This is a genomic window from Thermoplasma sp. Kam2015, from assembly GCF_003205235.1.
In the GTDB taxonomy this organism is placed as follows: Archaea; Thermoplasmatota; Thermoplasmata; order Thermoplasmatales; family Thermoplasmataceae; genus Thermoplasma.
Genome location: NZ_QJSM01000036.1, coordinates 54850 through 110701, shown reverse-complemented (window position 1 = coordinate 110701; position 55852 = coordinate 54850). Strand labels below are relative to the sequence as shown.

General features: G+C 43.8%; 59 protein-coding genes and 5 tRNA genes (1 of these 64 cut by a window edge). 43 read left to right on the top strand and 21 right to left on the bottom strand.

Annotation, left to right across the window (positions count from 1 at the left end):
- Positions 1-432: 432 nt before the first annotated feature.
- Positions 433-1035: a hypothetical protein gene (locus DMB44_RS07935; RefSeq protein WP_110642536.1), complete on the bottom strand. Its 603-nt coding sequence runs from the start codon at positions 1033-1035 to the stop codon at positions 433-435.
- Between the two features lie 224 nt (positions 1036-1259).
- Here DMB44_RS07935 and DMB44_RS07930 point away from each other — a divergent pair, with 224 nt between their 5' ends.
- Positions 1260-1487, top strand: a complete 228-nt coding sequence (locus tag DMB44_RS07930) for a hypothetical protein (RefSeq protein WP_110642509.1) — start codon at positions 1260-1262, stop codon at positions 1485-1487.
- Here the strand turns inward: DMB44_RS07930 and DMB44_RS07925 are convergent.
- The gene (locus tag DMB44_RS07925) at positions 1477-1752 is read right to left on the bottom strand and encodes a ribonuclease P (protein WP_110642507.1); all 276 of its coding nucleotides are present in this window, start codon (positions 1750-1752) and stop codon (positions 1477-1479) included. The two genes, DMB44_RS07930 and DMB44_RS07925, sit on opposite strands and share 11 nt — an antisense overlap.
- Before the next feature lie 37 nt (positions 1753-1789).
- Here DMB44_RS07925 and DMB44_RS07920 point away from each other — a divergent pair, with 37 nt between their 5' ends.
- Entirely contained in the window at positions 1790-2467 is a 678-nt protein-coding gene (locus tag DMB44_RS07920; RefSeq protein ID WP_110642505.1) for a phosphoglycolate phosphatase, read from the top strand.
- A 203-nt stretch (positions 2468-2670) separates the two neighbouring features.
- Here the strand turns inward: DMB44_RS07920 and DMB44_RS07915 are convergent, their stop codons facing one another.
- Positions 2671-3486 carry an MqnA/MqnD/SBP family protein gene (locus DMB44_RS07915; RefSeq protein ID WP_110642503.1) on the bottom strand — a complete coding sequence of 272 codons (816 nt, stop codon included), beginning with the start codon at positions 3484-3486 and terminating at the stop codon, positions 2671-2673.
- A gap of 266 nt (positions 3487-3752) precedes the next feature.
- On the opposite strand from DMB44_RS07915, the gene DMB44_RS07910 reads away from it, so the two are divergent.
- The gene (locus DMB44_RS07910) at positions 3753-4763 is read left to right on the top strand and encodes a PTO1314 family radical SAM protein (RefSeq protein ID WP_110642501.1); all 1011 of its coding nucleotides are present in this window, start codon (positions 3753-3755) and stop codon (positions 4761-4763) included.
- Positions 4764-5027: 264 nt separating this feature from the next.
- Here DMB44_RS07910 and DMB44_RS07905 read toward each other — a convergent pair.
- Positions 5028-5102: transfer RNA gene (locus tag DMB44_RS07905), tRNA-Arg, on the bottom strand.
- Positions 5103-5397: 295 nt separating this feature from the next.
- Between DMB44_RS07905 and DMB44_RS07900 the strand changes: the two genes are divergently transcribed.
- The gene (locus tag DMB44_RS07900; protein WP_110642535.1) at positions 5398-5889 is read left to right on the top strand and encodes a hypothetical protein; all 492 of its coding nucleotides are present in this window, start codon (positions 5398-5400) and stop codon (positions 5887-5889) included.
- On the opposite strand, the gene DMB44_RS07895 is transcribed toward DMB44_RS07900, so the two are convergent.
- From DMB44_RS07895 to DMB44_RS07885, 3 genes are all read right to left on the bottom strand, one after another.
- Positions 5880-6710: a TatD family hydrolase gene (locus DMB44_RS07895; protein ID WP_110642533.1), complete on the bottom strand. Its 831-nt coding sequence runs from the start codon at positions 6708-6710 to the stop codon at positions 5880-5882. The genes DMB44_RS07900 and DMB44_RS07895 overlap by 10 nt on opposite strands.
- Before the next feature lie 29 nt (positions 6711-6739).
- Positions 6740-6812, bottom strand: a tRNA-Arg gene (locus DMB44_RS07890).
- Positions 6812-7300, bottom strand: a complete 489-nt coding sequence (locus DMB44_RS07885) for an adenosine-specific kinase (protein WP_110642499.1) — start codon at positions 7298-7300, stop codon at positions 6812-6814. The genes DMB44_RS07890 and DMB44_RS07885 overlap by 1 nt, the downstream gene beginning before the upstream one ends.
- A 140-nt stretch (positions 7301-7440) precedes the next feature.
- On the opposite strand from DMB44_RS07885, the gene DMB44_RS07880 reads away from it, so the two are divergent.
- Complete coding sequence (locus DMB44_RS07880) at positions 7441-7917, top strand: NUDIX pyrophosphatase (RefSeq protein ID WP_110642497.1); 477 nt, start codon at positions 7441-7443, stop codon at positions 7915-7917.
- Between the two features lie 24 nt (positions 7918-7941).
- A complete protein-coding gene (locus DMB44_RS07875; protein WP_110642495.1) occupies positions 7942-8595 on the top strand; it encodes a phosphoribosyltransferase in 654 nt (217 codons plus the stop codon).
- Here the strand turns inward: DMB44_RS07875 and arcC are convergent.
- Positions 8582-9499, bottom strand: coding sequence for a carbamate kinase (gene arcC / locus DMB44_RS07870; RefSeq protein WP_110642531.1), 918 nt, complete (start codon positions 9497-9499; stop codon positions 8582-8584). The genes DMB44_RS07875 and arcC overlap by 14 nt on opposite strands.
- Positions 9500-9637: 138 nt before the next feature.
- Between arcC and DMB44_RS07865 the strand changes: the two genes are divergently transcribed.
- The 5 genes from DMB44_RS07865 to DMB44_RS07845 all read left to right on the top strand — a co-directional run bounded on the left by DMB44_RS07865 (position 9638) and on the right by DMB44_RS07845 (position 14597).
- On the top strand, positions 9638-10903 hold the full coding sequence (locus DMB44_RS07865) for an alkaline phosphatase family protein (protein WP_110642493.1): 1266 nt from the start codon (positions 9638-9640) through the stop codon (positions 10901-10903).
- Positions 10904-10955: 52 nt separating this feature from the next.
- A tRNA-Thr gene (locus tag DMB44_RS07860) sits at positions 10956-11028 on the top strand.
- A 401-nt stretch (positions 11029-11429) separates the two neighbouring features.
- Positions 11430-12182, top strand: a complete 753-nt coding sequence (locus DMB44_RS07855; protein ID WP_110642491.1) for a class I SAM-dependent methyltransferase — start codon at positions 11430-11432, stop codon at positions 12180-12182.
- A 62-nt stretch (positions 12183-12244) separates the two neighbouring features.
- Entirely contained in the window at positions 12245-13810 is a 1566-nt protein-coding gene (locus DMB44_RS07850; RefSeq protein ID WP_110642489.1) for a DUF2079 domain-containing protein, read from the top strand.
- 184 nt (positions 13811-13994) lie between these two features.
- The gene (locus DMB44_RS07845; protein ID WP_110642487.1) at positions 13995-14597 is read left to right on the top strand and encodes a 2,3-diphosphoglycerate-dependent phosphoglycerate mutase; all 603 of its coding nucleotides are present in this window, start codon (positions 13995-13997) and stop codon (positions 14595-14597) included.
- Position 14598: 1 nt separating this feature from the next.
- Here the strand turns inward: DMB44_RS07845 and DMB44_RS07840 are convergent, their stop codons facing one another.
- On the bottom strand, positions 14599-15789 hold the full coding sequence (locus DMB44_RS07840) for an MFS transporter (RefSeq protein WP_237265368.1): 1191 nt from the start codon (positions 15787-15789) through the stop codon (positions 14599-14601).
- Positions 15790-15924: 135 nt separating this feature from the next.
- Between DMB44_RS07840 and DMB44_RS07835 the strand changes: the two genes are divergently transcribed.
- On the top strand, positions 15925-17013 hold the full coding sequence (locus DMB44_RS07835) for an MFS transporter (protein WP_110642483.1): 1089 nt from the start codon (positions 15925-15927) through the stop codon (positions 17011-17013).
- Between the two features lie 283 nt (positions 17014-17296).
- Entirely contained in the window at positions 17297-18376 is a 1080-nt protein-coding gene (locus DMB44_RS07830) for a site-2 protease family protein (protein ID WP_110642481.1), read from the top strand.
- Positions 18377-18385: 9 nt separating this feature from the next.
- Here DMB44_RS07830 and DMB44_RS07825 read toward each other — a convergent pair whose 3' ends face one another.
- Positions 18386-18829, bottom strand: a complete 444-nt coding sequence (locus DMB44_RS07825; protein WP_110642479.1) for an HPP family protein — start codon at positions 18827-18829, stop codon at positions 18386-18388.
- Between the two features lie 370 nt (positions 18830-19199).
- Here DMB44_RS07825 and DMB44_RS07820 point away from each other — a divergent pair, with 370 nt between their 5' ends.
- Both DMB44_RS07820 and merA read left to right on the top strand, forming a co-directional pair.
- Positions 19200-19427 (top strand): heavy-metal-associated domain-containing protein, encoded by a 228-nt coding sequence (locus DMB44_RS07820; protein WP_110642477.1) that lies wholly within the window; start codon positions 19200-19202, stop codon positions 19425-19427.
- Positions 19420-20832 carry a mercury(II) reductase gene (gene merA, locus DMB44_RS07815; protein WP_110642475.1) on the top strand — a complete coding sequence of 471 codons (1413 nt, stop codon included), beginning with the start codon at positions 19420-19422 and terminating at the stop codon, positions 20830-20832. The genes DMB44_RS07820 and merA overlap by 8 nt, the downstream gene beginning before the upstream one ends.
- Here merA and DMB44_RS07810 read toward each other — a convergent pair.
- Together DMB44_RS07810 and DMB44_RS07805 are read right to left on the bottom strand one after the other, a co-directional pair.
- Complete coding sequence (locus tag DMB44_RS07810) at positions 20788-21936, bottom strand: MFS transporter (RefSeq protein ID WP_110642473.1); 1149 nt, start codon at positions 21934-21936, stop codon at positions 20788-20790. The two genes, merA and DMB44_RS07810, sit on opposite strands and share 45 nt — an antisense overlap.
- 33 nt (positions 21937-21969) lie before the next feature.
- Positions 21970-22443, bottom strand: a complete 474-nt coding sequence (locus DMB44_RS07805; RefSeq protein WP_237265367.1) for an HIT family protein — start codon at positions 22441-22443, stop codon at positions 21970-21972.
- A gap of 107 nt (positions 22444-22550) precedes the next feature.
- Here DMB44_RS07805 and DMB44_RS07800 point away from each other — a divergent pair.
- The 10 genes from DMB44_RS07800 to DMB44_RS07755 all read left to right on the top strand — a co-directional run bounded on the left by DMB44_RS07800 (position 22551) and on the right by DMB44_RS07755 (position 31937).
- Positions 22551-22623, top strand: a tRNA-Val gene (locus DMB44_RS07800).
- 532 nt (positions 22624-23155) lie between these two features.
- Positions 23156-23839 carry a hypothetical protein gene (locus tag DMB44_RS09415; RefSeq protein ID WP_161952114.1) on the top strand — a complete coding sequence of 228 codons (684 nt, stop codon included), beginning with the start codon at positions 23156-23158 and terminating at the stop codon, positions 23837-23839.
- A 211-nt stretch (positions 23840-24050) separates the two neighbouring features.
- Positions 24051-25430: an MFS transporter gene (locus DMB44_RS07790; RefSeq protein WP_110642469.1), complete on the top strand. Its 1380-nt coding sequence runs from the start codon at positions 24051-24053 to the stop codon at positions 25428-25430.
- A gap of 173 nt (positions 25431-25603) precedes the next feature.
- Positions 25604-26077 carry an HAD family phosphatase gene (locus DMB44_RS07785; RefSeq protein WP_153280196.1) on the top strand — a complete coding sequence of 158 codons (474 nt, stop codon included), beginning with the start codon at positions 25604-25606 and terminating at the stop codon, positions 26075-26077.
- A 158-nt stretch (positions 26078-26235) separates the two neighbouring features.
- Positions 26236-27309 carry an MFS transporter gene (locus DMB44_RS07780; RefSeq protein WP_110642465.1) on the top strand — a complete coding sequence of 358 codons (1074 nt, stop codon included), beginning with the start codon at positions 26236-26238 and terminating at the stop codon, positions 27307-27309.
- A gap of 333 nt (positions 27310-27642) precedes the next feature.
- Positions 27643-28740 (top strand): ADP-forming succinate--CoA ligase subunit beta, encoded by a 1098-nt coding sequence (gene sucC, locus DMB44_RS07775; protein WP_110642463.1) that lies wholly within the window; start codon positions 27643-27645, stop codon positions 28738-28740.
- Complete coding sequence (gene sucD, locus DMB44_RS07770) at positions 28741-29598, top strand: succinate--CoA ligase subunit alpha (protein ID WP_110642461.1); 858 nt, start codon at positions 28741-28743, stop codon at positions 29596-29598. It begins immediately after the preceding gene.
- Between the two features lie 2 nt (positions 29599-29600).
- Entirely contained in the window at positions 29601-30518 is a 918-nt protein-coding gene (gene argF / locus DMB44_RS07765) for an ornithine carbamoyltransferase (RefSeq protein ID WP_110642459.1), read from the top strand.
- A gap of 520 nt (positions 30519-31038) precedes the next feature.
- A complete protein-coding gene (locus tag DMB44_RS07760; protein WP_110642457.1) occupies positions 31039-31344 on the top strand; it encodes a hypothetical protein in 306 nt (101 codons plus the stop codon).
- Complete coding sequence (locus DMB44_RS07755) at positions 31344-31937, top strand: METTL5 family protein (RefSeq protein WP_110642455.1); 594 nt, start codon at positions 31344-31346, stop codon at positions 31935-31937. The genes DMB44_RS07760 and DMB44_RS07755 overlap by 1 nt, the downstream gene beginning before the upstream one ends.
- On the opposite strand, the gene DMB44_RS07750 is transcribed toward DMB44_RS07755, so the two are convergent.
- From DMB44_RS07750 to DMB44_RS07740, 3 genes are read right to left on the bottom strand one after another with little or no spacing between them, the layout of a single operon-like run.
- Positions 31925-33163, bottom strand: a complete 1239-nt coding sequence (locus tag DMB44_RS07750) for a dihydroorotase (RefSeq protein WP_110642453.1) — start codon at positions 33161-33163, stop codon at positions 31925-31927. The two genes, DMB44_RS07755 and DMB44_RS07750, sit on opposite strands and share 13 nt — an antisense overlap.
- The gene (purQ, locus tag DMB44_RS07745) at positions 33156-33929 is read right to left on the bottom strand and encodes a phosphoribosylformylglycinamidine synthase subunit PurQ (RefSeq protein ID WP_110642451.1); all 774 of its coding nucleotides are present in this window, start codon (positions 33927-33929) and stop codon (positions 33156-33158) included. Before purQ ends, DMB44_RS07750 begins: the two co-directional genes overlap by 8 nt.
- A gap of 4 nt (positions 33930-33933) precedes the next feature.
- Positions 33934-34083, bottom strand: a complete 150-nt coding sequence (locus DMB44_RS07740) for a 50S ribosomal protein L40e (RefSeq protein WP_010916525.1) — start codon at positions 34081-34083, stop codon at positions 33934-33936.
- A 462-nt stretch (positions 34084-34545) separates the two neighbouring features.
- Between DMB44_RS07740 and DMB44_RS07735 the strand changes: the two genes are divergently transcribed.
- Both DMB44_RS07735 and DMB44_RS07730 read left to right on the top strand, forming a co-directional pair.
- Positions 34546-35019: a hypothetical protein gene (locus tag DMB44_RS07735; protein WP_110642449.1), complete on the top strand. Its 474-nt coding sequence runs from the start codon at positions 34546-34548 to the stop codon at positions 35017-35019.
- 28 nt (positions 35020-35047) lie between these two features.
- Positions 35048-36034 carry an alcohol dehydrogenase catalytic domain-containing protein gene (locus DMB44_RS07730; RefSeq protein ID WP_110642447.1) on the top strand — a complete coding sequence of 329 codons (987 nt, stop codon included), beginning with the start codon at positions 35048-35050 and terminating at the stop codon, positions 36032-36034.
- Here the strand turns inward: DMB44_RS07730 and rpe are convergent.
- Positions 36012-36647 (bottom strand): ribulose-phosphate 3-epimerase, encoded by a 636-nt coding sequence (gene rpe, locus DMB44_RS07725; RefSeq protein ID WP_110642445.1) that lies wholly within the window; start codon positions 36645-36647, stop codon positions 36012-36014. The genes DMB44_RS07730 and rpe overlap by 23 nt on opposite strands.
- A gap of 120 nt (positions 36648-36767) precedes the next feature.
- Here rpe and xerA point away from each other — a divergent pair, with 120 nt between their 5' ends.
- Positions 36768-37619 (top strand): site-specific tyrosine recombinase/integron integrase, encoded by an 852-nt coding sequence (gene xerA, locus DMB44_RS07720; RefSeq protein ID WP_110642443.1) that lies wholly within the window; start codon positions 36768-36770, stop codon positions 37617-37619.
- On the opposite strand, the gene DMB44_RS07715 is transcribed toward xerA, so the two are convergent.
- Positions 37616-38680: a polyprenyl synthetase family protein gene (locus DMB44_RS07715; protein WP_110642441.1), complete on the bottom strand. Its 1065-nt coding sequence runs from the start codon at positions 38678-38680 to the stop codon at positions 37616-37618. The genes xerA and DMB44_RS07715 overlap by 4 nt on opposite strands.
- A gap of 162 nt (positions 38681-38842) precedes the next feature.
- Positions 38843-39058: a hypothetical protein gene (locus DMB44_RS07710; RefSeq protein ID WP_110642439.1), complete on the bottom strand. Its 216-nt coding sequence runs from the start codon at positions 39056-39058 to the stop codon at positions 38843-38845.
- Positions 39059-39255: 197 nt separating this feature from the next.
- Here DMB44_RS07710 and DMB44_RS07705 point away from each other — a divergent pair, with 197 nt between their 5' ends.
- The 4 genes from DMB44_RS07705 to kdpC all read left to right on the top strand — a co-directional run bounded on the left by DMB44_RS07705 (position 39256) and on the right by kdpC (position 45421).
- Positions 39256-40797, top strand: a complete 1542-nt coding sequence (locus tag DMB44_RS07705) for a tRNA uridine(34) 5-carboxymethylaminomethyl modification radical SAM/GNAT enzyme Elp3 (protein ID WP_110642437.1) — start codon at positions 39256-39258, stop codon at positions 40795-40797.
- Between the two features lie 258 nt (positions 40798-41055).
- Complete coding sequence (gene kdpA, locus DMB44_RS07700; protein WP_110642435.1) at positions 41056-42813, top strand: potassium-transporting ATPase subunit KdpA; 1758 nt, start codon at positions 41056-41058, stop codon at positions 42811-42813.
- Between the two features lie 35 nt (positions 42814-42848).
- Complete coding sequence (gene kdpB / locus DMB44_RS07695) at positions 42849-44807, top strand: potassium-transporting ATPase subunit KdpB (RefSeq protein ID WP_369907630.1); 1959 nt, start codon at positions 42849-42851, stop codon at positions 44805-44807.
- A complete protein-coding gene (gene kdpC / locus DMB44_RS07690) occupies positions 44804-45421 on the top strand; it encodes a potassium-transporting ATPase subunit KdpC (protein ID WP_237265366.1) in 618 nt (205 codons plus the stop codon). The genes kdpB and kdpC overlap by 4 nt, the downstream gene beginning before the upstream one ends.
- Before the next feature lie 3 nt (positions 45422-45424).
- Here kdpC and DMB44_RS07685 read toward each other — a convergent pair whose 3' ends face one another.
- A complete protein-coding gene (locus DMB44_RS07685) occupies positions 45425-46243 on the bottom strand; it encodes a universal stress protein (protein WP_110642429.1) in 819 nt (272 codons plus the stop codon).
- 198 nt (positions 46244-46441) lie between these two features.
- On the opposite strand from DMB44_RS07685, the gene DMB44_RS07680 reads away from it, so the two are divergent.
- A complete protein-coding gene (locus DMB44_RS07680; RefSeq protein ID WP_153280195.1) occupies positions 46442-46921 on the top strand; it encodes a hypothetical protein in 480 nt (159 codons plus the stop codon).
- 7 nt (positions 46922-46928) lie between these two features.
- Here DMB44_RS07680 and DMB44_RS07675 read toward each other — a convergent pair whose 3' ends face one another.
- Entirely contained in the window at positions 46929-47888 is a 960-nt protein-coding gene (locus DMB44_RS07675) for a mevalonate-3-kinase (RefSeq protein ID WP_237265365.1), read from the bottom strand.
- A gap of 89 nt (positions 47889-47977) precedes the next feature.
- Here DMB44_RS07675 and DMB44_RS07670 point away from each other — a divergent pair, with 89 nt between their 5' ends.
- From DMB44_RS07670 to DMB44_RS07660, 3 genes are all read left to right on the top strand, one after another.
- Positions 47978-48961: a kinase gene (locus tag DMB44_RS07670; RefSeq protein WP_110642425.1), complete on the top strand. Its 984-nt coding sequence runs from the start codon at positions 47978-47980 to the stop codon at positions 48959-48961.
- A 120-nt stretch (positions 48962-49081) separates the two neighbouring features.
- The gene (locus DMB44_RS07665) at positions 49082-49666 is read left to right on the top strand and encodes a 50S ribosomal protein L15e (protein ID WP_110642527.1); all 585 of its coding nucleotides are present in this window, start codon (positions 49082-49084) and stop codon (positions 49664-49666) included.
- A 3-nt stretch (positions 49667-49669) separates the two neighbouring features.
- Positions 49670-49750: transfer RNA gene (locus DMB44_RS07660), tRNA-Ser, on the top strand.
- A gap of 542 nt (positions 49751-50292) precedes the next feature.
- Here DMB44_RS07660 and DMB44_RS07650 read toward each other — a convergent pair.
- A complete protein-coding gene (locus DMB44_RS07650) occupies positions 50293-51660 on the bottom strand; it encodes an MFS transporter (protein WP_110642421.1) in 1368 nt (455 codons plus the stop codon).
- Positions 51661-51795: 135 nt separating this feature from the next.
- Between DMB44_RS07650 and psmA the strand changes: the two genes are divergently transcribed.
- The 7 genes in view from psmA to DMB44_RS07615 are tightly spaced (at most 59 nt apart) and all read left to right on the top strand, a layout consistent with a single transcriptional unit that may run on beyond the window.
- A complete protein-coding gene (gene psmA / locus DMB44_RS07645) occupies positions 51796-52497 on the top strand; it encodes an archaeal proteasome endopeptidase complex subunit alpha (protein WP_110642525.1) in 702 nt (233 codons plus the stop codon).
- Between the two features lie 37 nt (positions 52498-52534).
- The gene (locus DMB44_RS07640) at positions 52535-53230 is read left to right on the top strand and encodes a ribosome assembly factor SBDS (RefSeq protein WP_110642419.1); all 696 of its coding nucleotides are present in this window, start codon (positions 52535-52537) and stop codon (positions 53228-53230) included.
- A gap of 59 nt (positions 53231-53289) precedes the next feature.
- Positions 53290-53991, top strand: a complete 702-nt coding sequence (rrp4, locus tag DMB44_RS07635) for an exosome complex RNA-binding protein Rrp4 (RefSeq protein WP_110642417.1) — start codon at positions 53290-53292, stop codon at positions 53989-53991.
- Positions 53960-54697 carry an exosome complex exonuclease Rrp41 gene (rrp41, locus tag DMB44_RS07630; protein WP_369907629.1) on the top strand — a complete coding sequence of 246 codons (738 nt, stop codon included), beginning with the start codon at positions 53960-53962 and terminating at the stop codon, positions 54695-54697. Before rrp4 ends, rrp41 begins: the two co-directional genes overlap by 32 nt.
- Before the next feature lie 2 nt (positions 54698-54699).
- Positions 54700-55482: an exosome complex protein Rrp42 gene (gene rrp42 / locus DMB44_RS07625; protein ID WP_110642413.1), complete on the top strand. Its 783-nt coding sequence runs from the start codon at positions 54700-54702 to the stop codon at positions 55480-55482.
- A 5-nt stretch (positions 55483-55487) separates the two neighbouring features.
- The gene (locus DMB44_RS07620) at positions 55488-55730 is read left to right on the top strand and encodes a 50S ribosomal protein L37ae (protein WP_110642523.1); all 243 of its coding nucleotides are present in this window, start codon (positions 55488-55490) and stop codon (positions 55728-55730) included.
- Positions 55727-55852: the 5' portion of a DNA-directed RNA polymerase subunit P gene (locus DMB44_RS07615; protein WP_010901701.1), read on the top strand. The gene runs 12 nt beyond the window's last position; only the first 126 of its 138 coding nucleotides appear in the window; the start codon lies at positions 55727-55729; the stop codon falls past the right edge of the window. The genes DMB44_RS07620 and DMB44_RS07615 overlap by 4 nt, the downstream gene beginning before the upstream one ends.

Genomic DNA, 55852 nt, shown 5'->3' with positions numbered 1-55852 from the left:
ACTGGTTTCTTAGGATATAATTTACCTGATTATATAGGTTCTTTGATACATGGCACATTCTGGATATTACGCCATTATCATGGATAAAGATCTGTTCAGTTCTCATCGTTTTCATAGCCTATCTCCAATGAACTTTTTTCCCCGTTGAGGCGTATACATGAAGCGTCTTTCATGATATTCGTAGTAGATTTAATACAGCATTTGCTTTCATAGTTAATAATATAATACAGTATTTGTATAAATAGTTATTAGAATTACGGATTATAAGATTTCATTAAAATTTTACATGACCGATAACATTATGGATGTTGCAGTTCGGAAATACGCCTGTACATATCTACGATGTAAAGCTTATACGGAATATGCCCTTAGAATCAGAGATCTCTCCTCGAAAGTAAGATACGATGCTTAGGCGAGGAACAGCTCACAGTATTACTGCACGATCATAGACGCCCAAACTTCTCCTGGTGTTCTATTTTTTGACTTCAGGTATCTCTGCCAGTAGTTATCTATGAACTGTACTGGAACCTTTATCTCAATAGTCCTTTCAATCATACCTCTCTCAAATCTGTATTCCACGTCATGGAGGATTATTTCCGTTATTGAATGTGTGGTAAATGGATAATATGCATGATTCTCCTTGTCCACAAGTATCCATATTGAATTTCTTCGCTTCATCTCGAAGCTTATCATGTTCAGAATTTCATTTCTTATGCCTGATCCAAACGTTTCGCTTGAAATGATCTTGTTATATAAAGTATCCGTCCCAATTTTTCTTTCTCCGATGGGAAGATCTATTATGTGAAACTCTCCATTCTGTGAGCCTATGACCTTCACGTATCTGTAATCATTCTTCCTGTTTTTTATCTTCAGATCTATGTCTTCATTCTCATAGGCCTTCACAAATACTATGCGATCTCCGAACTCATAGAGTATCCTGGCTGCCACGGATATGCGCCCATCATTGCCATCGATCTCACCGCTCTCTTTAAGAAGCCTCCTTATATCGCCCTTTTTCACAATTATAGGTTTCATCTTCAACACTTTTGAGGCAGAATTTCGATGGATGTTAATCAAAACAAAATTTAAAAAATTTGCTCGATTCGAGAGGCGCTATCGCTTTATAAAAAGATATAAAAATTTCTAGAAAATAGACAAATTGCAATTTTATATGAATAAATTCTACCTAATCCTATATATGTTATCCATTTTGACTGAACAAATCTTTTATATTAAGTGAAAATGACCCATGGATATCAATGAAAACTTACATAAAGGTCTCATTCTCGAGCGAAGGTGCGAGACCTAGTGAGGTCATAAACAGGCTTAGATCGCTTGGTTTCAAACCAGTCATAGGAGAGCAGGATATGGTTTATGAATGGGGAAACGGCGCAACACCAGAGGACGCCATCTGGTTTGCCGATAAGATACATGCCACCCTCGCCGGTTTCAACGTGCTGTTTGAGATAGAAACAGTCAGCGATTGATCTGGAACCTCCTTATATCTCCACAAACAGGGCATTTTACAGTTACAAGATTTTTCTTTATTCTGATGATCTCGCCTCTGTAAGGGTTCTTGCATCTTTTGCAGTAACTCCTTTTAATGATCGCCGGTAATGTTATGTCCATTCTTTTGGCTATTCTTTCCATCTGAATTATATATCTTCTATCGCCTGTGTTCAATGCATAACGATGCAGCTTATCTATGCGCGATCTCGCAATTGCCTCAATATCCTTTTTTGTTATCAACATTCAATAATCGTTATTAGTATCATAACAATTTCCACGCATGATCAGGTTAGCCGCAATAGACGTCGACGGAACATTGACCGATAAAGATCGCCTCATATCAACATCAGCCATTCAGAGCATTCGAAAAGCCGAGAAGAACGGCCTGCTTGTATCACTGTTGAGTGGCAACGTAATTCCAGTTGTCTATGCACTGAAGATATTTCTTGGAATAAACGGTCCAGTTTTCGGCGAAAATGGCGGTATAATGTATGATAATGACGGTTCAATACAGAAATTCTTCAGCAATGAGGGCACAAACAAATTTCTGGAGGAGATGTCAAAGAAGACGTCAATGAGAAGCATACTCACCAACAAATGGAGAGAAGCCTCAACAGGCTTCGATATAGATCCAGAGGATGTTGACTATGTTCGCCGTGAGGCTGAAGCTAGAGGATTCGTGATATTCTATAGCGGCTATTCATGGCATCTGATGAATGCGGGTGAGGATAAAGCCTTCGCGGTGAAAAAACTCAGGGAGAAGTACTCTTTGAATTTTGATGAAATACTTGTAATCGGGGATTCAAACAATGATATGCCTATGTTTCAGCTTCCGGTCAGGAAAGCATGCCCAGCAAATGCAACTGATAACATAAGGTCCATGAGCGATTATGTTTCAGACTATTCATATGGAGAGGAAATCGATGATATTTTCAAGCATTTCGGATTGATACGGTAGATAGTCCTGACGCAACTTCTCATGTTGAATACTTACTCGGACTTCAGATAGGACTTCAGGTGAGATCCATCTGCATTTGCAGAAATCCAGTCACCCCTCACATTGATGTTCGCGATGCTTCTTCCGCAGAGAATGTCTTCCATTTGAAAATATTCTAACAGTCGGCACTTTTTAAACTTTAAAAATCCATATAAAAAGAAAAATCAGACGATTTCAGGTTTGAATGGCTTTATAAGGCCTTTTTCCTCAGCGCGTTTATAGTAAAGTTCCAGAGCCTTTCGGCCGGTTTCTCCGAAATCGATGGAAAGATCGTTCACGTACATCCTTACAAATTTCTTCTCCATTTCCATATCCGTGTATCTCGCATACTGCATCGCATATCTTACCGCTTCATCCTCATGCGCCATAGCATACCTTATTGATCGCTCGAAATCGTCTAGGAAATCCGCTATCGTCTGTTTGGGAAGATCCTTTCTTATTGCGTTAAACCCAAGAGGGACTGGTAGATTTCCGGCGTATTCTCTCCATGCTTCATATATATCGAATATTTTCTTCAGCCCGTGTTTTTCGTAGGTCAACTGCTCGTCATGTATGAGTATACCCGCATCAATATCCCCACTAAGTATTGCATCTGGGATCTTATCGAACCTTATTTCAATATAATCCTTAGCCTCTGGTCCGAACATTCTGTACAGAAGATATGATGATGTCATATATCCAGGCACACCCATTTTTGCCCTGGAAAGATCCACATTATGAGCAGCCACCACGATGGGGCCATAGCTTATTCCAAAGCTCGCTCCAGATCTGGTAAGCATATATCTGTCGCTGACCTGCACGTATCCGTTGGCTGAAATGGCAGTAACCTCATACCTGGCATCCATAGATTCCTTGTTCAAGGTCTCTATATCCTTTATTATCTGCTCATACTGCAGCTTTGTCTTTATCTTGCCCTGAAACATGGCATAAAACATGAAGGCATCGTCTGGATCAGGGGTATGTGCAACCGTTATCTTCATGATACGCTATCCCATCATGACATATATTATTGTTTATGGAAAAGTTAGGTGTTCGGAAGAAGCTTCAAGAATAAACTGCTTCAACGATTAGATTCACGTGTCTTCTTCGTTTGGGATTGTTGTTAAAAATTCAAGATAAGCAGGAATATGGGCTGTACAGCCTTTAATCGTACAGGCATAGGTTTCTTTGCTGAGATGATTGATTTGAGGATTCAGCTGGAAAGCAATTAACGTAAGTTTAAATATTTAATTTGATTGATAAATTAATGGCCATAATCGAACCCGTTATCGGGAGAACAATAAAGAGGAAGCTTTACACGCTGTCCGGAAAGAAGCTTCCATTTATAGCCGGACACAAGCTCCTCTACACCTGCAATCTCAGGTGCGATATGTGCCCTTTCTGGAGAAGGAAGGATGAAACACTACTCTCACTGGACGATGAGATCAAGATGATGGATGCTCTGGCTTCGGCAGGAGTATCTTTCATGGGCTTCGAAGGTGGCGAACCACTGCTCAGAAACGATCTTGAGGATATACTAAGGGAATCGCACAGGAGGTTCCACACGTCTCTGGTGACCAATGGATGGTTGCTCAAGAATCGTGCATCATCAATTGCAAGATACCTAGATTACCTCTTCGTTTCCATTGATGGCCGCAAAGAAACACATGATGACCAGCGTGGTGTGGACGGTTCATTCGATCACGCCATAGAGGGTATAAAGGAGGCAAAGAAGTATGTGCCAGTTGCCATGAGCACAACCATAACCACAAAAAATATGGACGATATTAAATACGTTGTGAATCTGGCCGAGGAACTCCGCGTTGGGATCAATATACAGGTTTCTTATGATTACAGCACAGCCGACAAACTTTCGCCGGATAGGCAGAAGCTCTACAATCTTCTTTTAGATTTGAAGAAGATGAAGGAAGATGGTGCACCGATAGTTAACTCCAGGGAATATTTTGAAACGCTTGTCAACTCATGGTACTATGGAATACAGTGGGCTTGCAGGCCGTGGTCAACAGTGAACATAGATCCACAGGGCAGGATCGTCATGCCCTGCTACGTTCTGAATGAATATGCCGGCGATAAGAAAGTCTGGGAGACAGATATAAGGAATCTATGGAACACATATGATTGGAAGCCCTACGAATCATGCAACAAATGCTCTCTATCGTGCTATCTTGAGCCTTCAATATTCTCTTGGAGAAAACCGTCCATGGTGAACGAAAGGATATTTGGAAGCATAGTGGACTACATAGCCTCAATATTCTGACGAATCAGCACCTAACAGGATGAACTTCAATTCAAATGCTGAATCGGCCATTGAAAAGACAACACACAAAGTATACGCCTTATCCATCAAATTTCCATGAATGGGTTTTTGCTTTTGTTCATTGAACTTGCCTCTGTATCAACGTTTAACTATTTTCGAGAATCTTTCCGCATGCAGAGGATTGCTGAGATCAATATGATCTGCCAATAAACATCATGATTGAGAATATCATAATCATCAGCGTTAATGCTAAAACTCGGGATACGGGCGCAAGGGGATTTGGACCCCTGATCTACAGCTTAGGAGGCTGTTGCCCTATCCAGGCTAGGCCATGCGCCCATCAAATTGACCTAACGCTATTGAAACCAAATATTTAGAATTAACCTTATGTTCCGTGATCTGCTGTGAGTCTGGCCGTCGCATACTGCTCCTGGGCGGTCATGATCAGTCGCTAATATGTACTGTTCATGAAGCTTTTGCATGCATGGAGATGCCAGTTTCTCATTAGATTTAAGGAGGAGAATTGATTTTGCACCATTCTATAAATGCATTGATAATTATTCTGTTGTTATACCAATGACTTTCTGTTGTTATAGCAAAGCTTATTAACCATGAATTCATGATATTTGTTGTCATGACACATAAATACAAAACCATATCAGGAAATAGTTATGATGAGGTTATCGAGGTGTTGCTGAAGCGCCTTGCTGAATTGAAAAGCCAGAGAGAAAGATCGTATAGAAATATTGCAAATTCCAATCTTCCAGATCATGTAAGGAACATATTGATGAAGGTGGCAGATCTGGAGATGCAGAGCAGAAAGAAGATAGAGGAAGCGTTGAAAATTGGAGAATTTGACGCAGTCAAGCCTGAGTCAAGAAGTTATCAGATGATTGAGCATCTCGTGAGAAACGCAGATGTGAAGGAGATATCAGATATAAGAAGCGTTTTGCTGAAGTCTATAAAGGAAGAGGATGATCTCCATAGGGCCCTTCAGATAATGAGTACAGAATACAGCGGGACCAAAGTAGAGCCAATTCTGAGATCGATAATGAAGTATGAAGAGATGAATAAGAATCAGCTCGCGGATCTCTATGATGAGTATGTAAACGAAGATTACTGGTGATCTCTTAGTCTCTGATAGACTGATTCCGGGATCTCATTGAAGATCCTGTTGAGTATTTCACCACCGTCATCATACTCCTGAAGGATCATCTGAGCCCTTTTCGGTACGCTGTCCGGAGGAAGGAACTTATTCATATCGTTCGGATCGTTGATGAAATCCGTCTCCATCATAAAATTTCTTGAAATTTTCAAAGCCTCCCTTATCGCCCTGCGACTAGCTGGTATAGACCTGAAGATGGATGTATTGCATGATAGATCCTCTGGCCTAGCATGATGCTTAACCAGCATTACATTTTCATAGGAATTTGCTCTCTTTTCCAGTCGAATATAATCGTCACAGGACAGATCGAAGGTGTGGAGAACCAGTGGTGCCTTGACATCATGCGCTACAGCCATGGCATAATCAAGCAGTTCCCAGAATTGTTGCATCACCTCATCTGATTGTGGAATATGCGGAAAGCCTATTTCACCAATGGCATCTGCAATACCTTCTCCTATATATCTAGCCGCGAGATCAAGTCCATGTCTCATCGTCTCCATCGGATCCATTTGCGCTTGATCGAAGAAAAAGTAATCGAATGGATATGGGCCTATCGTGACCAGAGTTTCCACACCGAATTGAGATCTAACAATGTCTGCAATGCGTATTGTTTCTCTGTACAGCCTCTCGTAATAATTCTCCTTCCTGTCGTGAGAGGGCAGATTGGTGATGTTGAGTGAGGTTCCACCAGCGCTGCGGAATATGCGAACAGCTGCTGCGAAATCAGAAGCCTGATTGAGGTGAAAATGATTATCAAAAATCCTTCCGCTGTATCTTTCCATCTGGAAATCTCCATCCATACATCACATAACGGGCCCGCCGGGAATCGAACCCGGATTAGGGGCTCCGGAGGCCCCTGTGATATCCGTTTACACTACGGGCCCTATTCCTTATAGCCTATCTTTCTGAGGAATTCCCTGCGTTTCATCTTGTCTTCATCAGATTCGACGCCCACCGGGGAATATCCATCTATCACGCCAAGCACACCATTGCCGTTTTTGCCCCTATACAGTATGACCTGCAGAGGATTTGCCGTGGCAGCGAAGACCGTTCCGACTTCCTGACACATCTTGACTGCGTTCAGTATATTTATGGGATATGCATTCCTTATTAGTATAACGAAGGTGTGTCCAGCCGAAATTCTCTGTATATTCTCTATGGATGCCTTGACAAGATCCGCATCATTGCCGTCAAACCGTATCAACCTGTCACCGCTTGCCTCTGAAAACGCTATTCCGTATTTTGCACCCGGCACGTGCGTTCTCACTATCTCATTAAGATCCTCCACAGTTTTTATAAAATGGGAGTAGCCCACTATTATGTTGGCTTCAGGAGGAATAACCATATCAACGGCTTCGATCGACACGGTCATGTAATGTTAGACATGATTTATAGATATTGCTGATACGGCTGAACTGGAGAAACCCAAACCCTTAGTCTGATGGATCAGAACTCCAGAATGCACATTCGAAGTTCGGTAAACCTTTTTAGATGCCATGATTTAACGCAGCTATGTCAAGCACAAGAACGGGCGTTAAGGTACAGGCGGTTATCTACAGATGCGGAAAATGGCCTGAATTCCTGATACTGCACAGAAATAAGGAACACGGCGATTTCTGGCAGAATGTCACCGGAAATGTGGAGCCAGGTGAGGATCTGGGCAGGGCACTCTTGAGGGAGATTCGAGAGGAAACTGGTATAGGCAGCGATTGCATAATGCATATCGCTCACAGGATCATGGCCTTCAGATTCAGAGCCCATGAGATGGATTTCATAGAGTATGTTTATGCCATACGTGTAAGGGATTCATGTCCCATCGATATATCCAACAATGTTGACAGGGAACATGATGCATATGAATGGGTCAGCATGGATCGCGCAGTTCGAACTATGAGATGGTATACGAATGCAGACGCAGTCAGGATAGCTAATCTAATAGCATCCGCCGTATGCAGCAAAGCCTCTGACCATGCAGACAAAAAGAATTAAACGCATTCACATAATCACGATATCATGGCTAACAAGTTCAAGGCCACCCTTGTCAGTTGGGCTGACATAGACAGGTGGTGTGGAAACATCAGCAGAAAGGTACAGGCATCATTTCAGGTTGATACGATCATAGGCATTGCGAGGGGAGGTCTGGTACCAGCAAGAATCCTTTCCGACAGGCTCTGGGTCAAGGATCTGCTCAGCGTGAAAACGGAGCACTGGGGCATAACCGCAACAAAGGATGGAGAAGCTGTGTTGAAAACCAAGATTAGCACCGATCTATCTGGCAAGAATGTGCTTGTTGTTGATGATATTACAGATACCGGAGAAAGTATGGGCCTCGCTTATGAGTATGTCAAATCCCTCAAGCCGAAGGAGTTGAGGAGCGCAACAATGCTACACATAAGCAGATCTAAATTCGTTCCAGATTATTACTCGGATCTCATAACCGAGAAGAACTGGGCATGGTTCATATTCCCATGGAACGTTTATGAAGACCTCAACAATCTGATAAGGAAATCACTCACCGATAAGGTCAATCCTGACGAGGTCATAGACATACTGAAGGAAGATTACGATCTCGACGTCTCATCTCTGAACATAGAGGAGATACTGAACGATTTCGTTGTTTTCGGAAGAATGAAAAAGGATGGCAGGGACTTCGTCATCGTACAATGACCGTCCCGCTTCCGCCTGAAAGCGCATTGACACTGTTCTCTATGGATGTTATGAATGCCTTCTTGCCGCCGTTCCTTATGAACCTGATCGCCGCCATGACCTTGGGCTTCATGCTGCCCTCCCCGAACTGTCCATCTTTAAGGTATTTTTCAATTTCATCAACCCGTACCTCGTGAAGCGATCTCTGATCGGGTTTTCCGTAGTTTACGAAGACATGATCAACATCTGTCAGTATCATGAAGAAATCTGCACCTATTGCAGTGGCTAGAACGGATGATGCCAGATCCTTATCTATTACTGCGTCTATGCCATACATGACACCATTTCTGTAGACGACAGGAATCCCACCACCGCCAACCGCTATGGGTAGATTTCCATTATGAAGCAGGTATTCTATGACAGGCTCTTCAACTATCTCTTTTGGATCAGGAGATGGCACCACCCTGCGCCAGCCGTCCTTGAATTTCTTCATTGTCCATCCATTCTTCCTGGCCTCTCCAAGCTCTCCATCGCTGTAATATCGGCCAATTGGTTTTTCCGGATTACTGAACGCCGGATCGTCTTCATCCACGACGGTCCTGGTTATTATGGTGAAGATGTTCTTGCGCAATCCATATTTGGTCCTTATGTTGTTGTATGCATTGGCAAGTATCTCACCTATGTATCCCTGCGACATTGCCACGCTCTGGTGCAGATGAGCCTGTATTCCTGAAATATCATGGCTCTGCTGTATATCTCCAACCTGTGGGCCATTTCCGTGCGTTATGACGGCCTCATTGTTCTCCGTCACCGATTTCAGGTTCTCAAACGTCCTGTAGGCGTGATCATACTGCGTTTCGTAGTCCCGCTTTTCTCCATTCTGAAGGAGTGCATTTCCTCCCAAGGCTATTACGATCCTGCTCATCATTTCACCGGGGAAAGTGAATAATCCCTTGGAAATATATAAAGATGGTCAATATACATGGCAGATTACATTGCTATATATTTTCTATACATTTCCTATCACACCTCATATTTATAATGGATAAAGCGATCTGCCGCTATGATCATAGACACATACAGGGAGGCCACAGCAAACAGGATTGACGAAGAGAGGATAAAACCCAATTACAATGGCTTCAATCTCTACAACGTTCCTAACTCAATTTTGGAGGTCTTCGGCATAGGCAATCAGGCCCGAATAGATGACCGAATATTCACGTACTTTAAGGGATCATACGATAAGGTGGTTTTCTTTTATCTTGACGGCTTTGGCTATGATAAATTCATGGATCCATCATACGGGTCAAAACTGAGGGATGCGTTCGTGGAGAACGGCTATGTGTGTCCTATAACTACGGTATTTCCATCCACGACTGCGGCAGCCAACACAACGATAAATACGGGTCTACCGCCTTCTGATCACGGATTGCTTGAATGGATACTTTACTTTGATGAGGCAAGGACGGTCGCACTCACGCTTCCATACAGGCCCATTATCAGGAGATACAGAAAGAGGTTCGAATCGATGAACCCGGCAAATCTGTTCCGGGGAGAGACGATATTTCACAGGTTGAGATCTGAAGGGATACGCAGCGTATCATTTCTCAAGTCAAACATAGTCAATGGAGAGTATACAAAGCTTGTGCAGAACGGATCGGATATAGTGGGATATTCGTACATCACTGATGGCCTGATCCTGCTCAGAGATGCCATTTTAAAAGGTGCCTACGATTATTATTACTTCTATGTGGATAATATCGACCACATCGGTCATGTCTACGGGCCAGAAAGTGAGATGTACAGGACAGAAGCCTCCACAATATCAGATATGATAGTAAACATGTTCAGGCAGATTCCAAAGGATAAATTGAGAAATACGCTGATAGTGATAACGTCGGATCACGGTCATATTCAGGTAGATCCATCCAGGACCATATTTCTGAACGACAAGAGGAAGATATTCGGTTCATTGAAGAGCGACGGCAGATACAAGATCCCGCCAGTTGGCAGTCCAAGGGATGTTTTTCTTTTCATAAAGAAGGATCATCTTGATGACGTCCTTGAATACGCAAAGAAGCATTTTCAGGGCGCACTGGTGGATCTTGTGGAAAATATAGTATCACAGCAGTTTTTCGGGCCTCATATGACAGGCGATCTGGCGCTCCGTCGTGCTGGAAATCTCCTCATAGTACCACCCAGAAACGATATGATCTGGTACAAGCTCCCCGGCTTGCGCGACTCACATATGAAGGGTATGCATGGCGGTCTTTCAGAAAGCGAGATGCTCATACCGCTTGTTTTTGGAGAGGCCTCAGAGATCTTTTGAAGCATCGGTTAAGATAAAATAATATACAAAAATTGAATTTCCTGACGGATAAGCCACTGTAGCTCAGTTGGTAGAGCAGCTGACTTGTAATCAGCAGGTCGGGGGATCGATGCCCTCCAGTGGCTTCTTATGAAGATGTTCTTTCTTTTATAGGCAAAGTTAGAATTATGAGTGGATCGGTAAAATTCTAACGCTCAGCAATGAGGGATACCGATCTCTATCAACGGAAAGATTTAATAAAAATTTTGCGATATTGATAGAAATAGGGCCACTACAGTCAGAATATACCCATACAGGCAGACGGCTCTAGACTGAAAGGAGATGCTAAGATCCCGTCAAGGGTAAATTCCGCGTATGATCCCAGTTGCGATGATTAAGATGCATGACCAATAAGTGCACGGCGCTGGAGTCCGTTGCAGATCCGTATGCATCGATATCGTCGTGATTAGGTCTAAGTGCATATCTGATGAGATATTAGGCTCAAGCCGGAAGGCAAATTGGTCATGGTATTGAAAAGGTAAAATGGATGGTTGCAGAAGGCGATTTTACAGGTAAGGCAGAAAATTATTCGAAATACAGGCCAGCTTATCCCATAGAGATAATCAGGCTTCTTAAGGAGAAATACGGTTTCAATAAGGATATGGTTATCGCAGATATAGGCTGCGGTACCGGCATACTTGCAAGATTGTTCCTTGAAAATGGAAATCCAGTAATATGTGTTGATCCCAACGAAGATATGCTGGCAGTCGCGAAGAAGATTCTTTCTTCGTATAGCAATGTAAGTTTCGTTGTCGGCAAGGCCGAATCAACTCACCTCAATGATCATTCTGTGAACGTCATCACAGCTGGCCAGGCTTTTCACTGGTTCGATATGGATAGAGCTAAAAGGGAATTCAGAAGGATACTGAAGGCACCAAACATGGTTGTACTCATCTGGAACGACAGGGATGTGCGTGATCCATTCACCCAGCAGTATGAAGAGCTGGTGCGGGAATTCAGCAAGGGATATCACGGCACTGGAAGCACAGCCATACCTGCTGAAAGGATATACAGTTTTTTTGATTACGACTATGATTATTATCAGATGGACAATTTTCAAGCTCTGGATCTAGACGGATTGATCGGCAGATATCTGTCCAATTCTTACAGCCTCCAGGAGAGCGATCCGAGGTACAGGGAGGCCATTTCAAGGCTCGAAGATCTGTTCAAAACAAATCAGAAAGATGGAAAGATAGTCCTGAAATACACGACAAAGGTTTTCATAGGAAGGCTCATCTAAAATATCGTATGGGCTGTATAAATAGGAAAATTTGATATCTTTCTTGATCATATTTCTCAGGCATGAGAGACAGGCCATTGAAGACTCATCTTTCTGATCCTTATTTCGTTGTGGCGGTGTTGATTTCCCTTGGTTTTTCGATTCTGTTTTCTTATTATTCTATAATGCGATATCTGGTCCAGGATGCTACAGGCTTTGATCTTGGAATATATTCTTCAGCATTATACAGTGCAATGCATGGAACGCTGTTCCATACGAATCTTCTGAATGGAAGCTTCTTGGGGAATCACTTTTCGCCCTTCATGTTCCTGCTGCTCGCGTTTTTCTCCGTTTATCCTCATAACACAACGCTTCTTGTGATTCAGGCGTTTGCCATAGGTTTTGCTGGTGTACCGGCATATATGATATATGAGATGCTTGACAGAAGCAAAAGTCATAGACAATTGGGTCTGCTTCTTATGATATTGTTCGAATTCGCAGTGATTCTGATTGGCCCAATAAGTTTTGATTTTCATCTTATGGCCTTATTTCCATTGTTCTATCTATTCACTTTTTATTTCCTCATGCGAGGCAATAAAATACTTTCATTGGTATTCTTGGCACTTTCGATATCACTTCATGCGTTCTTCTCAGTGATAATGGTTTTACTCCTCATCTCAATATATCTTCAAAAACTGTGGAACGATCATCACAAAGTGGAATCACAGACTAGCATAGTTACTCTTCCTTTCCTTTTCATTTCCTCCATTCTAATTATCATTTATCTCATCATCGCAGAACATATAAAAGGAATCATATCTGGGCAGAGCATAGATCTGGTGAGCTTGCATTCATTGATGATCTATCTGAAGGAGAGATATAACATTACTTTTTCACTTGGTGCGCTCGATCAATATGTTTACGTAAAACTACTTATGGTGGCTCTCATGCTGGTTGGTGGCGGGGTATTTGCATTCAGATACCCGATACTCATCCTGCCCATAATACCATATCTTCTATTCTCCTTCTTTTCAGGAAACGCAGCATACTTCATCGCCGGTTACCAGTATACTGCTATGTTCGCCCCTGTGCTAGTGGCAGGTGCAGCGTTCTCGATTTCAAAGATGGCCAGCAGCGGGATTTTATCAAATCAGAAGATAAAGAAAGGTATCGTGGTATCTCTGATCATAATGTTAATAGCGGTCAACTTTTTACTCGGCCCAATAAGCCCAATCTTTTCGCAGAATAGCTTTGGGAATATTGAATCCATATACTCATTCAATTATAATGAAACATCAATCGCAGTATTTTCCCTGCGTGCATATCTGAATCATTCGTCTAGCATACTGCTTCAGAACAATATATATCCTCCTTACTTCCAATTCAGAAATGCTTATCTCCTATATTCATACAATTTGGTCGGTAATCTTGGCGCCTTGCTGAAGGCGAACTTTACCTATATAATAGGTGATATGTGTAATCCATTTTATGAACAGACCGCTGCTGTCGGAATTTCCATGCAATCTCTCATACAGTACGAGCTGCATAATGGCTATGGTCTGTTATTTGATCAATATGGTATAATAGCCATAGAAAGGGGGTACAAAGGGCCGGTTCTCCACCTTCAGGATAATCGTCTGGTGGAATGATCCGTGTTTCGCTTATTTTTACCACAATACGAAAATTTAGCGCAAATGTAAAGCTGATAATGTATGGAGTATTATGCAGAATCATCCGGTCGGATCAAATTTTCATATCTTAAATTCAAAGGCGGAAACTTCCTTCTCCATTTTTCAGTAAAAATTTCTAATAGATATCGGTGATTAAGAGCAGATGAAGATTGCTATACTGATAAGGCATGGAGAGAGCGATATAAATGTCAAAGGGATATTATCCGATACGATTGATAATAATATGTTAACGGAAAGGGGAATAATGCAGGCCCAGCATACGGCGAAAGAACTTCAGGGCCTGGACATAAAGAATTTCTATTCCAGCCCAATAAAAAGAGCATTCGACACGGCACAGGTCATTGCAGATGCCTTCAATAAGGACGTCATAACAGATCAGCGATTGCTTGAGATCGGCCTGGGAAAGGCCCGTGGTAGGCGAGCAAATGAATTCAAGGATGATCTGTACAGTGGCCACATCACCGGGAAGGTCAGAGAGGAACTTGGCATGGAGAAATGGGAAAGCCTGCAGAAAAGGGTTGTTGAGGCCATAGCCTCAAGAGATGGGATAAACGTTTATGTTACTCATTCCGATCCGGTCAGAGCTGCTATATCCTATTTTCTAGAGATGGGCGAGGAGGAGACCTACGGTTTATCCATAAAGAACGCATCGATGACAATAATAGACGTCGAGATAGGGAAACTCATCACGCTTGGCAGCATCACCATAACCGACGGAGTCAGAGAATATCTCAACCGTAGATGAGTCAAATATTTACCGGTCTTCCCGCAATTTTATGCCTATCCACAAAGAATATCTTGAACATAAGGAATAATATTATGGCTGAGATGCCGAATCCATCTATCGCGGGCCAGACAAGCACCGGTGAGGATGAAAGGGAATACAGGATGAATGTGCCTACAGATGGTGAAGCTGTTCTCGCCAGCTGATTTATCATGCCTATGAAACCCATATACCTGCCGACCTTATCCCTTGGTGCGATCTTAGATGTCACGGTACTTATGTTTGGAGAGGTGAAGTTCTCGCCTATTGTTATCACAATCATGTCGATTATGAGGTAGAAGAGAGTATGCGAAAATGAAACCATCAGATATCCGATGGTGTAAAATACGGATCCAAGTATGAGTCCGTACAGATCCGAATATCTTCTCATCATCCTTGATATGGGATACTGCCCTAAAACCACAACTATACCGTTTACAGCATAAAAATATGCGAGGTTTCTTATTATTATGTGCAGATCATCGACGATGTATATCGGAAGAGTGACTGAAAACTGGGACGATACCATTATGAGGAGAAACACAGGTATGCTGAAGAAGAATAGTGTGTAATCCCTGACGAGAAAGCCGGATCTCTGTGTTCTGAACCTTGCGTTCGTATTCACGAACATGATAGAAATTATGGTTGCGGTGGCATTTGCAATAGCTACAAAGAGAAATATGAAGGAGAATCCATAAGAGAATATGATCGCGCTGATCAGTGGGCCTATTGCCCACCCAAGGTTTGCCATTATCCTGTATATGGCATATCCCATCTCCCTGTCAGTGCTGGATGTTATATCGGACACTATGGAGTTAGCAGAGGGAAAAACAAGTGATCCTGAAAATGCGGTGAAGATAAACAGTATGGAGATCAGTGCGACATTTCCGTGCGCAAATATCGATAGAAGGAGATATAGGACAAAGCCGGATGCATTGCCAACTACCAGTGTGGTTTTTCTGCCGAAGGCATCTGCCATGTATCCCGCAAACAGGCTGAAAAGTATTGATATGCCAGAGTTGAGGGTGAATATGAAGCCCACAAAGATAAGGCTCATATGGAGATATGTGTTGAAATATACGGCGAGGAAGGGCCATGTGGCGCCATAGCCTATGGATCTTACGGAGGCAGCAATACTTACTCCCCACAGCGATCTGTTCCTGTAGTATGGCACTGATGCACCGGCGTCGCTCATTCCTCCGAAATAGTTTACATCTTAATCTATTCTTCCATCTAGCGAATAGTTTCGTCATATGTATCAAAGGCAGTGAACAATGTTTAAATAATTAAACAAAATGTCTAGAAAAATATGCAGAATACATACACTGTTAGGCAGTATGGTCATATATCTGAAATTATGGCTATAATTGGCTATGTTATTCCGACATTTATTCTTGTAACTCCAACATTTTACATATCATATATATCAAAAACTCTTGGTATACCATATTATACTACATTCATTATAATTGGTTCTCCATATATAGGTAGATTCATAGGTGCCTATATTTATTCACGTTTCAGGTACCTTGGTACGCCGTTCATGCTCTCAATGTCTGTCCTCGGATTAACATCGTTTTTCATCTCCATTTTGAACAGCGTACCGATCCTCATAATTCTTAGATTCATAATCGGTATAGCCTTCGGGATATCCACATCATTTGCGGTTGAAGTTGCTGTGAGAACCAGGAAACAGCACATCATAGGATTGACAACGGGTGGATGGGCAATAGGCTGGATACTTTCAGCCGCCATATCAGCCGTTCTGCCTTACAGATATGCCTCGATGTCTGGCACGGTGGCCATACCCTTATCGGTCATAGGTGTGCTTCTACGCCGGGTTAACATAGGGCATGTTATAGCATCTGGTTTCAACTTCTCCGTTTACGGTTTTTTGATATACTTTCTGGCGTTCGAGCCAGCCTTCGTCCTGCAGATAATCCCACAGATATATGGATCTGCTGCTTTCATGGAATCTGAGATCGCCTATTTTCTAGCTGTACCTGCCTACATGATATTTCCAATAATGGCAAAGCGCTATGGTTTCAGAAAGGCCCTGTATTCCATAGCGTCCATTTCAATGATCCTCTCCATCTTCGCATTCCTCTACCTCAATTTTTATGCTGCCATCGTCTTCACAGTTTTCGGCCTTGCCGTGAATGCAGTCATACCGGGATTCCTCAGAGACGAAAATCTCAGCCCAGAAAAGATAGGACCATCCATGAATTTTTCAGCGATAAACGGCTTTCTGGTTCCGACGATAATATACCTGATAGGATCCATAAGAATATCGGCCGTGGCGATAACCATATTCTCGATGGCGTGTCTCATAGCCCTGTCTGATGTTGGCCACAGGATGTTTTCGCATTCTTCAACCTCTTTGCCGAATAAAGCCTGAAGAGAGCGATATGGCATCGGATACATTTAAAATGTAAAAGTAATTAAATCAATTTTTGATATTGGTTTGTCTCATCATCTAGTTCCATGAATCGTGAGTGGTAACGACGACGTGAGACTAGAGGTTGCCCTGCCATGGGCCTCGAATCGAGAATATGTGGTGTAGCTTTCGGTGACAATCCGATCAGAGGCGGGCAAAGAGTTCCCCGGAGGGTCAGAGTGCATGAAACGTGAATGTATCTCGTTACTTCCGGGGAAGAGATTTCATCGCCGGGTAATGATAAATGGAGCAGACTATCAAGGTTCAGAATGAGGATTTGAGATACGTTGTTTCTGTCGTGACTTCAAAGGTTAATGTCTACGATATTATAGTCGATCCTGTTTCTGTAAAATTCTACTTTTTCGATAGCGACAATCCGAATATAGATGAGGCATTCGACTCCATAAGAAGGGATCTTATAGATCGGGGATTCATTCCTATGATCCTGCGTGACGGCGAAAATATAATACAGGTGACGAAGAGGCCGCAGCAGAGATACTTTGGCAATGCTGTCAACCTGATTCTTCTTATTGCCACAATATTATCAACTATGTATGTTGGATCGCAGTACTCCATAAACTTCGTTCCCAAAGGTGCATATTACACGCTTAGGCTCTGGGGATATGGCTTTATATTCTTCTCTGCACCATTGCTTCTCATACTGGGAATCCATGAAAGCGCTCACTTTCTTGTGGCAAGAAAACATCATGTGAAGGCCTCGCTCCCGTTCTTCATACCGTTTCCCATAGGAATAGGCACATTTGGCGCGTTCATATCTCTCAGAGATCCGCTCCCTAACCGCAAGGCCATGGCTGAGATTGGTGCAGCTGGCCCCATAGCGGGATTCCTCACCGCACTGCCGCTGATGTTCGTTGCAGATTATTTCCAGAACGTCGTGAAGCCAATACCGCCAGCCTACATACCGTTCAAGGTCACCTTCCCTCTCATATATCATATTCTAGGGCTGAACGTGAATTTTTCTGGTCCGATTTTCCCTATGGTCTTCGCAGTATGGGTGGGAATGTTCGCAACTGCAATGAACCTCATACCTGCAGGTCAGCTTGACGGAAGCCATATAGTTCGCGGAGTTCTTGGTAGCAGAGCAAATGTTCTTTCATATGTATTTCTTGGCTTCCTGTTCGCGATCGGTTTCTTCTACACTGGCTGGTGGATAATAGCTATATTTGTTGTTTTCACAGGGCTTGTTCATCCCCCGGCCCTGAATGATTATTCCAAGATATCAAAGCTTGACATAGCCATAGGCGTGTTCTCACTCATCATGTTCATACTGACATTCACCATAGTGCCGATAAAGCCGGCGTGAGGTCATGTATCATATGTTTCTGGTTTTCTTGTCATTTTTATATAAGTAATAAATAACGCGATCCGCAAGCCAGAGGATAGCCGCTATCACAAGGCTAGATTCAACGAAGAGAATATCGTTGTGTGCTATGTATGAAAATATGGCCAGTGCAATGGCTGGTGGATGTCTGAATCTGGAAAGTGTTATGAATATAGCGATCAGACTCACATTCAGATAGATGGACAGGAACTGCACACCCAGAAATATATGGAAAATGGTTGTTAGTGCTATGACAAGCAGATACGAAACGATGATTGAATTCGGATCGGAAAACCTACCTCTGGACTCTACCGTGATGAGATATGCGGAGACGGCAAATGGGGGCGCAAGGAGAATGATCTTAAAAACATAGCTTATGGCGCTTATAATTGCAAATAGGATGAGGAAATATATAATACGATATGACCTGTTCATGATGCATGGCGATCTTTAAAAAATATTAAAATATAGGTAAACAGGCCAAAAAAATCCGCTGTGATAGAATAGAAATATGGAATGATGCAGGGAAGCCTATTATCTATCTTAATCCGTATGAGTTTTCCGCGAGCCTCAATCTATAATATATTGTGAATTATATACTGAAAGATTTGAATATCAGTCGAAAATGATTTTTGTGATCATCGGTATGCAAAACATGTTCGGACAATTGGAATCACTGATTTAAAAGAGGCAAAATTATGGCGTACATCGGTTCATCCATAGGAACACTCCGGAGGGATCATGATGAAAACAGGTAAACTTTTTTTAACTTTTCGATTAATATATTATTTGTAAATACAGAATTATGAAAAGAGTAGAAATGAGAATATATGGGATGACATGCGATGACTGTGTCCTTACGGTGAAGAGAGGTCTTAAAGCTGTTAGTGGCGTATTGGATGCAGAGGTATCGCTGAAAGATGGAAAGGCTGTTGTGAAGGTGGATGAGAGCAAGGTTAATCCAGAGGATCTGGAAAATGCGGAAGTGTTCAGAACCACAAGATACAGAGGAGAGGTGAGAAAGATTGAGTGAGGAGTACGATCTCCTCATAATAGGATATGGGGCAGCTGCATTCTCAGGAGCGATCAAGGCTTCTGAGATCACCACTGGTCAGGCAAAAATAGCTATGGTAGGTACAGGACCCCTCGGTGGAACATGCGTCAACGTAGGCTGCGTCCCCTCCAAGATGCTGATATCTGCAGCAAGAAATTTCAAATACATATCTGAACCCAGATATCCAGGTCTAACGGCTGATTCATATCATTCCGACACCTCAAAGATACTTGATTTTATAAGATCTGGCGTAAGAAACGAAAGGATGAAAAAATATGAGGATGTCCTCAAATCATACGGCAATATAGATCTGTATAAATCAAGGGCTGTATTCACTGGCGATCGGAAAGTAAAACTTAAGGATGGAACAGAGTTATTCGGTTACAATGTACTTATAGCCACCGGCAGCAAACCTTCAATTCCAAATATACCTGGTCTAAACGATGCTGGTTATATAACAAGCAATGAATTCTGGGATCTGAAAAAAATACCTGAAAGTATAGCCATAATAGGGGCCGGCCCAATAGGATCAGAAATTGGGCAGGCCGCGGCAAGGCTCGGGTCGAACGTTCATATAATAGAAAAGGCAGATCAGATACTGCCGGGAATACCCAGGGATATGGCGAAGAGGATAATGGATGCAATGATTAAAGATGGTGTAAAATTCTCGCTTTCAGCGGCCGTCGAAAGAGTGCATACAAAAAATGGTACGAAGGTGTTGACGGTGCATAAAAACGAGGATTCATTTGAACTGGAAGCAGATGAAATACTTGTAGCTATTGGAAGATACCCGAACGTTGATCTTGGTCTCGAAAACACAGGTGTTGTATATGACAAACAAGGGATAATAGTGGATGCAGATCTCAGAACATCAAATAAGAAGATATATGCAGCAGGAGATGTTGTGAAGCAGAGATATAAACTTGAGACGCTTGCAGCAAAAGAAGGTGTAATCGCCGCACAGAATATATTCAATCATGAAGCTGTTAAAGTGGAAATTTCCAGTTTTCCTGTAGCCATATTTACACAGCCTGAATATGCTTACGTCGGATATTCAGAAGAAGATGCGGTTTCAGCTGGAATAAATTATGATGTCAGAACGATAGAAACCTCGGATGTGGCAAAGGAAAGAATATTGAGAAATCCAGAGGGCATGATCAGAATGATATCGGAACATGATACTGGGAGGATCATAGGCATACAGATAGTCGCTGAAAGTGCTGCAGATATGATCAACGAAGCTTCAGTTATCATCAATTCGGCAATAACTGTGGAACAATTGATAGATACTCCGCATGTATTTCCAACTGTGAATGAAGGGATCAAGCTAGCTGCACAATCATTTCTCCGTGATATCAGCATGATGAGCTGCTGCATGGAATGATATATCAATGAAATAATAGGTCAAGCCGGAGAGAAACACTATTAATGCAAGTGCAGTCCAGAGGTTTCTGAAACCCAAGGCTATGATCATGGCGGCCGAGATAACAGGTCCGATTATCCCGCTTGACTGCCAGAACATATTGGCTATTCCTGAAACGCTTCCGGCCCTCTCCCTACCAATATCTATCGCAAGGCCAGAGTTACCCGGTGTTATTATGAATCTGAAGAATCCCATAACAAGCGATATGATTATGAGAAGCAGATCAGACCTCACCTCGGAGAATGCTAACACGAGAAGGCCATAGCAGATCAGAGAAATGACAACAGCATTCTTTGTTCCGATCCTCGATATCAGAAAGCCGGAAAAGGAAGTTGAAAATATACCTGAGATCGCCATTGAAGAAAATATCAGGCCGGCTATAACAGGATCTATCCCTATTGAAACAAAATACTTGTATGCATAGAGTGTCAGCGACCTGTATGATAGAAAAAATAAAAATCCTCCCAGGGACAGTAGGATAACATTCCTGTTTCTGATCAGCGAAAGATCTATCCTGTATCCTGTTCTACCTGTTTTTAGCCTCAGCGCCATGAATGCTACCATCAACGATGCGATAGCGGATGAGTAATATCCCCACTGCCATCCGACTGCCATGGCAAGAGATGGAAGGGCAAAACCGGATACCACGATCGCCAGAGGCCACGCTATACTGTAGTATCCCACATAAATGCTCTTCCTATCTCTGTAGTAATGGTTCATTATGTTTATCGATGCCGGATATATCCATCCGGCCGTGAAACCCATAATCAGGCTCGAAATGTATTCCCACAGGATGTCTGGAGAAAGGGCGGACATGATGGAGGAGGCGGCCAGACCTATGAGCGACAATGCTATGACCATACCGCCTGAAAACCTATCGGATACAAATCCAGACGGTATCTGCACAATGACATAGCCTACAAAGAAAATTGCGAAGGCCATTCCTTCTTCAGATACCGTAGGTTTGAATGGCATGTATACGGAGAGAATGGTCCATGAAAGCCGGACGTAGTAACTCAGGAAAAAGGACGAGCTGGCCACAAATAAAGGGTATAGCTTAGCCACGATTGCTGATTATTTACTGTATGAAAAATCTGATCATGCTTTACCGGTTATGAGTGCCTCAATTTGCGACCTTATCTTGCCAGCATAAATTTTCTCCTCGTTTTCGGCATAGGACTGCCTAGGCCAGAAGAAACCCTTGAGGCCATCCTTATGCTTCCTGGGGACTATGTGAACATGCACATGAGGAACGCTCTGGCTTACCTTGTTATTTATCGCTATGAAGGTGCCATCTGACATTGTGGCTTTTTCCACAGCCATCGATATGAGTGTTACGGTCTTCATCATTCTCTGAAGGGTTAGGTCGTCCATATTGTATATGTCTCCGAAATGCTTTCTTGGAACAAGCAGAGTGTGTCCCTTAAAGAGCGGCTTATAGTCAAGGAACGCAACAAAATATTCATCGGAATAGACTATCTCTGACGCTATTTTTCCTGAGATTATCTCGCAGAATTTGCAATTGACCTCATTGTTATCCTCTTCGAATAGCGTCAGCTGCTTTCCGGGCACATTCAAATATCGTTTTTATGTTAATAATTTTTATCCTGAAGCCGATAATTTATGAAGCGTCACTTCGATTGAAAAATCTATATCTATCCGATCTATAAGGGTAAGAAGGGCTTGTGGTCCAGTGGCTACGACGTCTCCCTCACACGGAGAAGATCGCCGGTTCGAATCCGGCCAGGCCCATGATTTAGCGCACATTTATGTTATATAATTGATAAGATGAATGTAGCTTCTCTGTCGAAACATTATATCAGTATCGGGATCATAATATCCGTTATCAGGAGTAAATCTGATTTTACAAATGTAGAGCAAAAAGACCAGAGCTTCAGGAAGAGCAGTACACCAGAATACGGAATATTTATTATCTGCTCAAAATCATTTATTGAAGGCAGTTTACCAAGCCTTCTGATTTATGATTGAAACAGTTGAACTGAATTATCAAAATAAACTGAATTATCAAAATAGTCACAGTTTTTATCCGCAGGCATTACATTGTGATTATAACTGTACGGGACCAATCTAATGTTTGGCAAAATAGGAAAAATAAATGACAGAGATTAACGTTTTTCAAGCAGGTAGAATTGAAAGATCGCAATGTTGGCCACAAATTATTTTCAGGTTTTTTCTCAATAAGATAAATACATATTTTGTTTTCCTACATCGTTATTATCATATTGGTATTTTATAATAGTCGGCCCACTGGTCGGGAGACTGAATGATGAATAGAAAAATGATATTGGTATTGGTAGCAGTGGTTGCAACCGTACTGCCGGCTGTGGCGGTTGCAGACGTTCTTGTCGTTGGCTTCAGCGGCGGAACAGGGGTACAGATCGGACCGCAATTCTACATACAGCCTGGAAGCAACTATATGGCGGCGAATACTAGTGTGGGGTTTGGATGGCATCCTAACAAGTACAGCCCTCAGGAAATTCTGGGAAATATGACCATAGGATACTCCACCAATGAAACAATCTACGAAATAAATGTTCTCGACATAAACTTTACAAATACGCAGTATGGTAATTTTACTATAATTCTGTCGGTGATCAGTCCATTTGCTGCTGGCTCTGTCATATATTTCAGCAATGCTACGTTCATATTCAATGGAACAAATATAGCTGCTGATCCGCCAGGCGGACCACCCGCTCCACCACCGCCACCTCCACCTCCTCCACCCCATTCCACGCCACCTCCACCACCTTCATCACCGGCTAAAACCACCACACCCTCTGTCACCATCGAAGATGCCTATCTGAATGCTACCGGATCGTATACATTCACCTTTAACCACGTTCACAAGGGATCTACAATATACATTGCATTCAAGATCGGATCCGGCATGCTTTCTGCAACGCCTACAATCAATCTGGAGATGTTTGAGGGAGGAATAAATTCATAAAATTATTTTATAATATAACAATATTTTTTGGCTAACGTAAAATTATAGCTAAGATGATCTTTCCATCATAAATTTCCGGATTCTTGAAATTGACCGTTCGTTCAGGTACGTTCATTGTCACAGTTCTATTCTATATATTGATTGGAAGGTTTATATATCTATATATATTATTGGGACAAAGACAATATCGTATTCATAAATTGATCTCTCGATGGCAAACATTTACAGAGATCTTGATGAGAACAGATTTGGATGGTTCCATCTCAAATCGATGATAACGACGGGAATGGGTGTCTTTACAGACGGATACGACCTGTCATCGATAGGGCTTGTACTCGTCATGGTGCTATCATTCTACGGAATTGGCAAAAGCTCACCCAATTATGTGCTGTATATAAGCCTGCTGGCAGGTTCAGCACTCATTGGTGCTGCAGTCGGTTCAATACTCTTTGGAGAGCTGGCAAGGAGAGGCAGAAAGAAATTCTACGGCTTGGACGTTGTGATACTTGGCATAGGAGCATTGGTGCAGGCGTTTTCGCCTAACATCATCTTCCTGATAGCGATAAGATTCATACTGGGGCTTGGCGTAGGGGCAGATTACGTTCTTTCTCCGATGATCATGGCCGAACATTCAAACGCAAGGGATCGCGGAAAGACTCTTGCGTTCGGATTCGGACTCATGTGGGGGTTCGGCGCCACGATGGCTGCCGTTGTATACCTTGTGCTCTCACCCATTGTTGCTTCCAGCATCCTGTGGAGAGCGGTTCTTGCGGCCGGATCTATACCGGCACTTGCAGTTGTATATCTGAGGAGAAGGATGCCAGAGACCCCAAGATTCATAGCCAGAATAGTTGGCGATAAAAAGAGCTTCGAAGAAGAGGTGAGATATGTAGCAAAGAAGAATGTGGAGATCTCAGGCAACATAAGGGATGAGAATTCATTCATGTACTATTTTAAAAAATATTCTCGTTTTTATATAACGGCAATGATACTCTGGTTCCTGTATGATCAGATCGCCTATTCAAGCATACTCTTCGGCCCCAGCCTCATCGCATCAGGTCTTGGCGTAAAACCAGAGATATTTCAGTTCATAATGGAGCTGGCATTCACCATACCCGGCGGAATACTGGCAATATCGCTCATAGACAGGGCAGGGCGAAAGCCGTTGCAGGTATCCGGTTTCATTCTGATGGGTTTATTCCTGCTCTCGTTTGGAATACTGAAGGATTACTCAATGCTGACCACGTTTCTTGGCCTGATGCTTTACGGCATGCAGAATTTTGCAAATCAGTTCGGGCCTGGATCCATAAGCGCCTCTGGCATGTTGGGCGTTGAACTGGCACCCACCAAGATACGATCCCAGATACAATCATATACGGTATCAGCCGGAAGAATCGGAGCTTCGATGTCATCGTTCGTATTCCCCTACATGTTTCAGGTATTTGGCGAGAGCTTTGCCTTCTATTATCTGACCTCGCTTGCAATAGTTGCAGGATTGCTGACGTTGATAGTGATACCAGAAACAAAAGGTTCGCTTGAGACAGTATCAGGTGAGATAGGGGAAATGTCAAATATAGGGGTGGCAGATTGATAAAATTAATCGCATTCGACATGGACGGCGTTATCCTGAAAAACAGGAACTCATAGGAACGTGTCTTATCGGGGATTTATGGTGTAGGAGGCAATAGAAAATACGCATTCCAGAGCATATCAAGGCATGGAAAAAAGTTCAGCATTCCTCCAGGTCTTGACCTTAAGTCTCATTTGGATCAGAGTTTTGATGCTGCTGACGTGACCTATGATTTTCAAAAAATATCAGATTTCCTCTCAGATACAGGGATAAAATCGGTCATAATCAGTGCCGGTGTAATCAACTTTGCCCGAAAAGTTAGCGAAATGTACCATATAGATGATTATGTGGCGAATGATGTTATAGAAGTCAGAAGAGAACTGAAATTTGTGAAAAACGTTGATCCGGCGAGAAAGGATCTGAACCTCAAAACCTATCTCAGAAAATTCTCTGTCAAAGAGTCAGAGACAATATCCATAGGCGATTCGATTGCAGATTTTTCCATGAAAAAATGTTCATCGCTTTTCATTGCCTTTAACCCTCTGGATTCGGTTCTTTCTTCCATGGCAGATTTCACCGCGTACAATTTTGCTGAAGTCATCCGTATCGTTGAGGCCATAAACGATCTAGCACACGGTAAGAGTTATGGTGCTCCTCTCTCAGAGTGAAGCACATAGTCTTCAAAGATTGAAATATTTTTCAAGATTCTGTAATTCAAAAAAATACGTCTCATAGATGTTACCTGTCAGAAATTCCTTTAAATATCTCCATTTTTCGATGCATTTCGAAAGAACATAAGTATGAGCTCAATATGCGGTAAGATAACGTGAAGAATTCAACGAGAATAGTGTTATCAAGCATGGCCTTTTCGATGGCCTGGTTAACGATCAGCTTCGCTTTTCCACTTTTAGGTGTTAGGTATTCCCTAGGTTACACACGGATAGGCATCATAGGAATGGTTTCTAACCTTTCTTTCGCCATCGCATCTGCTTTATACCTGAAAGCCAGCGCCTCTGTCATCAGAAGATCCCTTAGGATCATACCGCTGGTCAGTGGGTTCATAACGTTTCTCTTTGTTTTTTCCTCGGCTGACAATTTTGCATACATCATAGGTATCGTTTCCATAGTGCAGGCTTTCTTCTGGATATCGATGGAGATATACCTTGGATATGCCTCTGGAACAGGAAATGCAGAAAAGTACACGGCATCATGGGGCTTTCCCATGGTGTTTGCTCCAATGGTGGCAGGTGCCATAATACAGTATGTCGGCTTCAAGCCGCTATTTATCATGGGTCTGATATTTTTCGTTGCGGCTGGTTTTATGGCACCGACCGTGGAAGGATATGGAACCAAGAACCATGGTGAGAAACCCTCCGTGATAATAATTATGCCGCTAGTTTTCAGCGGTATTGCCATCGGCTTCTTCTTCTATGTGATGGTACCTTACCTCAAGCTACATGGATATTCATACGTTGATATAGCGATCATAGAGACGCTCTTCGCAGGTGTTCAGGCGTTTGTGTTTTTCCTGCTAAACTTCATCAGAAAGATGCCGGTGACGATCTATTCAATCATAACCGCGATTATGAGCGCTTTTCCCCTGATCCTTGTGGTCTCTCTCAGCATGTATTTCATAATTCCGGTCGTTGTGGTGATAGCAGTTGCCTCGGCAATCGGCTTCTCCAAGATACTCTCGTATATATCATCAACAACGTCTCCAAATGTGGGTATATTCTATTATGAAACATTCTATGCCATCGGCTTTGCAATAGGTTCGTCCGTTGGCGGATTTCTTTTTGAGTTCGACCGGATGTTTTCGTACTTCATATTCATATTTCCTTTCATCTATTCCGTATTCTTTTTACCTAGGATGAAGAATAGCTTCGATGTGACTTGCTGATTTAGTCGAATCCTGAACTTTAATCATGGTTTTATGTGAGCTACTCTTCAGCTGAATGGTCTGAGGCAACAGTCATGAAGGTATATCTAACTGTACTGGTATATCCCGTTCAAACAACGTATTGTGGTCTCCATTTACGTATATTCGTACTGCAATAGGCCATGTTACTAGTGGTCATGCAAAATTTTCATTAAATTTAATTATCAAGGGTAAACTGTGTATCTCATTTATGAAGATGGAGTTTTAAAGCTCCCACGAACCCCAAGCTTCTCAATAAAAAGTGAATCGAAAAACGTTATTATGACATTATGCAATCACTGGTACGGTGGTATATTGAATCTTTATGAGTACATGGGGAAGGATATCTTCCGTCAGTACGGAATACCTGTACCCAATGGGTATGTTGTTTCAAGCGTAGATGAGGTCAGAAAGCTCACAAATCCTGTGGCTGTGAAGTCGCAGATTCTGCTTGGAGGAAGGGGAAAAGCCGGAGGTATAAAGTTCGCCAAGACCGATCAGGAACTTAAGGACGCGGTCAAATCGCTGCTTGGAACAAAGGTGAGAAACCTCACAGTTACCAAGGTTCTCATAGAGGATATGCTCAGCATAAAGCATGAATATTACGTCAGCATTGCGCTGAACAGGTCTGCAAGATCACCCACCCTCATCGCAAGCGCGATGGGCGGCGTCGAAATAGAAACGGTTCCGGATGAGAAGATATTCAAGAGGATAATCGATCCATCGCTTGGATATTCCGATTTCATAGGCAGGGAAGCATCTACATTTATGGGGCTGAGTCCTGATCTATCCAAACAGTTTCTGGATCTTCTGAAGAAGCTTTACAACGTCTATCGCGGTGAGGATGCTGAACTGGTGGAGATAAACCCTCTTGTGGAGACAAGCGACGGAAAGCTGATAGCAGCGGACGCCAAGGTTGTAATAGATTCTGATGCGATGTTCAGGCATAGAGAGTTCGACATAAAGGATCCAGAGAAGACGCCTCTGGAGCTCAAGGCGGAGAGCAAGGGATACGCATTCGTGGAACTGGACGGCGATATAGGCGTCATTGCAAACGGCGCAGGACTTACCATGGCAACTCTGGACGCTTTGCTGCTGCACAAAGGCAGGCCCAGAAACTTCCTGGATCTGGGTGGTACTGATAATGTCGACATAGTGGTGAATGCATTTGACCTTGTGCTAGAGGCCAAGCCAAAGGCCATTCTAGTGAATATATTTGGCGGCGTCACAAAATGTGATACCGTTGCTCAGGGAATAGTGGATGCCAAGAAAAAATTCGACATCAAGATACCCATAGTTGTCAGATTGAGCGGCGTGCATGAGGAGGAGGGCAGGCAAATACTGAAGGAAAACGGCATAGAGGCGTTTTCTGAGATGATGCCTGCAATCGAAAGGGTCACGAAGGTGTTTTAAATGGTTTTGATAGACAAGAACACAAAGGTAATAGTTCAGGGAATAACTGGACATCAGGGATCGTTTCATACTGGAGAAATGCTGAAGTTCGGGACGAAGGTCGTGGCAGGAGTGGCTCCAGGAAAGGGAGGCACAAAGTTCGCAGATAAGGTGCCCATAGTGAACTCTGTGTCAGAGGCGATGCAGTATGAACCAAACGCCACAATGATATCTGTACCTGCACCATTCGTCAAGGATGCGGCATACGAAGCTATAGACAATGGTCTCAAGATAGTGTACATACTCACTGAGCATGTTCCGTATCAGGACGCGATGGAGATAGTCAGAGAAGCCTCGCTCCGTGGTATAACTGTGCTCGGCCCGAACGGTCCAGGTATAACCGTACCATTCGAGAGCAAGATAGGAATCATGCCCAATCACATATTCAAGGAGGGTGATGTCGCGATAGCTTCCAGAAGCGGAACACTCACGTACGAAATAGTCTATGCTGTAACCAAGGCTGGAATGGGTGAGAGCACCGTTATAGGCCTTGGCGGTGATCGAGTTGTTGGGCTTACCTTCATAGACGTTCTGAAGATGTTTGAGAAGGATGAAAAGACAAAGCGCATAGTGCTGGTTGGTGAGATCGGCGGAAACAATGAGGAGCTCGCAGCAGATTACATCAAGAAGCATGTGAAGAAGAAGGTGGTGGCGTACATAGCCGGGAGAAGTGCACCGCCAGGCAAGAGAATGGGACATGCAGGCGCGATAATCGAACGTGGAGTTGGTACCGCAGAATCCAAACTTAAGGCGTTTGCTGAGGCAGGAGTTAAGGTTGCCGATTATCCGCAGGATATACCAAAGCTTCTGGAGGAATAAGCATGAGCAAGAGAGATATTCTTTCTGTACTTGATATGGAGAAGGATCTCGGCGAAATAATAGACCTATCTCTTGAGCTTAAGAAGAACAGATACAGAAGCTACGATTCGCTGAAGAATAAGGTGCTCGGCCTGATTTTTGAGAAACCAAGCACAAGGACTAGAACGTCCCTAGAGGTCGCCATAGATCAGCTTGGAGGCCATGCGGTCTATCTCAATCCTTCAGAGATGCAGCTGGGGAGAGGAGAAACGATATCGGATACGGGTCATGTACTTTCCAGATTCCTGGACGCTATAGCCTACAGGGCATATGATCACAGAAACGTTGTGGAACTTGCAAGAAGCACAAGCATTCCAGTTATAAATGCGCTTGACGATGTGGAGCACCCACTCCAGATCGTTGCAGACTTCATGACAGTCAAGGAGAAGAAGGGTAGATTCACCAATCTGAAGTTTTCCTACATAGGCGATGGAAATAACATGGCAAATTCCCTGATGTTCGGCTCGGCTCTGCTTGGCACTGATATGTATGTGGCATCACCAAAGGGATACGAACCAAAGTCCGAGTTCGTTGAGAAGGCCAGAAATGTTGCAAAACAGCATGGATCCACCATAACAATAACAAACGATCCTGTAGAGGCTGCAAGAGATGCGGACATAATATACACGGACGTATGGATATCGATGGGTGAAGAATCAAAGAAGGGTGAGAAGGAGAAGGCCTTTAAGGCTTACCAGATAAATGAAAGCCTTGTATCGAATGCGAAGAAGGATTACATCTTTATGCACTGCCTTCCAGCGCATCGTGGGCTTGAGGTCACAGATGGAGTGGCAGACAGCATAAACAGCGTCATCTTTGACGAAGCCGAGAACAGGCTGCACTCCGAGAAAGGAGTTCTCTACAAACTCCTTTCATATTGATTTTTATCATAATTTATAAGCTCGGTGAAGCTGTAAAACTCTTTCTTCAGACAGAATATGCGTCAACTTTTATCAACTTAAGAATTTAATAGAGAATTTGCAGGATTTAGGGGAATATGGCTTGTGCGATCAGAATAGAGGCCTTTGGAGACATTTCCGGCCGGATGGATGAAGATTCAGATAAGTTATAGCTCACAGAGAATTGAGAGTTTGAATGAAGCCAAAGATCAATGTCTCCGACCGGATGATGTAGAGAATTGCCCAAATTGAAAATTTTTCAAGGAAAATCTCTTAAGTCATAAAGATCATAAATCAAGTTGTTTACTGATCTTATTCGCAGCTAACGGGTATCTCTCTGAAGTTCACCTTAGAGGCCAGATCCTTTAAAAGACATTCTAGCTGTATGTTATTATATATGTAATGCTGGAACACTGGAGAGAAATACATAACAATACGGTAAAATTCCATGAAATGAAAATGTCCACAGAAATGTTTAATAGAAACCTACATATGTTTGTATATGGTCTTAGCCCGAAGGAAGGATATAAACAGCATAGTATCCGAAAGACGCCGTGAATTGCGTGACCTTCCGACGGTACTGGTTCCTGTATGGCAGATAAAGATCAGAGAGAGATTCGGTATAAACGTGGACAGAGAAATCGCAAAATACATTGTACTTGCCGCACATGAGAATGGGACATGGAAAAGGCAGAGGGCTACACGCAAGATAGAAAGGCTCCTCATTGAAAGGGGAGAAAGCAAGGAAAACTCTGCCAGAATAGCAAAGGAAATAATCGATCTTGTTATAGGCACGCCTGAATACTGATGGGCATAAAGAGTGATCTGGAGATTTTACTTCAGAAACTTCAACCTCTCACAAATTTTAAGAATCATCTAGAGCAGTATCCAACGGATGCTTCCAATGCCGCTTATTTTTTGATCGAGATATACAACGATGGAAACATAACAGGAAAGTCCGTGATAGATGCAGGCACCGGCAATGGCATCCTGGCCTGCGGCGCAAGATTTCTTGGTGCCGGCACTGTTTCTGGATTCGATATAGATCCTGAGGCCATAGAGGTTGCCAGAAGGAACTGCGTCAACGTTAACTTCTTCGTCTCAGACGTGTCAGATGTAGTTGGAAAATACGATACCTGGATAATGAATCCACCATTCGGATCGGTGATAAAACACTCAGACAGATCATTCATAGACAAAGCCTTCGAAACATCCAAGTGGATTTACAGCATCGGAAATGCCAGATCCAGAGATTTTCTTAAGACAGAATTATCAAGCCGGGGCGAAATATTCCGCGAAGAACGAATATATCTCTCAATTCCAAGGATCTACAGACACCATACATCGGATTGGATGAAGATAGAAGCAGTTATATTTGGAGTGAAGAATCATTCATTTTGAGGTTTTGGAATGAAAATCCCCATAGGATCCGAGATATCCTCATAGTTATCGATGACCAAGTTGCCTCTCATCATCACATGCGAGGGAAATATTGCATCCATACCGTTGAACGGGCTTACAGGGAATTTAGAATGCAGCCTGTTGTCGTTGATCCGTCTTACCCTGGTGAAATCCACTACCATGAAATCTGCGTCATATCCTACAGCTATTTTGCCTTTCTTAATACCGAATAAAGATGGTGGGGTCTCTATGGCAGTTCTGTAAAAGACCTCAAATGGTACCACCTTCTTCTGAACCAGCGCCAGGAATAATGGTACCCTTGTTTCAACACCTATGATACCTGATTTGGCATATTCAAAATCCCTTTTGTCATCCTCGGTGTGAGGCGCATGGTCTGAAGATAATATATCGAATTTGCCCTCCACATAATCCTGAAGAAGCTTTTTTTGAGTCCCGCTGTCCCTGAGTGGAGGATTAACCTTGCCAATTGACCCAAGGGGCATCTCATCATTGAGTAGCAGATGATGGGGAGTCACCTCCCTCAAAAAATTGCCTTTAACATCTGATGAGGAAACATGGGCCATGATTTTTCTCTCTATCTTCAGATCACTGACGTATTTTGCAGCTTCAATCTCGCATTCTATGGGCCTTGCATTGTTGTGATCTCTCAGGTTTTTTTCTTCGATTCTGTGCGCCCTGAGACATCGTTCTGATTCTCCGTGAAAGATGACTGTGTATCTGAGATCGTTTATAATCTTCACATCCTCATCGGTGATGGCTTCAGTACCGGTGGAATTTGTCGAACCTCCGAGATAAACCTTAAGTCCTATGCTCCGCCTGTCTATGAGTAGCGCATTGTTTCCGGTTTCCATAGAATAAAGTGAAAAATCAGCATAGGAGGTTGAATCTATGACGCCAAGCTTATCACCGAATGCATTGTATTCAGTTACAGGTATCCTGTTGTTTGGCATGTCCATAACGTAGGTTGTACCGCCATATATGGCCGAAAGTGAACCGCTGCTGAAATCCTCTTTTTCTGTCTCACCAGGGGTTCTGAAGTGCACATGTATATCGGTGGATGCGGGAAGTATTGCCCCATCAAACCTTGTTTTCGGCATATTGCCAGCGTTCTTCTTTATTTCAGCGATCTTTCCATCTGATACTATAACTTCGAGGTAGTCAAACTTGCCATTGTAATAGAAGTTCCCGCAGATGGCTCTATCCATGTCTACCACTCAGATAGGATATCAGGCTGTCGTAGAACAGCTTACCCGTTGCTATCTCCTTCTTGGCATCGGTGTACATGGCCTGATATGGATAGTATATACGTTCTGGGTGCGGCATCAACCCTATTACATTTCCATGTTCATTGGTGAGCGATGCTATGGAATCTATAGAACCATTTGGGTTCCATGGGTAGTCGTCGCTTATACCAGATGGATCTGAATATTTGAACAGGATCTGATCGTTTTCATAAAGCCTCTTCAAGACCGATCGATCCGAAACTGCGATCCTGCCCTCAGCGTGAGCAACAGGAACCTGAAATGATCCTTTACCACTGAACGCATCTCTAAAGATCGGATTATTTGAGACCATTGTCATATAGGTGTAGCGACATTCAAACCTTCCCGATTTGTTATTCGTCAGCGTTACCTCTTCCCTGTTCCCTATGAGGCCAAGCTCCATGATCACCTGAAAACCATTACAAATACCAAGAAAGGGCTTGCCAGAGTCAATGAAATATTTTATGTCCCTTCCTGCCACTGACGAAAGTCGTGCCGCGAATATTACTCCTGCCCTTATATAGTCACCTGCAGAGAAACCTCCAGGCACTATAAGAGCATCGTACTCGCTGATGGACTTATCTCCACGTGCCAGATCGCTCACATGTACATAATCAGGATCCCCACCGCTCCTTCTGACTGAAAAAAATACCTCAGTTTCGTTATTTGTACCCTCCATGAGGAGGATTCCAACCTTTGGTGGCTTCATATCATTACTTGCCTGCGGACCTCTCCTTCTTCTTGAGCCTCAGCCCTGTATATCCACACTTCCGGCATCTTGTTGCGCGTATCGAATTCCTTGCGTAGCAGCGCATGCAAATTTTCTTATTGAGACGGCGTTCAACCGCTTCTGGAAATGCCATTAATTTCACCCTTTACATTTGATGCATCATACCCGAACCATACCATCGGGATTCAGTTGGCATGATTTGCCGACCGTATCGTCCCATCTCATGCCATATCTGATGCAAATCTACATTTAAATCTTAAATTCTCTGCCTCATTTCAACTATTTACTTAAACCTTATCTTGTATTGTAAATCTATTTGATAGATTATAATATGATTTATGACCCATAGACTTATTGAAGGGAAGAAACATCAACTTTTGATTTGATCGATATGTATGTGGCATTTCAAGTATGAGAAGATAAAATTTAGCACAGTGCGATGATCATCTTCAAGGATTGATATGGATATTTCATAAAATATCCGATAGAATTATGCGAAGATTCTGAAAATATTGTTCATTTTTTGAACACTTACAAAATTATATTTATGTAATCTACATTAAAGAGCGTGTTTATTCCTGGATTAGCAGTAATTTTGTTCATAATTGCCCTGATACTGATACGTACAACCATCAGAGCATTTCATGGCAGAAGATACTCCAAGGTGAGAGTAGTACGTTTGCCTGCCGTTTATATAATTTTATCCGTTTTCGCTGTTCTCATCAATTTTGCAGGCAGGTTCTTCTATTATTCCATTCTGCTTCTCATACCGGCTGGCTATGTCCTTGGATCCAGATTTGCAGGGCAGGCACAGTTCTTTTACAGATCAGATGTTCTCTATTACAGGCGATCGCCCGTGATATTCATAATTTGGCTCTCATCTTTCTTGGCCAGGATATTCCTTCAATTCGTGCTGCCGGACAGCTTTGTCATAAATATCATTATTGACTCCGTTCTATCTTTCACGGCAGGCCTGCTCCTGGGAGAGAGCATCAACCTCATCGTGGAGAAAAGACAGATGACGGAATCCAGAGATATAAACGCAGATGTCCAGCAAAAAAATTATTGACCATCTCTGCATGTGTTTATGATCAAGCATGAAGGCAGCCATAGTTTATGAACCACTTGGAAATGAAAATCTCAAGATAGAAGACATCGAGGATCCAGAGGCCAGAAACGGTCAGGTACTCATAGAGGTGAAGAAAGCTGGTCTGAACCCAGTTGACTACAATACCATCAATGGTAAGATCGTTTACAAGCTGAACCCGCTCCCGCATATTCCCGGTACAGAGGTGTACGGCACTGTGGCAGAGGACAGTGAAAATTTCAAAAAGGGCGAACGCGTGGTCGTCTACAATAGGGTATTCGATGGCACATGCGAACAGTGCATTTCTGGAAACGAACACCTCTGTGTTAACGGTGGTATATGGGGAGTCGTTTCAAACGGAGGTTATGCACAGAAGGTTGTTGTTCCGGAAAAGAATGTATTCAGGCTTCCACACAGCGTGAGTGATGAGATGGCTGCCAGCATAGGCGTAGCCGCACTCACATCCTTCAGAGCACTCAGGCTTGGCGGATGCTCTCCTGGAAAATCGGTTCTCGTTTTCGGCGCCTCTGGAAACACTGGCATGTTTTCTGTACAGATTGCATCCATGATGGGATGTGAAGTCTACGCAGTATCCAGAAAAGACTGGATCGAGGAATTCGGAGCCACGGAGGTATTCGAGGCGGATAAGATACCTGAAAGCATGAAATTTGATGTTGTAATAAACCCCCTGGGAACGCTGTTCTGGAAGGATTCATTGAAGCATCTGTCTGTTCGCGGATCGCTGGTGACGTTTGGCGTCTTCACAGGCCGTGAGGGCACGCTGGACATAGCCGAAATGTACACGGGGGAGAGAAAAATAATAGGATCGACTGGAGGCACCAGATTGGATCTTAGGGATCTTCTGGAGTTCATGAAAACGCATGATCTCCGCGTTAAGATAGCCAGAGAATTCAAGATAACGGATATGCAGGAAGCTCTGAAATTCTACAACCAGAATCATGAAGGCAGGATACTCATATCGATGAGAGGATCCTGATCCTTTCAGTTATGTTTCCACCGAATATATATGAAGCAGATACAACGATGTCAGCGCCTGCGTTCTTGACTATTCTTGCAGTGTTGTCGTTGATGCCCCCATCAACCTCTATCTTGGTTTTGAAGCCGTTCTCTTTTATATATTTTGAAGCGTCATGGATCTTATCAGATACGTCAATGAATTTCTGGCCAGAGAAACCGGGATACACCGACATTATAAGTAGCACCTGAACGTATTCTAGCAGATCCGATACCTTCTGGAATGGCGTATCTGGATTTATAACGAGCCCAGCATCAACCCCTTCATCCCTCATTCTTTTTAGAAGGGCCAGTACATTTATTGGGCTTTCATAATGCACGTAGACCAGATCACCAGCTCTTCCGAATTTCTTATAATAAAGATCCGGGCGCATCACCATTAGGTGGCTCTCTATTCTGATCCTTGAGATTCCCTTTAAGAAGTCATAGAAATCTGGGCCTACTGTAATGTTTGGGACAAAGTTGCCGTCCATAACGTCTAGGTGAAATGAGAATGATCCGGCGTTTTCGCATTCCCTGACCTGATCCTGTATCTTCGAAAGCGAGGCAGCCACGATTGAAGGAGAAACAAGCATCGCATCGCCATTTTAAATGGTTATAAAAAATTTGGTATTTTCTAGGTATATGAGAACACCACATGCCAGGGATACCCAATAGGCATATCTATTAATATTCATGCGGCATATTAACCACTGATGCCTGCAGAATCCGGAGAATATCTGGCTAAATTCGTTGAATACATGACAGGTGAGAGAAAGAGCAGATACACTATAAAGGAGTACCGGTTTCTTGTGGGTCAGTTCCTAGAATTCATGAGGAAGGATCCTTCAGAGGTTACGCCAATGGATATCGAGAGATACAAGAACTATCTGGCGGTTAAGTTGAAGTATTCAAAGACAAGCCAGTATCTTGCCATAAAGGCGGTGAAATTATTCTATAAATCTCTGGATCTGAAGATTCCAGTGAATCTGACTCCCCCGAAGAGGCCTATGCATATCCCTGTATATCTAACGGAGGATGAAGCGAAACGTCTCATAGATGAGTCAAAGGCTGATCGTAGGATGCATGCGATAGTCTCGGTTCTTGCCTATACTGGCATAAGGGTTGGCGAATTGTGCAATCTTAGAATAAGCGATGTGGATCTTCAGGAGGCCGTCATAAACGTCAGATCTGGTAAAGGTGATAAGGACAGAATCGTGATAATGTCAGAGGAGTGCGTCAAGGCGCTAAGTGAATATCTAGATGAAAGGCTATCCATGGAAAGCGCTGATGACTATCTATTCATAAGCAATAAGCATGTAAAATACGATACGTCCACCATAGAGCGAATGATAAGGCGTCTTGGAAAGCAGGCAGGAATACAGAAAAATGTGACACCGCATGTGCTCAGGCACACATTCGCCACCTCAGTCCTAAGGAACGGCGGCGATATAAGGTTCATACAGCAGATACTGGGGCATGCAAGTGTGGCCACAACTCAGATATACACGCATCTTAACGACTCCGCCCTTAGGGAGATGTATACAAGACACAGGCCACGGTATTAGTAATCCCTTGATATGAGATAGCCCGATAGCCACTCCAGATAGGTTTTAACATTATTGTTCCCCCTTATCCTTCCGAGGTATTCCTTTGACTTGGCCACAAGGTTGTCCATCAACTTGACAGAATAATCATAGGATCCACTGTTCATAACTATACTTCTTATTCTATTGAATTCCTCCGGAGTCACGTTTCCCCTCCTCAGAATACGATCTATGAACTCGGCGTCCTTTCTGTCGGAGTACTCCATGGCCTTTATCATCAGCAGCGTTCGTTTCCCCTCATTCACATCGCTGTATATCGATTTGCCTGTAGTGTTTTCATCACCGAAGAGACCGAGTATGTCGTCCTTCAGCTGAAAGGCTATTCCAAGGGTCCTTCCAAACAGTCTGAGATCCATGATCTGGTCGTGCTTACCGCTCAACAGCGCACCCATAGCAAGCGGCCCTTCGAGAGTATATTTCGCCGTCTTCCATAGGTGCAGCCTTATGAGGTCACCCTCCTTAAAGTCGTCCATGGTTCCAGAGATAACATCGAGAAACTGCCCATAGCCTGTCATCTCTATCGTCTTGGTCAGTTCCATGTCGGCCATGATAAGCAGTTCAGGATCAAACCCGGACGTGATGAGGCTCTCATGGGCATAACTCTCGGCTAGATCTCCCGCAACTATAGCGAGACCTTCACCCAGCTTCTTTCCCTTTTCAGATGCAGGGAAGAATGATCTCCAGAGCCTTATATGCATGCTGGGTCTGCCTCTCCTGAGGTCGCTGTCATCGATCACATCATCATGTATCAAAAGATAGGACTGTGCAAGCTCTATCGATATGGAGGCATCGAATATGGCATCATTTTCATCGGAGAATAACCTATAGCCAAGTATAAGGAATATGGGCCTGAGCCTCTTTCCACCGCCCTCGGTGTAATCTCTTATCATCCTTATGACTCTGCGTGAAAGTTCATCCTTTGTCTCCGCTTCTTTCCTGTCGAAGAACCTTGATATCCTTTCATCTATCCTTGCCTTGTAGTTGTTTATGGTCTCATGCGGATCCTCGGTTTCTATCTGCATTTTCGTGAGTATAGCGCGTTATGTTAAAAATGTTTTTCATAAGTTCTGGAATCCGAGGAGTAGATATAGAAATAATCATAAAAAACGGCTCATGATCGATATCCGGCGGATACATTCAGAACGTTTGTTAATAAAAGTGTGCATTATAAATGAGTTATGAGATCAGTTTTCAGGATCATGATGGCCTGGACTTCTTCCTCGCAGAACGAATAAGAACCACATGGCTATGAGAAGAAATACGAGTCCAGATGTGTATCCAAGGTTAAAATAAGTGCCTCCACCAACTGGGATTTTGAGATACCCTACGCTGTTCAATATCCATAGTACAAGAGTTAAAAGGATCAAAGCTTCTGGGGTTCTCACCCAATTGTCTGACATGTGATCGTCAGAATATATGACATAGGACGTTAATTAATTTTTCTAAAATATATCTCCTTCAAAAATTTTTATTCCTGTTCCACGAGCTGCATTTGATTTCGTCTGATAATGGCGTGTCCTGATTCAACGCAATTCGATTCCATCACTTGGAGATGAGGTACAGAAAACAATAACTATCCATATTGAATAAGCCAATCATGGATTTCTTCGAGGAGATGAGATCTGTCCTTCTTTCTGGGCAGATCAGCGATAAGGATGAGCTTGAGGACATCAAACTGAAGCTCTCAAAAAAATACGGCCTGGACTATGTTCCAAGCGATGTGGAGATCCTTAATTCATCAAGTTTCGACGATAATGTTAAGAGAATCCTCAGGAGAAAACCCACTCGAACCATATCGGGAGTGGCAGTGGTTGCGGCTATGACCTCACCCGAAAGATGCCCCCATGGCAAATGCATATTCTGTCCAGGTGGAATAGACAACAACTCTCCTCAATCCTATACAGGATATGAACCTGCGGCGCTCAGAGGAAGAAATAATGCATATGACCCTTATATGGAGACGTTCAGCAGGATAAAACAGCTCGAGACTATAGGACATGACACATCGAAGATAGACCTCATAATAATGGGAGGAACGTTCACGGCGAGAGATACAGAATACCAGAGGGGTTTTGTGAAGGGCTGTCTGGACGCCATGAATGGAGTTATAGGAAATAACCTAGATGAATCCATAAGGATAAACGAGACCAGCAGGCACAGGTGCATAGGTCTCACGGTTGAGACTAAGCCAGACTGGTTCTTCGAGCGTGAAATAGATCTGGCACTTAGCTATGGGACAACGAAGGTGGAGCTCGGCGTCCAGAACATAAATGACAATGTACTGGCGATGAACAATAGAGGGCACACCGTGAATGATATAGCAAGATCCACTCAGCTGGCCAGGGATGCTGGTCTGAAAATAGTGTATCATATAATGCCGGGTATGTACGGATCGAATCCAGATCTTGATCTGAAATCCTTTGAACTGATGATAGGCGATCCTAGATTCAGGCCTGACATGCTGAAGATTTATCCAACGCTTGTCACAAAGGGTACCGGTCTGTACAACCTGTGGAAGAACGGCAAATACAGGCCATACACCACAAATGAGACTGTTGAACTTATTGTGGAATTCATGCGAAGGATGCCAGAGTGGATAAGGGTACAGAGAATACAGCGTGATATACCGGTGCAGTTTATAGTGGCTGGTGTAAAGAGATCGGATATAAGGAACCTGATAGAGAAGAGAATGAAGGATGAGGGTATTGAAACCGGCGAAATCAGGTTCAGAGAGATAGGCCACCACAACGCTAAGAATGAAGCCATCAATCTGAAGGTAGAACGCTATGACGCAGGTGGCGGAAGGGAATACTTCATATCCTATGTCACTGAGAGCAACAGGATCGTTGGTTTCGTTCGCCTAAGGATACCTTCAGATAAAGCACACAGGCAGGAAGTAAGCGGTTCAAGCATCATACGTGAGCTAAAGGTGTTCGGATACGAGGTGCCGGTGGGAAAGCACGAGGAAGACGAGTGGCAGCATCGTGGATTTGGAACAGGTCTTGTTCAGGAAGCTGAAAGAATCACTCTAGAGGAAGGCCTCCATCGTATTCTGGTCATATCCGGCATAGGGGTCAGGGAGTATTTCAGAAAGAGAGGTTATGAGGATCTTGGACCATATGTTGCCAAGAGAATCTAGAATATTAAGAAGAAAAGCATCAAAATTTTTGTGAAGCAATCTTCTCAAATTTCGAAAATTCAAAAGATTCTATGTTAGTAAAGCATCGTTCTGATTCATTTGGTACTTGATCTTTTAGAAACTCAAATGCACATAGTAAATTATTAATATGTTTATAGAATTAAACTGAAAAATGGAAGCCTCAATCGTATTGCTTTCAGTATTGGTTCTTATCATGGCAATATATCTGATCTACACAATATTAGAGGCAGAAAAAATATGAATTTGATTGAATATGAAGCTTACTTCTGGGCAAAATTCTTTGTCGCCGAAAGAGCTGTGTCAGGTGTCATTATAATACTGATATATCTTCTCATAGCCTCGCTGCTTGCCTACATCCTCTCATTCCACATAGCAAGAATATACTCTGATCAGAAAAACGTGTTCTCCAAGATAACTGGAAGAGCGATCGCATTCTTTGAAAGAATCATAGGCGAATCGCCTGAACATTCTATGGATTTCAAGGAATATTTCCTCAACCTTCTTCTTTTCAATTTCTTTGCAGGTCTCATATCTTTTCTTGTTATAATGTTTCAGCATTATCTGCCATTCTCTTATGACTCCCTCGGTATGTCCCCTTCACTGGATTTCAACACGGTCGTGAGTTTTCTCACGAATACAAATTTGCAGCATTATTCAAATCCTATGCGATTATCATACTTTAGTCAGACTTTCGTCATTACGGGTCTGATGTTTCTTTCCGCGGGAACGGGATTCGCAGCCTCAATGGCATTCGTCAGGGGCATTAGAACGGATACAGGTAAGATAGGTAACTTCTATCATGACTTCCTTGTATCGATTTTTGATCTGATCCTCCCGCTGACCATCATAGTCACCGTTATACTGATCCTGGCGGGCGTACCGGAAACCATGCAGAGATACATAACCGTGAATGCGTTTATCACAAACAAGGTATACAACATACCGCTGGGCCCAGTCGCCACGCTTGAGGCGATAAAGAATATAGGCACCAATGGCGGTGGTTTTTATGGCGCGAACGCCGCATTCCCATTCGAGAATCCAGACTGGTTCACGAATCTTGTGGAATTCGTATCATTCGTCATCATACCTCTGGCATCGCTCCTATCGCTGGGTATAGTGTTTGGTGATCGGAAATTCGGTCAGATGCTATATTGGGTCATAATGTTCTTCTTCATATTTCAAGGACTGTTTTCATTCTTTGGAGAATTTGTCGGAGTGCCATTTCTCCATATGGGATACTACACGGGCAATATGGTTGGTAAGGAGACGGCTATAGGCATATCGCAGAGCACGATATTCGCCGTAGGTGCAACGATCACATCTACAGGTGCGTCAAATGCAGCGCTGGTTTCGTACACTCCGGCAGGTATAATCGGCGTACTCATAGGTCTCCTGTTGAACGATCCCCTTGGAGGCGTGGGTACAGGTGTTCTCAACATATTCATGTATATAATTTTCACAGTTTTCATAGCCTCGCTTATGGTCGGTAAGCTTCCAGAGCTTATGAGTCTCAGAATAGGATCAAAGGAGATCAAGTATTCGACGCTGTCGCTCATAACACATCCGCTGCTTGTGGTCATACCGCTAGGAATAACCCTGATGATCCCCCACCTGATGTCAACATTCGTGAATCCATACTCATCAAGGATAACGGAGCTGCTCTACGAGTTCGCCACTTCTGCTTCTAACAATGGCTCAGAGATGGGGGGCTTCGACACAAATCAGCCGTTTTTCAACTACATTGATGGCGTGCTAATGCTGCTTGGGCGATATCTGCTGATCGCTTTCCAGCTCGCAATAGCCCAGTCCTTCTCTGTGAAAAAGGCCAAGGCTCAGTACTACAGATCCATAAACACCAGCAACTGGATATTTGGTATTCTGCTCATAGCCGCCATGGTTCTCATAGGGCTTCTGTCCTATTTCCCAATTATTGTGCTTGGGCCACTACTTTCATGGGCCCATGACTTCAATCTGATGCTGGGGGCGATGATTTGAATCTTGGGAAAATTTACGAAGAGTTCATACTCACAATGAAAAATATGAGACCGGATATCATAATACACAATCCGGTTATGTTTCTCACGGAGGTATCCCTCTTCGTTTCAGTATTCGTGTACGTATTTCCAGGATTCTTTGGAGTACCTTCTTCAGCAACCTACATGCAGTTTTATCTTGCAGTCGTTATACTACTGTTTCTCACGGTCTTCTTCTCCAGCATGAGCACCGCCATATCGGAGGGCAAGAGCAAGGCCATAACGGATTCGCTGAAGAAGTTCAAAACAGAAGTCACGGCGCATGTGGTCAAGGACGGCAATATAGTGGATGTGAAGTCTACGGATCTAAGAAAGGGAGATATAATAGTCGTTTACAGGGATGAGATAATACCCATTGATGGAGAAATAGTTGAGGGTTCAGGCTACGTTGACGAATCAAATGTGACCGGAGAATCAAGATCCGTAATGAAGGTTCTGGGCGATACCGTCACAGGATCCACGAGGCTTGTCACGGATAAGATTAAGATAAGGGCTACCGCAGATCCGGGAAGCACCTTCATAGATAAGATGATAGATCTTGTCAACAGGGCAACACGGGAGCGTACGCCAAATGAGATAGCGCTCACCGTTTTTCTTTCAGGCCTGACGCTGATATTCCTTATAATAACCGCGTCAATATTCTCGATCTCTCATTACTATGGCAGGACAGCAAACATCATGATGCTGATCGTTCTTCTTATAGCGTTGATTCCCACCACCATAGGCGCACTCCTGCCTGCCATAGGAATAGCCGCGATAAATAAGGTATCGCAGTACAATATAATAGCCAAGAGCGGAAGAGCCATTGAAAATGCTGGAGATATAGATACCATAATACTGGACAAGACGGGAACAATAACCATAGGCGAACGCAAGGCCGTAAAGATGTATCCCAATAAGGGTGTGGATGAGATGGAGTTCTACAGGCTCTGTGCCATGGCCTCATATTACGATCAGACCAAGGAGGGTATATCAATAATGGCTCTGGCCAAAATGAACGGTATCAATCTGACGGAGGAAGACCTGAAAGGCTATTCCTTCATCCCGTTCTCGTCCGAGACCAAATACAGCGGGTTGGAATCGGACAATGACTATATAATAAAGGGTTCGCTCCGTGCCCTGAAGGAAAAGTTCCACGTTGCTGATGAATTCATAGAGGCCCTGTGCAAGGAGATCTCCATGAGGGGAAGCACAGCAATTCCTGTTGTTCACAATGGCCGTTTCGCTGGTGTTATAGAGCTTCAGGATCTTATCAAGCCCGGCATAAAGGAGAGGATATCGGAGATAAGGAATATGGACATAAAGACCGTGATGTGCACCGGTGATGATGAGGTTACGGCTCAGTATATCTCCACCCAGGTCGGCCTTGACGAATACATAGCTAATTCCAAGCCCATAGACAAGTACAATCTTGTCATAAGGGAGAAGGAAAGGCAGAGGATGGTGGCCATGGTTGGAGATGGAACTAATGATGCTCCGGCATTAGCCAAGGCTGATGTTGGGCTTGCCATGAATAACGGAACACAGGCCGCCAAGGAGGCAGCAAACATGATCGATCTGGACAGCAACCCAACGAAGCTCATGGACGTGATATTCCTTGGCAAACAGATACTGATAACCAGGGGCGCGCTTACCACATTCAGCATAGCAAACGACGTCTCAAAATACTTCGTGATAATCCCGGCCATATTCTATATGTTCCCAAGCCTGTCGCTAGTTAACATACTCGATCTTACAAATCCGATACTGGCCGTGACATCTGCGCTGATTTTCAACACGATAATAATAGTATTTCTGATACCTCTTGCCTTGGGCGGTGTCAGATATAAGCCCACATCCATAACAGATCTTCTGAAGAGGAATATACTCATATACGGTCTTGGCGGGATTGTTGTGCCGTTCATAGCGATAAAATTGATCTATATGGCTTTGGTTGCGCTGGGGGTGATGTGGTGAAGTCATACGTAAAGGCGCTGGTATTTGCAGTTCTCTTCCTCTTCATACTAGGGTTTGTGTATCCTACGGTTACTTCGCTCATTACTGAACATACACTCCCGTTCCAGTCTGAAGGGCAGCCAGTGAAGATAGACGGTCACATATACGGAAGCTATCTCCTAGCCGAGGCCTTCAATTCCTCCTTCTTTTTCCAGCCAAGGCCGTCTGCAATAGACTACAATCTGAGTGAATCAGGCGCTTATGACTATTCGCTGGGAAATCCGCAGATGCTCAACCTGACGGAAAAGTATCTCCATCAGTTCATGAAGGAGAACCCAGGAGTTAACATAAGCGAGATACCATACGCCATGATATCGTACTCAGGATCCGGGCTTGATCCGGATATACCTCTGCAGGGCGCGATCATACAGATACCAAGAATAAGTATAGCGCTGCACAATATAACCAATCTTTCGGTCAAGTATCTTTATTCGTATCTGCATTCTATGGTTAACAGGAGCAAGGTTCAGAACTTTCCGTTTTTCGGATCCTACTATGTGAACGTGGTTAGGCTGAACGTCAACATCATAGAATTCCTCCTGCACGGTGGTTATATAAAGCAATCACAGATCTGATCATCATTTTTTGAAGAGTATGCTGTCGAACTCTCCCGTTTTCATGAGATCCTTTATCTCGCTGCTGACTCTTATCTTTCCGTTCGGCCCAGCCCTTACTCCCAATATCAGCGCGTCAACCTCGGAATTTGATGCTTCAGCCAGTATTGATTCCTTCAGATCGCTGCTTGTGCCTCCCTTTTTCATTGTTATATTCCCACCGAAGTTCTCCACGATCTCGTTCATGTAATCGAATATATAGCTGAATTTATGGGTTGGATTCTGATCGAATGCCCTTAGGTCGGAGAATATGACCTTCGCCCCTGTGACCTTCTTCAGGAAAAGTCCGAAGGCCACAGATCCACGGGTGTTAACGGATTCGCTAAGGGGAATGTATATGGTCTTGTAGGGGAAATTCTGCGTCTTGACGGACACCAGTGCCGTTGGTATGTTCGATCTCTTTATCACATAGTTAGATACAGGTCCAGACGTTATCCGCGTTATTATGGATCTCTTCTCAGAAGCTATTATGACCATGTCGTAGGAATGCCTGTTCAGTTCCTCAACTAGGGCAGATTTAACGTCTGAACTCGTCAGAATCTTCGGTATCACCTTTATGTTGTTGTTCAACCCTTCTTTATAAGCATTTGTAACCACAGTTATCTTATTGGTCCACATCATGTCCTTTGCCTGATCCCTGACAGTTATGGCGGTTATCTCAGAACCCATCGCAGTTGCAAAGGAAAAGGCAATATGGAGTACCCTCCTGGAACTTCTTCCCTCGGCCATCGGTACAGCGATCCTCTCGAATTTCAGCAGATAAGGTCTGGGAATCTCGAACATTACCACTAATACGAGTGCATGATATATAATCTTTTTGGAATTTTATGGATAGGGCTGTTTTAATAATTCAAAGATGTATATTTAAAATATACTTGAAATATTGGATTGAGAATAAAAAATTTATCGGAATAGATAAAATTTACATTGAGATTGGTTCTCATGTAAAACTATAAATTCGACATTATGTATTATGAACAGTTGCAGATACACACACTCAGTATAAGGCACGGGAGATCAGACGCGGAAGCAGTCAGAAGTATTCTCGGTTCGGATCAGGTTTTCGTAATAGATTACGATGCCATAGATCACCATGTGTTAAATACGGCAGAGTACACCTATCTCTCACACATGTTCGACATAGTTGTTTTGAACATGTCCGAGAGGATCAATGATGTGATCGATACAATAATGGCCGGTGCGCTTCTTGTGGTAATAGATCCGGACGTGCAAGAGAAGAGACTTCATGACTTCTTCGAAGTGACGGAGAACATTGTTATGCCGTATACAGACAGCGACTCATGCAGGACATTTTCTGATCTTGGCGGTCAGTACTTTTTCACGGATAGGGAGGTGCCATATCCGTTCAGATCAGCTTACACGACTGCGGAGATCTCTGGCGATAAATACATCAGGGTATTGGATTTCCCCAATGATCTATCTGAAATGATATTCGGATGATGCAGCTTCACTCGGGTCTTCTGCTCCATGCGCCGCCAGCCACTCGAAGGAGCTTTTTCCTTGATCCAAAGGTGTTCTCCAGCGCCATCAACTTTTCCACATTTTCATTTTCCACTGCAACATAGACATTGCTGCCCCCTGTGACTATATACGAATTCCAATACTCTTTTTTGAGAATTTTCAGATAGTTTATCAGCTTCTGCATATTTTCTTTTATGACGTTGACGCCAACCTCGCGGAGTATTGAATGGTATTCCTCGGTATCTTCCTGCGCCAGATCAAATATACCCTTGATATCGCCAGTTTTTGCATATTCCTTCATCATGTGCGCATGTTCGTCTGCGTGCTTTCTTCGTGCATCGTAGCGATCGCTCTTCACTATATTCTGGTGAATGATGTCAGAGGGATTTCTCTGATAATCAAATGCAAAGGCCACAATGGAATATCCAGAAAATGCTTCGTTTCCAAGTACTTTTTCTGTATACGCATGATATCCATCGCTCCAGGTTATGGTGAGCCCCCCAAAAAGGCTTCTTCCAGCACTTTCTGACACCATGCGGAGATCATTTTCAACGTCATGGGGGTCGAGATCCGGCTTCAAACCCATTATAGCAGCGCCGATTGAGGCTGCGCCGGCATCAGAGCTGCCGCTCAGGATCCCAAAATTGTTGGATGAATAAGATACGATCTTCGATCCAAATGCGCCTTCAAAGACGTCTGAATATCTTTCAAGCACACGCCTTACCGATCTGTTTTCATCCATTGATTCAACTCCATTGAAGAATATGTGCATGCTTTCGTCTCGGTATATTTTGGTCTCAGACCTTATGGATCCACATGAATCGCTGTAGGCGATCCCGGCGGATGTGTGTAGTGGCGTTCTTGTCAAGGGGTTTGCTATTCCGCCCAGCAGAACAACACCGATCGTTGGATATGCAGTCGATCCTATTGACCTGTATGTCATCATAATACAGGCAACTTTTACCGGTTATTCTTTTTTGCGGAATGTCAGCTTATCTGGCAAGAGTTTAATAATCCGGATTTGAATCATCTGCGGTGTATATCTCATACAGCCCTCTTCGCATAACGTTTGGCGGTGGTGGAACCGATGTTGAGCCATTTCTATCAAAATACGGTGGTGCTGTTGTCAATGCGACCATAGATAGAGGGGTATCTGTTCGTTATATAGAGGACGGATATCAGCTCGAATTATCTTCAAGGGATTTCGTGAGAAGCTATATAGTGAACATGCATAGACCGGTGAGCGTCACAAAGATGATGGCGGACTTCCTAAGCGATTCAGGTATACGTACAGGTCGTGTGATAATGTCCGGCGATGCTCCGCCCGGATCCGGTCTTGGTTCCTCCAGCGCAGCAGTCTCAGCGCTCATGAACCTTGTTAATACCGTAATCGGAAGAAATGTTGATAGGGAGACGCTGGCTGAGGAATCGTATAGACTTGAGAGGGATCATTTCCATGTTCTTCTTGGGAAGCAGGATCCCTATGCCATAGCTTTTGGCGGCTTCAAGTACATGGAATTTGACCGTGACGGAATGAAGAAGGAAGATCTAGGTCGTTATGATGATTTCGCGAATGAACTAGAGCGGAGAATACTCCTGGTTTACACTGGAAAAACAAGACAGAGCTCAGAGGTTTTGATGGAGCAGGTTAAAGCGTCCGAGATGGGTGACGAGGAAACGGACAGGAAACTTCTCGAGATGAAGGATGTGGCAAGGAAGCTGAGGGATTCTGTGGTCAACAATGATATGGAGGAGTTTGCCCATCAGATAAACCGGGGATGGGAGATAAAGAAATCTTTGGGTTCCAGGATAACAAACGATCGTATCGATAGGATCATAGGCATGGCGCTCTCTGGTGGAGCAGACGCGGCAAGGCTTATGGGCGGAGGTTCTCAGGGTTTTGTCCTCGTCATGTGCAGGCCGGAAAATCTGAACAGTCTTCAGAAGAGGCTCATGAGAATATCGAATTTCGTGGTCCGAACATCATTTGACAAGTCAGGAACAAGGATGATACGCTGAGATAGGACATATCATAAGATTGGGTTCGTAATTGTTTCGGTAGGTTGCCAACAAACATGGGCAAACTTATATAATGCCGGATTGATTAGGGGTAAAGTCAAGGGGAATTCAATGTCATCCATTGGTCTATATCAGGCTGTACGCAACGAGTGGAAAAGTTTAAAGAAATCTGAAATCTACGATTTAGAGAAGAAGAGGATGATAGAGTGGAGGCATGGTCCGGCCATAGTCAGAGTGGATCATCCGACGCGTGTTGACCGTGCCAGATCTCTTGGATACAAGAGCAAGGATGGATTCATAGTTGTCAGATCACGCGTTAGGCGTGGCGGAAGCAACAGAGAAAAGATAATGGGCGGCAGGAGACCAAGACGATTAGCCTACAACAAGCTCACGAGGAAGAAGAGCCTCAAGCTGATAGCGGAGGAGAGAGCAGCGGACAAATACCCGAATATGGAAGTCCTGAATTCCTATTATGTTGGTGAGGATGGGCTTTACAAATACTTTGAGGTCATACTGGTCGACAGATCCCATCCCAACGTGTACAATGACATGCACATATCATGGATATCTGAACCGCAGAATAAGGGTCGTGTTTATAGGGGTCTTACCTCTGCTGGTTACAAGGTGAGAGGCCTCAGGACTGGTAGGAAGGGTTCCAGCAAGAGCAGGCCTTCCATAAGGTCAAACGGCAGGTTAAGAAGATAATTTGCCGCGGTGGCCCAGCGGTACGGCGCCAGCCTTGAGAGCTGGTTCCCTTGTGGATCGGGAGTTCGAATCTCCCCCGCGGCGCTTTATATTTTAATTATTCCGATCAAGAAGATAAAGTTCAATTGCTGTTTCAATGCGATATGGATATGCGCTTTTAAAGAGGAGTTACGAGCTTGCTGGAAGCTGTAAGTCCCAACAGCTTCAGCCATGCGATGTACAGCTCCTCTGATTGAAATATTTATATGCATTATATAATATTTATAAGCGATTGTCAGCCACTCCTCGCTAAAGCTTCGGAGCTTGTTGCTAGTCCCCCCTCCACCCCTGAGTGGAGTTTCATCGAACCGCAGCGATCGGCTGGCTGACATCAGCCTGAAGTACCCAGATGTACCGGGCACTTCGATGTTCCTTGAGGCGTTTAAAACCGCATGGAGTTCGAAGCCGCACATGTCGTGTCTCTTGCGTTCTGAACAAGCGCTGATGGTAGCTTAGATACCCTTCCCCGATTATATTCAAAAATAATAATCAAGTCCCTCCGGGTTTTTACAAATATATGAAAAGAAGAGTTTAGAATATTAGTGAAGTATTTCTGAGACCTGATGTTTATGCCGATATACAGAGGATCACGCATCAAGATCCCTTGATACATCCTCAAGGCTTCTTCCGGCAGCTTCAGGTATCATGAATATCATTATTATAGAGAGTATGGCGATCATGGCATACGCCAGGACCATGGCAGAAAGTCCGAATTTCGTCAGAAGTATTGGAAAAGCGGTCAAACCAATAGCGTCTGCCGTTCTGTCTAGGCCAACAGTCATACCCTGAGATGTTGTTCTGACCTTTGTTGGTGTTATCTCAGGAGTCACCATGGCACCGCCTATTATGGATGCCGGACCGGTGGCTGAAAACAGATAGTTCATTATGTAGAAGGTGAAGCCTAGAATGGCAGCCTTTCCTATGAGGCCCGTTGTTGTGACGTCAGATGCCAGAGCCGAAAATATGAACGACTTCGAGAGCAGGAGCGAATACATGAGAAGCCACAAGAACACGCCTGCATAACCAACTATGATAAGTTTTCTCCTTCCAACGCGGTCTATGAGCAGTGCAGATATTATTGCACCCGGTATACCGGCAAAGATCTCAGCATAGTATGTGAAGGTTATTGGTGTAAGGCCCAGATTGTATGCAATCGTTATAGGTCCGTATATGGCGAAGGTAGTAGAATACATGTCGTATAGTATCCAGAGCACCGCAGAAACGATTATGAGCATTATTGATGCGCGGAGCCTGGCCATAAAAGGCTTCCTGTCTATATCAACCTTTATTGAAGATCCTGTTTCAGCTTCTATTCTCGCGATCTCCTCATCATTTCCTCTGACTCTGGCTTCGAATCTTGGCGTTTCTGGGATCTTTCTTCTTAGATAAATGACGAGAAGCGCAGGAACTCCGCCGAAGGCAAGGACGAAGTGCCAGACCATATCCGGCGGCATGTACATTAATGAGATCTGATCAACAAATGCCACCAGCATGGCCCCGAAAGCCGCCATTATGGGGAAAGTCATTATCATGAGCTTGCCGCGATCCCTTGTATCAGCGTTTTCGGCCATAATCACGGGAGAAAGCACATAGTCTCCGCCTATTCCAAAACCCAGTATTGATCGAAATATGACAAGTTCGTAGAAGTTAGTGGTGAAAATCTGCAGAAAGGAACCAGCGACTATGAACGCAAGATCAATGCCGTACATTGGCTTCCTGCCGATCCTATCTGCAATAAAGCCAAACAGAAAGGCGCCTAATGCAGCACCGATGAACGATGCGGATGTCATGAAGGAGGCCTGAATGGGGTTGAGCCTTAGCGATGCTGAGACAAGATAGTATATAAGCGAGATGGCATAGAGATTGTATGAATCAGAAAATATGCCTATTCCGCTTACAATGACGCTCTTTATTTGGAAGAGTGTGATTCTGCGAGAGTCGAGTTCGTCAAACATCAACATGTGATTTCCGCTGAATATAAAAATATTTGAGTAATTACTCATAATAGAGTAGTATATTTCAATTATTCGAATTTCATGATAAAAGAAATCTTTATTATTCGTCTGATTATAGTGGCTGGAGGAGATAATATGCAACAGGGCCAAATGGCTTACGATAGAGCAATTACGGTATTTTCACCTGATGGCAGACTGTTTCAAGTTGAGTATGCAAGGGAGGCTGTTAAGAAAGGTTCCACTGCACTTGGTATGAAATTCGCTAACGGCGTGATACTGATATCAGACAAGAAGATAAGAAGCAGACTTATAGAGCAGAATTCCCTGGAGAAGATACAGCTTATAGATGATTATGTCGCCGCAGTGACCTCTGGTCTTGTGGCCGATGCCAGAGTGCTGGTTGATTTTGCGAGGATCAGCGCGCAGCAGGAGAAGGTTACATATGGATCCCTCGTGAATATAGAGAATCTGGTGAAGAGGGTGGCAGATCAGATGCAACAGTATACCCAGTATGGCGGCGTGAGGCCATACGGCGTATCACTGATATTTGCCGGCATAGATCAGATAGGCCCGAGGCTTTTCGACTGTGATCCTGCTGGCACCATCAATGAATACAAGGCAACCGCGATCGGTGCAGGAAAGGATGCAGTAGTAAGCTATCTGGAGAGGGAATACAAGGAAAACCTCAGCGAAAAGGAGGCTGTAACGCTGGGAATAAAGGCGCTGAAATCATCCCTGGAAGAGGGAGAGGAGCTGAAGGCACCGGAAATAGCATCCATAACGGTCGGCTCAAAATACAGGATATATGATCAGGAGGAGGTTAAAAAATTCCTCTGATGTGATATATTTTTATTTTTAAAGGAATTCACCAAGCATGGTTAAGGTTGAAGACGCCATCGTAGCCCGTCTTGAGTCGCATGGATACCATTTTGAGATTCTTGTCGATCCGGATGCGATAGAACGTATTAGAAAAGGCAATATTGACATAGAGAACGATCTTGCATTCCCTGAAGTATACAAGGATGTCAGAAAGGGTGAAAAGGCAAGCGAAGAATCCCTTAAAGAGGCGTTCAAAACCACTGACATAGCGCAGGTGGCTATCGAGATAGTCAAGAAGGGACAGATACAGCTGACCACTGAGCAGAGGAGAGAGATGTACGATGAGCGTCGGAAACAGATCGTTAACCTGATAGCGCGTGAAGGCATAAATCCACAGACCAATACACCACATACACCGTACAGAATATCGCAGGCGATGGATGAGGCAAAGGTCAAGATAGATCCATTCAAACCTGCCGAGGAACAGGTTCAGGGTGTTTTGAAGGCCATAATGCCCATCATTCCGATCAGGCTCGAAAAGGCAAAAATAGCTGTCAGGCTTATAGGCGATGCCTACGGCAAACTGTATGGAGAACTTGCAAAATCAGGCTACATAGTCAAGGAGGAATGGGGCAAGGATGGCTCGTGGATGGGCGTACTTGAGGTTCCGGCTGGAATACAGGGTGATATAATAGAGAACCTATCCCGGAGAGGAGGAGATAAGGTACAGATAAAGATCATAAAACAATAAACGAAAGTATATTATGAAAATTACAATAGAGTTTCAAAACTAAAGAGAAGGTGTACTAATTGGGAGACGTTAAAAAAATAGTGCTGCCCGGAGATCCGATCGATGTTCAGGGGAAGATGAGAAACGGAGTATACAGGGGGCAGGACAACAGGTATTATTCCGAGTATTTCGGAACACTTCAGGTCAATGAACAGTTTGTGGACGTCGTGCCGTTCTCGGGACAGTATATCCCCAGGAAGGGCGATAAGGTAATAGGCAAGGTTATAGAGGTCGGGCCATCCACATGGACCGTCGATATAAATTCGCCCTACTTTGCCATGCTTCACATGAACGACACGCCTTGGCGTATGTCCTCGGGGGATCTGAAGAGATATCTGAACTCAGGCGATTACATCTATGCCAAAATAATGAGTGTCAACGAGATCAAGGAAAGCTGGCTTACCCTTAAGGAGCCTGGTCTGAAGAAACTTGAAGGTGGGCACATGGTTCTAATACATGCCTCGCGCGTGCCCAGAGTCATAGGAAAAGGTGGCGGCATGGTGAACATGGTAAAGGAGCTTACAGCCACGCGCATAATAATCGGGCAGAATGGGCTCATATGGATCGATGGTCCCATAGAGGGCGTGACGATGGCCATAGCCGCAATAGAGATGATAGAAAGAGAGGCCCATACTGAAGGTCTCACTGCACGTGTAGAGAGTTTTTTGAAGGAACTGAAAGGTGAAAAGAATGGAAGCCAACAAGATAAAGCTGATCAATGAAGATAATCTGAGATTGGACGGCAGATCCTTTAACGAGCTGCGTCCCATAAAGATACAGGCTGGAATCCTAAACAGGGCAGATGGATCTGCTTACATAGAGTGGGGAGGAAATAAGATAATGGTTGGTGTATACGGTCCAAAAGAGGCCTATCCGAAGCACTCGCAGGATATAGATCACGCCATAGTCAAGGCTAGGTATAACATGGCGGCTTTTTCCGTTGACGAGAGGAAGAGGCCCGGCCCAGATAGGAGAACTATGGAGATATCGAAGGTGATATCAGAGGCGCTCAGCTCTGCAATAATGATTGAGCAGTTTCCAAGAGCTGAGATAGATGTGTACATCGAAGTGCTTCAGGCAGATGCCGGTACAAGGATAGCAGGCCTCACAGCTGCAACGGTGGCTCTTGCCGATGCTGGAGTACCCATGCGGGATATGGTTGTTGGATGCACAGCCGGAAAGGTTGACGGTCACATGGTCCTGGATCTCTCAAAGGAGGAGGATAACTTTGGAGAGGCTGATATACCCATAGCCATAATGCCAAAGACAGGGGAGATTGTCCTTATGCAGATGGATGGGGATGTCACAGAGGATGAACTGTACCAGGCCATGGATATGATATTCGAGGCAACCAAGAGAATATCTCAGCTTCAGAGAGAGGCACTGCTCAACAAGTATAAGATACAGGATATAGGAGAAGGTGAGTGATTATGGTTAAGGAATCAGCTGAAATCCTGTCGGAGATAAGAAAGAACTACATACTCAGCACCATGAAGGGCGGCAAGAGGATCGATGGAAGGTTGCCGGATGAGTTCAGAGAACTGACGATCATAGAGAATTATATACCCAGAGCCAACGGATCTGCATATGTGGCACTGGGAAATACACGCGTTGTGGCGGGAGTAAAGATAGAATCAGGAGAGCCATTCCCTGATACACCGGATCAGGGTGTGCTCACCACGAACGTTGAGCTTCTACCCATAGCCTTCCCAAGCTTTGAAGCCGGCCCTCCAAACGACCTGGCCATAGAGGTCTCCAGGGTCGTTGACAGGGGAATAAGGGAAAGCAAGATGATAAGCCCAGATAAGCTGGTGATAGAGGAGGGCAAGAAGGTGTGGATAGTCTTTCTGGACATAAACGTCCTGGACTATGACGGGAACCTGATCGATGCGAGCACGATCGCAGCGGTGGCAGCTCTGCGCAACGCAGTGGTTCCAGCATCTAAGGAGGGCGGCGAGGACTTCAAGCTACCTGTGTCGAATATCCCCATATCCGTAACGATGGTAAAAATAGGTGATACGCTTGTCTGCGATCCTAGTTTGGAAGAGGACCAGATATGCGGTGGCAGGATAACTGTCACCACGACCGAGGACAACCATATAAGGGCGATGCAAAAAGGTGAAATAGGAGCTTTCACTGTCGAAGATGTTAAAAAAGCTGTCAAGATGTCTCTCGAAGTTGGTAAAAAATTGAGGGAGAAATACTTCAGGTGATGATCATGTCAAAGAGAACGGTCAAGGTAGGCGTCGCAGGAAGATTCGGGCCAAGATACGGTGTGACGATAAGAAAGGAATGGAGCGAGATATACAAGCAGAAGATTGCAGTTTACACCTGCCCATCCTGCAAGAAGAAGAGGGTCAAACGCGTTGCATCCGGTATATGGCAGTGCAGGCACTGCGGTTATAAGTTTGCCGGCGGATCCTATACACCGGCCTATGAGATAAAAGTGGTAGAGGGATGACCGAGTATAAATGTGTCAGATGCGGCAGGCCTCTGGAAAAAACCATGGGATCGGCTGAGATCGAGTGTGAATGCGGATCCAGGGTTTTCGTTAAGGAGAGGCCCAGCATCGAAAAGACGATA

Excerpts from the sequence above, each read along its gene's own strand:
- DMB44_RS07640 (WP_110642419.1), top strand. The coding sequence starts at position 52,535 with ATGGTTAAGGTTGAAGACGCCATCGTAGCCCGTCTTGAGTCGCATGGA.
- DMB44_RS07850 (WP_110642489.1), top strand. The coding sequence starts at position 12,245 with ATGAGAGACAGGCCATTGAAGACTCATCTTTCTGATCCTTATTTCGTT.
- DMB44_RS07740 (WP_010916525.1), bottom strand. The coding sequence starts at position 34,083 with ATGGCATTTCCAGAAGCGGTTGAACGCCGTCTCAATAAGAAAATTTGC.
- rpe (WP_110642445.1), bottom strand. The coding sequence starts at position 36,647 with ATGCTTGTTTCTCCTTCAATCGTGGCTGCCTCGCTTTCGAAGATACAG.
- kdpA (WP_110642435.1), top strand. The coding sequence starts at position 41,056 with ATGAATTTGATTGAATATGAAGCTTACTTCTGGGCAAAATTCTTTGTC.
- DMB44_RS07715 (WP_110642441.1), bottom strand. The coding sequence starts at position 38,680 with ATGCAGATAGAAACCGAGGATCCGCATGAGACCATAAACAACTACAAG.
- rrp41 (WP_369907629.1), top strand. The coding sequence starts at position 53,960 with ATGGAAGCCAACAAGATAAAGCTGATCAATGAAGATAATCTGAGATTG.
- DMB44_RS07855 (WP_110642491.1), top strand. The coding sequence starts at position 11,430 with ATGGTTGCAGAAGGCGATTTTACAGGTAAGGCAGAAAATTATTCGAAA.
- purQ (WP_110642451.1), bottom strand. The coding sequence starts at position 33,929 with ATGAAGCCACCAAAGGTTGGAATCCTCCTCATGGAGGGTACAAATAAC.
- DMB44_RS07750 (WP_110642453.1), bottom strand. The coding sequence starts at position 33,163 with ATGGATAGAGCCATCTGCGGGAACTTCTATTACAATGGCAAGTTTGAC.
- DMB44_RS07930 (WP_110642509.1), top strand. The coding sequence starts at position 1,260 with ATGAAAACTTACATAAAGGTCTCATTCTCGAGCGAAGGTGCGAGACCT.
- DMB44_RS07710 (WP_110642439.1), bottom strand. The coding sequence starts at position 39,058 with ATGTCAGACAATTGGGTGAGAACCCCAGAAGCTTTGATCCTTTTAACT.
- DMB44_RS07830 (WP_110642481.1), top strand. The coding sequence starts at position 17,297 with ATGGAGCAGACTATCAAGGTTCAGAATGAGGATTTGAGATACGTTGTT.
- argF (WP_110642459.1), top strand. The coding sequence starts at position 29,601 with ATGAGCAAGAGAGATATTCTTTCTGTACTTGATATGGAGAAGGATCTC.
- DMB44_RS07760 (WP_110642457.1), top strand. The coding sequence starts at position 31,039 with ATGGTCTTAGCCCGAAGGAAGGATATAAACAGCATAGTATCCGAAAGA.
- kdpB (WP_369907630.1), top strand. The coding sequence starts at position 42,849 with ATGAAAAATATGAGACCGGATATCATAATACACAATCCGGTTATGTTT.
- DMB44_RS07935 (WP_110642536.1), bottom strand. The coding sequence starts at position 1,035 with ATGAAACCTATAATTGTGAAAAAGGGCGATATAAGGAGGCTTCTTAAA.
- DMB44_RS07675 (WP_237265365.1), bottom strand. The coding sequence starts at position 47,888 with ATGATGACATACAGGTCAATAGGATCGACTGCATATCCAACGATCGGT.
- DMB44_RS07885 (WP_110642499.1), bottom strand. The coding sequence starts at position 7,300 with ATGACCGTGTCGATCGAAGCCGTTGATATGGTTATTCCTCCTGAAGCC.
- DMB44_RS07910 (WP_110642501.1), top strand. The coding sequence starts at position 3,753 with ATGGCCATAATCGAACCCGTTATCGGGAGAACAATAAAGAGGAAGCTT.
- DMB44_RS09415 (WP_161952114.1), top strand. The coding sequence starts at position 23,156 with ATGATGAATAGAAAAATGATATTGGTATTGGTAGCAGTGGTTGCAACC.
- DMB44_RS07790 (WP_110642469.1), top strand. The coding sequence starts at position 24,051 with ATGGCAAACATTTACAGAGATCTTGATGAGAACAGATTTGGATGGTTC.
- arcC (WP_110642531.1), bottom strand. The coding sequence starts at position 9,499 with ATGAGCAGGATCGTAATAGCCTTGGGAGGAAATGCACTCCTTCAGAAT.
- DMB44_RS07920 (WP_110642505.1), top strand. The coding sequence starts at position 1,790 with ATGATCAGGTTAGCCGCAATAGACGTCGACGGAACATTGACCGATAAA.
- DMB44_RS07650 (WP_110642421.1), bottom strand. The coding sequence starts at position 51,660 with ATGTTTGACGAACTCGACTCTCGCAGAATCACACTCTTCCAAATAAAG.
- DMB44_RS07705 (WP_110642437.1), top strand. The coding sequence starts at position 39,256 with ATGGATTTCTTCGAGGAGATGAGATCTGTCCTTCTTTCTGGGCAGATC.
- DMB44_RS07915 (WP_110642503.1), bottom strand. The coding sequence starts at position 3,486 with ATGAAGATAACGGTTGCACATACCCCTGATCCAGACGATGCCTTCATG.
- sucD (WP_110642461.1), top strand. The coding sequence starts at position 28,741 with ATGGTTTTGATAGACAAGAACACAAAGGTAATAGTTCAGGGAATAACT.
- DMB44_RS07685 (WP_110642429.1), bottom strand. The coding sequence starts at position 46,243 with ATGTTCGAGATTCCCAGACCTTATCTGCTGAAATTCGAGAGGATCGCT.
- DMB44_RS07845 (WP_110642487.1), top strand. The coding sequence starts at position 13,995 with ATGAAGATTGCTATACTGATAAGGCATGGAGAGAGCGATATAAATGTC.
- DMB44_RS07880 (WP_110642497.1), top strand. The coding sequence starts at position 7,441 with ATGTCAAGCACAAGAACGGGCGTTAAGGTACAGGCGGTTATCTACAGA.
- DMB44_RS07825 (WP_110642479.1), bottom strand. The coding sequence starts at position 18,829 with ATGAACAGGTCATATCGTATTATATATTTCCTCATCCTATTTGCAATT.
- DMB44_RS07895 (WP_110642533.1), bottom strand. The coding sequence starts at position 6,710 with ATGGAAAGATACAGCGGAAGGATTTTTGATAATCATTTTCACCTCAAT.
- DMB44_RS07730 (WP_110642447.1), top strand. The coding sequence starts at position 35,048 with ATGAAGGCAGCCATAGTTTATGAACCACTTGGAAATGAAAATCTCAAG.
- DMB44_RS07900 (WP_110642535.1), top strand. The coding sequence starts at position 5,398 with ATGACACATAAATACAAAACCATATCAGGAAATAGTTATGATGAGGTT.
- psmA (WP_110642525.1), top strand. The coding sequence starts at position 51,796 with ATGCAACAGGGCCAAATGGCTTACGATAGAGCAATTACGGTATTTTCA.
- xerA (WP_110642443.1), top strand. The coding sequence starts at position 36,768 with ATGCCTGCAGAATCCGGAGAATATCTGGCTAAATTCGTTGAATACATG.
- DMB44_RS07835 (WP_110642483.1), top strand. The coding sequence starts at position 15,925 with ATGCAGAATACATACACTGTTAGGCAGTATGGTCATATATCTGAAATT.
- DMB44_RS07865 (WP_110642493.1), top strand. The coding sequence starts at position 9,638 with ATGATCATAGACACATACAGGGAGGCCACAGCAAACAGGATTGACGAA.
- DMB44_RS07820 (WP_110642477.1), top strand. The coding sequence starts at position 19,200 with ATGAAAAGAGTAGAAATGAGAATATATGGGATGACATGCGATGACTGT.
- DMB44_RS07755 (WP_110642455.1), top strand. The coding sequence starts at position 31,344 with ATGGGCATAAAGAGTGATCTGGAGATTTTACTTCAGAAACTTCAACCT.
- DMB44_RS07620 (WP_110642523.1), top strand. The coding sequence starts at position 55,488 with ATGTCAAAGAGAACGGTCAAGGTAGGCGTCGCAGGAAGATTCGGGCCA.
- rrp42 (WP_110642413.1), top strand. The coding sequence starts at position 54,700 with ATGGTTAAGGAATCAGCTGAAATCCTGTCGGAGATAAGAAAGAACTAC.
- DMB44_RS07875 (WP_110642495.1), top strand. The coding sequence starts at position 7,942 with ATGGCTAACAAGTTCAAGGCCACCCTTGTCAGTTGGGCTGACATAGAC.
- DMB44_RS07925 (WP_110642507.1), bottom strand. The coding sequence starts at position 1,752 with ATGTTGATAACAAAAAAGGATATTGAGGCAATTGCGAGATCGCGCATA.